The sequence below is a fragment of the Paraburkholderia sp. BL21I4N1 genome (assembly GCF_002973525.1).
Classification (GTDB): Bacteria; Pseudomonadota; Gammaproteobacteria; order Burkholderiales; family Burkholderiaceae; genus Paraburkholderia.
The window spans coordinates 56224-113012 of the sequence record NZ_PVEN01000021.1 but is presented as its reverse complement, the minus strand read 5'-3'; the positions used below and the strand labels follow the sequence as shown (position 1 = coordinate 113012).

The following is a 56789-nucleotide window of genomic DNA, read 5'->3' as shown; positions in this document are numbered from 1 at the left end:
ACCGCGATGCCGTTGCGGGTCGTGTTGCCGATGTACAGCATCACATGCCCGCCGATGTAGATCAGCGTGCGCAACGGCACGCCGTGCCGCGCGAGATAGTCGAGCCGCTGCGCGGGCGTGGCGGCCGACAGATCGACCATCCGTCCGGCGTTCATCTGCGTCGACGAATGACGCGGCAGCCACACGCCGAAGGTCGCGAAGATGCTCTGCAGTTCCGACGAACAATCGTTGTAGAGCCCGCTATTGCCCCAGCCGTACGGCCGCCCGATCAGCGTCTTCATCAGCATGGCCAGATGACGCGGCGTGGCGGCGAGCGGCGTGGCCGCGATCTGCGTGTCGTTCAGCGTGGCGGTGCGGATCAGCGCCTGACCGTCGGCATCGCGGGCGGGCACGAGGAGTTGGCGGGGCGCCGAAGCATCGACCGTTGCGGCACTTGCCGAAGGCGCCGTTCGAGGCAACAGCGGCAACGGCGGCAACAGCGGCAGCAACGTGCCCGCCGGCGCGTCGAAGCGGAACACGCCGCGGTTGTCGCGCACCGGCGCCGACGCGACGATCACCGCGCCCAGCGATTTCGTCGCGGCGGCGCGCCATGTATCGACGAAGCGGTCGTCCGTCATGCCGACCCCGTCGCTGCGCACCCAGCCCTGCACGTCGGGCGTCTGCACGTAGCGCCACGCGCCGTCCACCGTGCTGCCCAGCACGTAAAGCGGCGTGCCCGGCCGCACCGCCGAAATCTGCAGGTTGTCGAACGGATAGCCTTCGCCGGCCAGGCGATGGTCGTAGAACGACGGGTCGATGGTCGGCAATTCGCGCACCATCAGATTGGTCGTGGCAATCGCGCGCTGTTCGGGGCGATACGCGGCGTTCTGCGTGAACTGCGCGACGTTTTCGTTTTGCGCGATCGCGTCGATCCACGCCTTGTCGTGCGGACGGAAGTTCTCGCCGTAGCCGAGCGCCGCGCCGCTCTTGCCGGTGTTGTCGAACTTGTCGAGCCTGCGCTGTTGCAACGCGGCAATGTCCGCGCCCTGCTGGCGATAGACCCGCATCGCCACGAACGCCGAATTCCACGGCGACGGCGCGTCGCTGCCGGTGCCGAAGTAGCGCGCGTGGAGCGCCTTGACTTGAGCCTGCTGGTCCGCGGCACTCAGGAACGGTTTGTCGTAGTCGGGACTGTCCGGTTCGAGCCAGTGGTCGACGTTCTGATCGTAGTGGGCGATCGGAAACAGCGTGACGGTGTCGAGCGGCACATGGGCGTCGCGGGACTGCGAGGGATTGCTGCAGGCGCCGAGCGCAACCAGCGCGGTCAGCGCGCCGCACAGCGCGGCGGCGCGGCAGGTGGTCGACCAGCTGTTCGGCCAGAGGGCAAGGCGGGACGGGACGGCGACGGGCATGAGCTTAGACGATGAAAAAGGACCGAGGGCACGATGATACGGTGTCCGCGAAGCGGTCGACGCGAACGATATGTTGTGTCCCCGCCGCGTTGTGAAAAACCATACATAACGCTTTCGTGTTTTCATGACGTTTCCGGCCGCGCAATACGGCTGCGCCACCTTCACATCGGGTCTCGACACTTATCGTCGCGACCCCACCACCAGGAGAACGACATGCTAACCAGCGCACGCAATCAATTCACCGGCGACGTCACCGAAGTCAAACACGGCGCCGTCAACGACGAAGTCACGCTGCGTACCTAGGACGGTCTGGAGATCGTCGCCATCATCACGCACGGCAGCGCGACCAAGCTCGGCCTCGCAGTGGGCAAAAAAGCGTTCGCCCTGGTCAAGGCGTCGTCCGTGATCGTGATGGTCGACGTCGCGAAGAACCAGGTGTCGGCGCGCAATTGCATCGCCGGAACGGTGTCGGCGGTGACGAAGGGCGCGGTGAATTCGGAAGTGACGATCAGCGCCGGCGGCGCGCAGATCGCCGCCATTATCACCAACGACAGCGTCGATCGTCTGGCGCTGGCAAACGGTAAAGCGGCCACGGCGATCTTCAAGGCGTCGAGCGTGATTATCGGCGTCGATCAGTAAGCGCCGCGCGTCGGCCGGTTTCGCGACTGGCCGACATTGACGAGGGCACCGCCCACCGCGCCACCTCCCGTGAACGAAACAGCGGCTTGCATTAAACTGCACAGCCTTGCTGTTCCTCTTCCCGCTTTCGTCACGGACACCGTCATGTTCGAAGTTGCCTCCGCCTCCCATTTGCCCAAAGCCGCGCACTACGAAGAACTGGTCGCGCAGGCGCGTTCGCTGCTCGCCGGCGAAACCGACTGGATCGCCAACGCCGCGAATTTTTCCGCCTTCGTGTTTCATTCGCTGAGCGATCTGAACTGGGCCGGTTTCTACTTTCACGACGGTCAGGAACTCGTCGTCGGTCCGTTTCAGGGCAAGCCCGCGTGCGTGCGTATTCCGCTCGGCAAGGGCGTGTGCGGCACCGCCGCGCAAACCCGTCAGACGCAAGTGGTGCGCGACGTGCATGAATTCCCCGGCCACATTGCGTGCGACTCGGCGTCGAATTCGGAAGTCGTCGTGCCGCTGATCGCGCCGGACGGCACGCTGATCGGCGTGTGGGACGTGGACAGCCCGCTGGTCGCGCGCTTCGACGAAGAAGACGCGAAGGGCATGGAAGCGCTCTGCGCGGTGTTTATCGAAGCGGCCATGCCGCGCGCCGCCTAACGTTTTTCACCTGGCGCAGGGGGTCACCCTATGCGCTTTCGTACATAGACTAGATGCACTTCAGGGGATGGGTCGGCGGACCTCATCCCGCTATCGTTCTCTCCACGCGCTCAGGACTTCACATGGGCGCGACGAACCCCCACCAGGTTTTGGAGACACGCATGAGTTCCGCCATCGCTACCCCTAGCGCTTCCTCGACGGCTGCTGCTACGACCACCCAGCCGCTGACGTTTCAGCGCTCCCCCGCGTTACCCCGCAATTGCACGTTCGACGCCCACGACTGGGAGATTCTCGCCCGCTACTGGCATCCGGTCGCGTTCGCCGCGGACGTCACCGACAAACCCGTCAGCGTGACCCTGCTCGACGAGCCGCTGGTCGTGTTCCGCTCGAACGGTCAACTGGTGAGCGCACGCGACATCTGTCCGCATCGCGGCGCGCCGCTGAGCCAGGGCTGGGTCGATAACGGCAACATCGTGTGCCCGTATCACGGTCTGGCGTATGGCAGCGACGGCAAGTGCAAGCACATTCCGTCGCAAACGGACGGCCCGATTCCGGATCGCCTGAAACTCGTCACGTACGCCACGCAAGAGGCCTATGGACTCGTGTGGGTGTCGCTCGGCGGCGGCACGGAAGCGTTGCCCGCGTTTCCGTACTGGAACGATCCGGACTTCCAGCAGATCCTGCCGCCGTCGATCGACATCAACGCGTCGGCCGGACGTCAGACCGAAGGCTTTATCGACGTCGCGCACTTCGCGTGGATTCACCACGACAGTTTCGCCGACCGGCACAACCCGGTGGTGCCGCAGTATTCCGTCGAACGACGCGAACGCGGCATGAAGGCGGAGTACGTGAGCAACGTTAGCAACTTCCCGAAGTCGATGCAGCATCGCGCGCCCGACGATTATCTGTGGCACCGCATTTTCGAAGTGGACGTGCCGTTCTTTGCGCGCCTGACCGTGCATTTCCCGGAGAACGGCCGCCTGTCGATCCTGAATGCCGCGAGCCCGGTGTCGGCGCGCAAGACGCGTCTGTTCGTGCCGATCGTGCGCAACTTCGACAAGGATCTGCCGCTCGAGGACGTCTACGCGTTCAACCGTCAGGTGTTCGAGGAAGACCGCGCGATCGTCGAGCAACAACGTCCGGAAGATTTGCCGATCGACCGCGCGGCGGAAGCGCCGATTCTGGCGGACCGTTCGTCGGGCGCTTACCGGCGCGCTTTGGCCGAGATCGGTCTCGGCCAGGCGTATGTGCGCTAAAGCACGCGGCGATTCGGGAGAGAAGTCATGAAAATATGGGAATGCGTGATCTGCGGATTTCGTTATGACGAAGCGCTGGGCCTGCCCGAAGCGGGCATTGCGGCGGGCACGCGCTGGGAAGACGTACCGGACGACTGGTTGTGTCCGGACTGCGCGACCGGCAAGCACGATTTCGAAATGCAGGTGGTCGCATGACGGCCGCCCAGCAGGACAACGGGGCGGCGCCGGTGGTGATCGTCGGTACCGGCATGGCGGGCTATACGGTGGCGCGCGAACTGCGCAAGCTCGACAGCACCGTGCCGATCGTGATGATCAGCCGCGACGACGGCAGCTTCTATTCGAAGCCGATGTTGTCGAACGCGCTGGCAATGAAGAAAGAGCCGCAAGCGCTGGCGAGTTTCGACGCACTGGCGATGGCCTCGCAACTGGGCGCGTGGATACGCGTGCATCAGAACGTCGAGCGCATCATGCCGGCCGAGCACACGTTGCTGGTGGATAACGCGCTGGTCGGTTACCGCCAGCTCGTGCTGGCGACCGGCGCCGATCCGCGTCGCTTGCTGGTCGGCGGCGACGGCGCGGACGACGTGTTGTCGATCAACGATCTCGACGACTACGCACGGTTCAGGCTGGCGCTGACGCGCTGCCGCTCGGTGGCGATTCTCGGCGCGGGTTTGATCGGCTGCGAGTTCGCGAACGACCTGGCCGCCGCCGGTTACGCGGTCGATCTGATCGATCCGGCGACCACGCCGTTGGCGCGTCTGTTGCCGCGGCAGGTGGGCGAGATTTTCGCGCGTGCGCTCGAAGGAGGCGGCATCCGTTTTCATCCGGGGCGTAGCGTGAGCCGTATCGATCGACTGTCGGACGGTTACCGCCTGAGTTTCGCCGACGGCGAGCGGATCGACGCCGACCTCGTGGTCTCGGCGATCGGACTCGCGCCACGCACGGCGTTGGCCGCGGCGGCCGGACTCGAGATCGAGCAGGGCATTCGCACCGATGCCTGGTGCCGCACGAGCGCGCCGGATATTTACGCGCTCGGCGATTGCGCGGCGATCGACGGCAAGGTGCAGCCGTACGTGCTGCCGATCATGCACGCGGCGCGCGCGCTGGCACGCACGCTGGCCGGCGAGCCGACACGTGTGGCGTTTCCGGTGATGCCGATTACGGTGAAGACGCCGGCGAGTCCCGCGGTGGTCGTCACGCCCGAAGGTGAGGGCGCGTGGTCGATCGAGGCCGGCGGCGATGCGGCGGTGCATGCGGCGCGAGCGGTGTGCAGGCAGGTGGATGGCGAACGGACGTTGGGCTTCGCGCTGCTCGGCAAGTCCGTCGAGGGCAAAGCGGCACTCATCAAAGCGATGGCGCCGCCGCCGAATTCTTGACGTTTAACTCATCACTTTTAACGCAGCACGCAATAACAATCTTCCTTCTGACCGACCTCACTTCGTGATCGCCTGGTGTTCTACAGGGCCTGTCACCTGAAAAGCATCCGTTGATCCCGTTCGCGCCGCAAGCTCTGCTTGCGGCGTTTTTTTTGTGTTTGATCAGGAAGCCAGATCTTTCGCGACGTTGGCAATCAACCTGCGCAGCCAGATGGCGGCTACGCTGCGATGCGTGCGATCGTGCCACAGTTGATAGTAGGTCAGCGCGCGCAGTTCGCCGGGCACCGGCTCGATGCGCAGCGGCAGCAGCTTCGTGTAGTGCGTGGCGAGCGCGCGGGTGGTGGTGAACAGCAGATTAGAGCGCGCGAGCACGTAAGGCGCCATGCCGAAGTACGGCAGCGTCGTCGTCACCGTGCGCGATAAACCGTTGCGCGCGAGTTCGATATCCACCGTACCCCACGCGGTCGTGTTGTAGGTGGTCACCGCCAGATGCTCGGCTTCTTCATAGACCGCTTTGTTGAGTCGTCCCGGTTTGATCGGATGACCATTGCGCAGCAGACACACCAGTTCGTCCTTGCACAGCGGCTGCAGATGCAGATGCTCGGGCGGCGTGCGCCAGTTGCCGATCACCAGATCGAGAAAGCCGCTTTCCAGGCCGTGTTCGTAACCGCCGTCCACCATCATCAGATGGCGGAATTCGAGCTTGGCGTGCGGCGCTTCGCGATGGAACGCGTCGACCACGGCGGGCACGAAGAACGCGTCGAGATAATCGGGCGAGCCGATTCGAAAAGTCTGGCTGGTGTTGGCCGGATTGAACGACGTGGTGGGATGCAGGATCGCCGCGATATTGCTCAACGCCTGCGCGGCGGGTTCGATCAGCGTCAGTGCGTGCGGTGTCGGCACCATCCGGCTGCCGCTGCGCACCAGCAGCGGATCGCCCGTCATGTCGCGCAGTTTGCGCAGCGCCACGCTGACGGTGGGCTGCGATTGCCCGAGCAAGGTCGCGGTGCGCGACACGCTCGACTCGGTCAGTAGCGTGTGCAGCACCTTGAGCAAGTGCGAGTCGATGACTTCCTTGGACATGAAATGCGGGACTCGGTGGCGTGTTGATCCGTGCGGATCGATGCGGCGGAACGGCGCTTTGTATCGGGGAAAGTGCGAGCAAAATATATCCATGGATATAGCGGTCGTCAATCCGGCGACACCCTGTGCAGCGACGTGAAATGCCGATGCGCATTGACTTATGACGCATGGAATATCCTGGCCATAGCCGGCGCGGTATGAGGTGTGCGATGCGTGCGCGAAAGGTGGCTGAACGACAGCGGAAGCAGTGCGCGAATCGGGGATTACACCGAGGGAAACGATTGGCGTGAACGATCCGCGTCCGGCGCGAGGAGAGCGCGGCGGGAAAGCCGCTATCATACGCACGGTTGGCCGGCGCACATGAGTGGATGCTGGGGCAATTCGGGCTAATCCGGGCGCTCGTCCGGCAGCGGCTTCTGCGAAAATTCATGCACGCACGCCGCAGCGATTTCGCAAGGCCGGACCGGTTGCGCCCCACGTTCGAAGAACACGCTTGTTTGCTTTTATCACCTGGGAAATTCAAAGGCCGGCGCGATGCAACATCACCTTTATGCCGATGCGCACACGCGCGACGCCGCGCTCGCGTCGGCGCCTTACGGCATGTTCATCTGCACGGCCGACGGTATGTTGGAGACCGTCAACGCCGCTTTCGAAAAGCTAACGGGTTTCGCCGCCGACGAACTGCTCGGCGCGCGCTCCTTCGAATCCGTGTTCGATCCGGCCGAACTCGCGAAGCGTCGCGCCGAGTTGCCGCCGCTGGCGGCGATCGGCGCACGCTACGAAGGCGAGTGGACCTGCGTGCGGCGCAATGGTACGACGATTCGCGTGGTGCTCGCGCTGGCGCCGCTGGTCACGGAATCGGCGCAAACCGGTATGGCGCTCGCCGGCGAACCGGCCCGCTACGTCGGCATCGCGATCGACATGACGCGCTATGCGTTGTCCGAAGCGCGGCTCTGGTACGTCGCGCATCACGACGGCGTGACCCGCCTGCCGAATCAGACGCTCTTCACCGAACGCCTCGAAATGATGATCGAGCGCTGTGCGCGCAACGGCAGCGGCTTCAGCGTCGTGATCGCCGAACTCGATCATTTGCGCAAGCTGCGCGACGCGCTCGGCCTGCATGCGGCCGAACTGGTGCTGCAGATCGTCGGTGAGCGGTTGCGCGGGCTGTTTCCCAACGACGGCACCATCGCGTCGATCGGCGGCACGCAATTCGCGTTGCTGATCAACGAAAGCGGCGCGGCAGCCGAAACCTTCGCCACCGAAGCGCTCGGCCGCATTGCCGAATCGATCGATTGCGGCGGCACCGCGCTGAACATTACCGCGAGTATCGGCATCGTCGCGTATCCGGCCGACGGCGCCGATGCGCCCACGCTGATGCGTCGCGCGGGCGTGGCGTTGTCGGCGGCGTCGGCGGTGCATGGCAATGCGGTGCGACGCTTTTCCACCGCGCTCGAAGGGCAGGCCGCGCGCCGTTTCGAACTCGAGCGGATGCTGCGGGAAGCGCTCGAAGGGCAGCAACTGCATCTGGTGTATCAGCCGCAGGTCACGCTGTCGAACGGCCGCATCGCGCAGGTCGAGACGCTGCTGCGCTGGAATCATCCGCAGCGTGGGCTGATCAGCCCGGTCGAATTCGTGCCGGTCGCGGAAGAAGCCGGACTGATCGAAAAAATCGGCGAATGGGTGATCCACACCGCGTGCCGTGACGCCGGCAAACTGCTGCGCCTGACGGGCAACTTGCCGCGAATCGCCGTCAACGTATCGCCGCAGCAGTTCCAGCGGCAGAACCTGTTTGAGACGATACGCAGCGCGCTCGAAGACGCCGCGCTCGACCCTTCCTACCTCGAAGTCGAGATCACCGAAGGCGTGCTGCTGGGCGACACCGAACAGGCCCTGGAGACGCTGCATGCACTGCGCGAACTGGGCGTGGAAGTCGCGCTCGACGACTTCGGCACCGGCTATTCGAGTCTCGCGTATCTGACGCGCTTTCCGCTGAACCGCCTCAAGATCGATCGCTCGTTCGTGATGCGCATGAACACCGATCCCCAATGCGAGGCGCTGGTCGGTGCCATCATCGCGATGGCGCACGCGCTCAAGTTGCGCGTGACGGCCGAGGGCGTCGAGACGGCGGAGCAGGCCGCGCAACTCGAAGCGCTGGGTTGCGACGAGGCGCAAGGGTTCTGGTTTTCAAGGCCCATCACGGTCGCCGCGTTGTGCAATCTGCTGAAGCCGTTGGGCGCGGTTTGACGCGTCTGCGCTGCATGCCTTCTTCACGCCTTGAATCGCTGCAACGCCGCCCCGCGATGCACGGCATGCTTGCCGCTGCTGTCACTCTCCACTTCGTAATGCGGGTCGGACGCCGACGCATCGACGGTTCGTCCGTCCACGGTCGTATGGGTAGAAATGACACGCACGATCTTGCCATGCGTGAGCCCTTGTGGCGTGTTCCAGCTGACACGGTCGTGTAATTTCAGAGGTTGGGTCATGAGTGCGCTCCCGGCCATGGACGGCTAGCTGCGGAGCAAGCCGTGTGCCGCTTCAGCCGATTTGTAAAGGGCGGGAACGTATCCTGCTTAATTGCACCGGGTGAACCTATCGCAACGGAACGACGACCCATGAACGATCTCCTTGCCCGACTCCTGCATTTCCAGCCGTCGCTGCTCGTCACGATGACGCACGACGCCCTTCATATCGTCCTTGCCGTGCTGATCCTCGTGGTCGGCTGGTGGCTCTCCAATCGCGCCGGCAACCTGTTCGCCCGCGCGCTCGCGCGCACTCACGCGGACCCGACGCTCGCGCCCATGCTGGCCGCCATGAGTACCTGGGCCGTGCGCGTGCTCGTGTTCATCGCGGCGCTCGGCGAAGTCGGCATCGCGACGGCCAGCGTGCTGGCGGTGCTCGGCGCGGCCGGCCTCGCGATCGGCCTTGCGTTGCAAGGCACGCTGCAGAACATCGCGGCCGGCATGATGCTGCTGATGTTGCGGCCGTTTCGCGTCGGCGACGTGATCGAAGGCAGCGGTGCCGCGGCCGGCATCGTGCGCGAAGTGGGGCTGTTCACCACCCGCATCGAACGTGGCGACGGTAACGCGGTGTTCGTGCCGAATAGCCAGATATGGAGCAATCCGGTGATCAACTACAGCAGCGGCGGCACGCAGCGCATCGAGGTCGAAGTGGGTCTCGCCGAGCGCAAGGACGTGGATGCCGCGATCGGCGAATTGAAGAAACTCGTCGCCGACGAACCGCGCGTGCTGAGCGGCTCGACGCTCGCGCCCGTCATCACCGTGGCCGACTATCCCGACAACGGCGGCGCGACGCTGCGCATTGCCGCGTGGGTGCGCTCGCCGGATGCCTCGCTGACCAGCGGCGACCTGCACGATCACGCGCAAAGCGCTCTCGAACAGGCCGGTTGCCCGGTTGCTGCCTGACGCTCGGTGCGGTGGGTTCGCATGTGATCCGTACGCCGTGTCGCGCGGTTTGCAGGCTCTTTGCGAACGCATTGGTGCGTGAGTCGGCCCGCGAATCGATCCGCGCGTCGGGCCGCAATCGCATGCTGCCGCGCCTGAAGCACCCCGTGCAAATCGGCTATCGCGCGTGTGCGCACGCGCCCCTATAATCGTTCGCTACTCAATCATGTTGAACCGGACTCGTTTGATCGACACACCAGAATCCGTCAACCGCGTGTCGCCGGGTCAAGACGGCGCGCTCGGCGCATTGCGTGCCGCCACCGCGCAGCGTCATGAACTGCTGCACACGATCATGCCGCTGTCGGTCGAGAGCGTGGCGCTGCGCGATTATCTTGCGCATCTGGCCATACTGCGCGACTGGCTCGCACCGCTCGAAGCCTGGCTTGGACAATTCGACGACGGGCCGCAAGCGTCCACGTTGCCTGCGCGCATCGACCGGCTTGCGTTGATCGATGCGGATCTTGCGCACGCAGCGGCGCGCCGGCAAGCGGTGCGCGTCGACGTGAGCGCGCCGGCTCGCCTACCGGTCTGGCGCGGCGCGCAAAGCGCCGCTTACCGGTGGGGCGTCTGCTACGTGATCGAAGGGTCGCAACTCGGCGGCGCGGTGTTGTACGCGCGTCTGAAAGCGCGCCTCGCGCCCCATCCGCTCAGTTACCTCGCCGCCGGCCGCGAGACGCTCGGCGCACGCTGGCAGGCCTTTATCCGCGCGCTGTCGGCCGAGGTCCACACACCCGCCACGATCGACGCAGCGTGCCGTGGTGCGGCCGCCGCATTCGACCGTCTGATCGAACTCGCGCAATGCCCCACGTCGGCGGCGTGCGCGAACGTCGATTGAAGCGAGCCTGGACTACGCTTATGGATAGCCGCCACCAGAATCCCTCCCACCCGTCGCAGCGGTTCGACGCGGCGACCGCCTTCGAGTCGTTGCCGGATGCGTATCTGATCCTCAATCGTCGCTTCGAGATCGTGCTGGCCAATGCGCGCTATCTCGAGTTGATGGGGCAGTCGTTAAGCGACTTGCTGGGCAAATCGATTTTCGACGTCAACCAGTTCGGTCCCGCGGAGCAGCGCGAAGCGCGCCGTGCCTGGTTAGGCAGCGCGCTGCGCGAGTTGTCGGTGGGCGAGGCGAAATGGTCGCCGCTGTTTCGCTATGAGATGCCCGGGTTTCGTCGCGGCGACGGCGGCAAGGACGGCGAGAGCAACGGCGACGTGCCGCGCTACTGGAAGATCAAGGCGAGCCTGCTGGGTGCGCATCAAGGGCAGGGCGGCCAGATCGCGCTACGCGTCAGCGAAGTCACTGAGGGTATGTCCAACTACGAACGCGACCAGCGCGAGCGCGCAAAGCTGCGTTCGCAGGCGCAACTGCGTCTTTTGCTCGCTGACGAAGCGAAAGCCCAGTTGCGCGAACATCAGGAGCGTTTTCATCTGGCGCTCGCGTTTTCGCAACTCGGCGCATGGGAACTCGACCCCGCGACCGGCGTGATCGAATGCACCGACCAATGCAAGAGCAACCTTGGCCTGGACGCGACCTCGGTGCTCACCGAACAGCGCCTGCTCGAGGAGATCGTGCATCCCGACGACCGCGACCGCGTACGCGATGCGATGCATCAGGGGCTGGCGAGCCACGAGCATTTCGATGTCGACTATCGCGTGGGCTGGGCGAGCGGCGCGATCCGCTGGATTCTGGTGCGCGGCGTCGGCCGGTTTTCGTCGGACAACACGCTGAGTTCGGTGATCGGCTTCACGCTCGACATCACCGCGCGCAAGGAAGTGGAACTGGAGCAGCGGGAAATCGCCGCGTCGGAAAAACGTGCGCGCGAACACAGCGAACGTCTCGCGATGGCCATGGATCATTTCGTCACCACCGTTAGCCACGAATTGCGCTCGCCGTTGTCGGCGATTCTGTCGTGGACCGATCTGCTGCAGCGAGCGGCCGATCCGTCGCATATCACGCGCGCCACCGACGTCATTCGACGCAACGCCCGCCAGCTTTCGCACATGGTCGACGATCTGCTCGACAGCGGCGCGATCGTGACGGGCAAACTGTCGGTCAATCTGCAGCCGGTCGATCTCGGTGCGCTGGCGGGCATCATCGCCGAAGACATGCGCATGCATGCCGAAGCCAAGGGCCTGCAACTGATCGCCGACGACCTCACGTCCGCGACCGTGCTTGCCGACGAAAGCCGCATGAAGCAGGTGGTCTGGAATCTCGTGTCGAACGCGGTGAAGTTCTGCCCGCAAGGCAGCGTCACGCTGTCGGTGCGAGCCGAAGGCGAGCGCGTTGAATTGTCGGTTCGCGATACGGGTCTGGGTCTGGATGGGGAATCGCTGGAGCGGATTTTCGAGCGCTTCCAGCAATTCAGTCCGGAAGGCTCCGGACGCGTGGCGGGGTTGGGTCTGGGATTGTGGCTGGTGAAGAATCTCGTGGATCTGCACGGCGGCACGATCGTAGCCGAGAGCCCAGGCTTGGGGCAGGGCGCGACGTTCCGGGTCAGATTGCCGGTGTATCGCTGAGCGGCGCGCGCCGACCGGGGCGCGCTCAACGTGCGGCGCGCAACCTCTCAACCCCTCAAGCGCTCAAGCGCGCTCAACGAGAATAAGGCGGCGGTTCGTTCAGCACCGCCCAGAACATGCCGAGGTCGTTGATCGCGGCCATGAAGTCGTCGAACGCGACCGGTTTCACCACGTAGGCATTCACGCCGAGATCGTAGCTACGCAGCAGGTCGCTTTCCTCACGCGACGACGTCAGCATCACCACCGGAATCCGCTTGAGATTATCGTCGCCACGCACGGCCTTGAGCACCTCGTGACCGTCGATCTTCGGCAGTTTCTTGTCGAGCAGAATCACCGCCGGATTTTCTTCCGACCGATCCGCCCATTGCCCTTCGCGCCGCAAATATTGCAGCGCTTCCGCGCCGTCGCGTAACGACACGACCGGGTTCGCGAGGCGCGTTTTCTCCAGCGCGATCAGCGTGAGTTCAACGTCGTTTGGATTGTCTTCTACTAGCAGGATCGGTCGTAGCACGCTGTTTCCTCATTTCGGTTCATCTTTCGACTCCTTCGGCACCGGGCGGAAGCGCTTGCCCGGCGACAACGCGGTCAGCCGCGCCACCGCCGCCGCCGCGGACTCCTCGCCCTGACTGGCGTCGGCAACGAAGACCTGCGGCAGCGAGAAATGCAGCGCCGCGCCCTGACCGATTTCGCCGACGGCCCAGGCTTTTCCGCCATGCCGCTCGACGATGCGTTTGACGCCAGCAAGCCCAATGCCCGTGCCGGGAAATTCCTCGACACGATGCAGCCGTTGAAAGACGCCGAAGAGTTTGTCGACATAGCGCATGTCGAAACCGACACCGTTGTCTTTGACGAAGAAAACGTCTTGACCGGCGAGTTCCGCTTCGCCCGCATGACGGCCGATTTCGATCACGGCATGTTCGCGGGTGGACGTGAATTTTACCGCGTTCTCAATCAGGTTTCGGAGCACCACGTGTAGTAAAACCGCGTCGGCGGTGACGTGACCGAGTTTGCCGACCTGCCAGGCGATCTCGCGCGGCGCGGCCTCTTTCGCTTCGTCGGCGATTAGCGCGTTGACCATCGACGTCACGTCGACCGATTGCGCACGCAGCGCCGCGCGGCCCATCTGCGAGAAGGCGAGCAGATCGTCGACCAGTTTGCCGCCGAAGCGCGCCGACGACATGATCCGCTCGACGAAATGCCGGCCGCGTTCGGACAGGCGCTCGCTCTCCATGTCGCGCAGCAGATCGGCGAAGCCGACGATATGCCGCAGCGGTGCGCGCAGATCGTGCGAGACGGTGTAGGAAAAGCCTTCGAGTTCCTTATTCGCGCGCCCGAGTTCGAGCGCCAGCTGCGCAAGTTCCTCGGCGCGGCGCAGCACGATGCCGAGCAGCGCGGTGCGGAATTCGAGCGCGATTTCGAGTTCCGCGGGACGCCACGCGAGCGAATGGCCTCGCACCGTATCGGTCCAGACGTCGAAGCTCTTGCGCGGCGACAGCGAATCGGCGAGGCCGGCCAGTTTCGCGCGCGGGTCGCCGGCCCATTGGATCGTCTGCACGACTTCCTCGCGAAACCACAGCACGTAGTTGCGAAACAGCTTCGAGATCGACACGGCGAGCAGGCCGGCATAGTCCGGATGAGCCGGCAAAACCGGGCAGGCGGTGGCGAGCGAGTCGGTGGCGAACGTGTCGTCGACCTGCGTGTCGAGCCATTCGACGAGCGTCGCCACGGCCGCTTCGGACGGCGTGGCGCCGACCAGCAGAATGCGTCCGTCGAAGACGATCGCCGCGCCGTCCGACGCGGTCAGTCCGAGCAGATCTTTGGGGGTGTCGACGAGCGCGTCGGCGAAGCTGTCCGTGTTGGCCATCGCGGCGAGCGAGCGCGCGAGCGTGCGACGCAACGCAAGGCGGTATTCGGATTCCGCATGGGCTTCTTTCGCTTCGATTTGCAGCGACAGCACCTGGGCGATGTGCTCGCACGCGCTGCGCACTTCGAACGGCGGCACCCGTGCGCTGTCGTGGTGGCAGGAGATCAGCCCCCACAGTTTGCCGCACACCACGATCGACATCGACATGGACGACAGCGTGCCCATGTTCTTCATGTACTGCACGTGGACCGGCGAGACGCTGCGCAGCGACGAGTAGGTGAGGTCGGTGGGCCGATCTGTCGACGGATGCAATGGCGGCACAAGCGGCGCGGCTTGGTAGTCGGCGTCGGCGATCAGACGGATGCGGTTGCGCACATAGAGCGCACGCGCTTGCGCGGGAATGTCGGCGCTCGGGAAGCGCTGGCCGAGATAGGACGCATAGCCCGGCTCGATATGTTCGGCGATCACGTGCCCGCTGCCGGCTTCGTCGAAGTTGTAGACCATCGTGCGGCCGAAGCCGGTGATGCGCTGTACTTCGTCGGCGGCCAATTGCGCGAGGCCGTCGACGCCGTCCACCTCCTGCAGACGGTTGATGAACGTGCGCACCAACGGGTACATCGACGAGAACACGTCGAGCGTGCCGCGCGCCGGTTCCAGCTCGACGATCGCAATGTCCTGATGACGATGCACGATCACCGCGAACGGTCTGCCCGGTGTACCGGCCTCGTGCGAAGGCGGCGTACCGGCGCGGCGCGCGCGCGGGTCGCTCATGGAGCCGAGATACAGCGGAATGCCGTCTTCGCGATGCGTGCCTAGCGCCTCGACGATGCGCGCGGCCCACGCGTCGTCCACGAGTTGCGCGACGGGTTCGCCCAACGCGCGCTCGGGCGGCAGGCCGGTGATGGCGGTGATATTCGCGCTGACCTGCAGCACCGTGCCGTCGGCGGCGAGGCTGAACAGAAAGCCATGCGGCTGGATGCCGCCGGGAATGTGGATGGGTTCTCTTGCGCAGTTGTCTTCAAGGCTCGAAGACACGGACGATGTGAGGTCTGCCATGCGTGCTCCACGAACGGTATAGGGCATTTTCGCATAGCGGGCGTGGCGGCGGCGGTGGGTGGGCTGGCAGGTGTGGTTATCGACGTCGTTGGCGTTACCGTTGTCGCTGATTGTCGCCGCCCGAGGCCGCCACTCACAATCGCCGTGGATGAGCGAGGAAGAATCGCACCATTTCCGCGGCGGCGTCGGGGCCCGACGCGTCCGTGTACGTGCCACGCGGACTGCCGCCGGACCACGCATGGCCCGCGCCGTGAATCGACCAGTACTCCGCCTCGACCCCGTTCGCGGCGAGCCGGCGTTGCGCGGTATAGCGGCGCGGTTGGTGGGACGCGCGTGGGGTGTCGAATTGCGCGGCGGCGGTAGCGCTTGCGCTTGCGGTGATATCCGCGGCACTGGCGTCGAACGGCGCGACGAGCGCGATCCCATTCGACGGGTGCACGGTCTGATCCGCGTCGCCATGAAACACGATCAGCGGACGTTGCGGCACGGTGGGCGCGCGGTGGCGTTGCGCGCTCATGCCGCCTTTCATCGCGGCGAGCGCGGCGGGCAGACCCTTCGCGCTGCCGTAGGGCAGGCCCGAATGCACACCGCCGGCGGCGTACAGATCGGGTGACGTGGTCAGCATGATGTGCGCCATCGCGCCGCCCGCCGACAGACCCGCCACATACACCCGCGCCGGATCCACGCGATAGCGCGCCATCACCTCGCGCGTGATGCCGGCGATCAGCGACGGCTCGCCCTGATCGCGCTGCTGATCCTCGGGCTTGAACCAGTTCCAGCACGTCGAATGATTCGCCGCCTGCGATTGGTTCGGGTAGACGACGAGGAAGCCGTGACGCTCCGCCAGTTCGTTCATGCGGGTGCCGGCGGCGAAGTCGTCGGCGTTCTGCGTGCAGCCGTGCAGCATGACGATCAGCGGCAGCGGCGTGCCGTTATAGACAGCGGGTACGTATAGCTTGTAGCCGCGCTGGCCTGCGTGATTGCAGAACGTGTGCGTGCTGAAAACACCGGGGGCGTCGGCGTCGATGGTGGTGTCGGCCGAAGGGGGCGCTTGCGTTTGGGCGTACGCGTTGGTCCACGCCTGGGTCCATTCGCCGGCGCTGCGGGGCGTGTTCGGGTGCGAGGAATTGGGCTGTGCTGGCCGCGCCTGTCGTGCGCTGTTGCCGGCGTTGCTGCTGTGGTGGTCGCCGCCGTGTCCGTGGTCTTTGCCGCCCGAGAGCGCTCGTTGAACCGCGGCGGTGGCTTCCTTCGGGCCTTTCGTGCGCAACAGGTCGAAGGCTTCTTTCATCGACTTCAAAAAATCTTCGTTCACTTTCATGATGGTTTGCGTTGCCCTGCGTTGAGGCGTGAGCGAGGCTCGGGGCGAGCGTCGCTGGCTACGCCGTGCAATCAATCTATCGACCGACACGCTCGTCTAGCTGATGCGGCCCGCGAGCGCCGCCTTGACCGCTGGCGACGCGTGAAACGCGCCGAGCACCACCACCGACGCGATCGTGGCCGCCGCGAGTTCCGGCGGGACATCGGCGGCGATGCTGGCGAGGCCGAGCACGTGAATGTCGAGTTGCTCATGGGCGGCCTGCGCGGTTTCGAGATCGCGCCGCGAGAAATGCTGCAGGCCGAGCACCATCGCGCGGCGCGTCACGGTTTCCGTGACGACTTGCGCATGCACCGCGAGCTGGTTGCGGATCGCCGTGCGAATCAGGTCGGTGCGGTTCGAATAAAAACCTTCCTCGACCAGCAGATCGATCTGCCCGAGGTCGACCGGGCCGAGATTGATGGTGATCTTTTCGGTCTCGCCGCCTTTCGGGCGCGAGGTATCCACGAGGTTGAGCTTAGGCATTCACACTCCGTTTAGCATCCGTACAGCATCTCTTTGCCATCCAATGGGATGGTTATACGCCTTTGGCGAGACCGAGGTCAATGAGAAAAAACGGGGTGCGTTGAGTCCGTCGACACCAGCGCATGCTTCTTGCTGCGATAGCCGAACCCTCGCGGCGCAATCTGCGGCAGCTGACACGCCGCGCCGTGCGCATACCAGTATCAGCCCGACCGATCAGCAGGGAGCCGACATGAAACGATTTCAGCAAACGCTATGCGCTGCAATTTTTACCAGTGCGATGTGCTTTCTGACCGGGTGTGGGGGCGGGAGCGGCGGCGGATCGAGCAGTAGCAGCACGACACCGCCGGCGGGTGGCGTCACGCTGCAAGTGGTGTCGTTCGGCGACAGCCTGTCGGATGTCGGCACTTATGCGCCGATCGCGAGTACGGTGGGTGGCGGACGCTTCACGACCAACCCCGGGCAGGTGTGGACTCAGGACGTCGCGCAGTATTACGGCAACACGCTCACTGCGGCGTTCACAATCAACCTGACGCATGAATTGAGTCCGCAAAGCGGCCTCGGCTACGCGGAAGGCGGCTCGACGGTGGCGACACCGGCGGACCAGTACGACTTCCTGACCGACGTGATCGGCAACGTCGAGATGCCGGTCAATCAGCAGGTGGGAAGCTACCTGAGCACCCACACGAGCTTCAACGCGAACCAGTTGGTGCTCGTGTGGGCCGGCGCGAACGACGTGCTGCGCGCGGGCACGCTGCCGAGCGCCGCACCGGTCGTGCAGACGGCCGCCGCGGCGCTTGCGCAGATTGTCGGACAGATTGTCGGGAATGGCGCGACGCATGTGGTGGTGGTCAACTTGCCGAATATCGGGCTGTCGCCCAAAGGACTTGCGCAGCCTGATGGCGGAGCCAACCTGACCCAGTTGTCGCAACTCTTCAACAGCGACCTCACCACGGCGTTGCAAGCCAATGGGCTGCAAGGCAAGGTGATTCAGGTCGATGCTTATACCTGGCTGAACAGCATCATCGCGAACTTTCAGAGCTACGGCTTCACGGTGTCGAACACCGCGATGGCCTGCGATCCGTCGAAAACGCCCGACGACACGTCGTTGCTATGCTCGCCGGCCACTTACAGCACGGCCAATGCCGACCAGACCTACATGTTCGCCGACGACCTGCATCCGACGACGCATGTGCATGCGTTATTCGCGCAGTACGTCGAGCAGCAGATTGCTGCGAGCGGGTTGGGGCATTGAACGTCGGCGCGCCTAGGCTCGTGCCGCTTCAAGCTTTTGCATGGGGTCTGTGACGCGATGTCCGGCGCCGATGAAGGGCTTTTCGATCAGGCGGTACGACATCTCCGCCAGCAGCAGCGTCGCCGCTAGGTAGACGGCGAATTGCACGCCGTAGCCGATCCGGGTCAGCTTCAACGGATCCGGGAGGACCTCGTAGTAGCGGAAGAACAGGTCCTGATAGCACTGAACGATCACCCAATGCGCGAGATAGATCGCGTAGGAGCGCGACCCCACGTACTCGAGCGCTGTTCGAACGAGCGGAATATCAAAGATCCAGCCGCGCCTCAACGCGGCAAGCCAGACCAGCACCACGGACACCAGCTCGTACGACATCAGCGCGAACGACGACGTGTCGAAATTGGGCCCGGCTCGCCCGTCGAGCAGTGCCGTGTTGGTCACGCCTGGAAGCAGAGCCAGCGCGGCGCAAAGCATCGCCACCAACACGGTTTTTATCACCCCGCGAACGCCGGCGGATCGCAGGATGAATGCCGGAATTCGAGCGCCCGCCAGAATGGAGCGGACCGATGCGCCACGAGCGTTGGCGCTCGGCCGCTGCATGAAGAGCGTGAGCAATACGCCGTAAAACAGGGCATCGAATCGGGTATGCGACACGTTGATGATGTTGCCCGCTGTCATTGGCCGGAACACGACCAGCACGACGACGATGCACGCGCAGACCGCCAGCACCCGGCTTCGCTGCGACGCTGCGACGACGAGAAGGATCGGCGCGATCAGATAGAAATGCTCTTCCACCGATAGCGACCAATACGGCGCGAGATTCTGGGTGACCGCTCCGGCCGCCAATGCGTAGTTGTAGACACCGCCAAAGACCGCGACGATTTCTCTCGCAACGTCCTGCGGATGCGCGAATCCCGCGACGCTGCCGTCGTCCTTGAGCAGCATGGACGCAATGAGGCAGAGCACCGCGTAGAAAGATGCCGACGGCACGATCCGGAAGAGCCGGCGCAGATAGAAACTCACGACCGGCGCGCGGCACGCGATCAGACGGCGCTCGATAGCGAGGCCGCCGAGCGGCGGCAGCGAGTGAATGAACGAGCCGGAGACGACGAACCCCGAGATGACGAAGAACAGGTCCACGCCGCTGAACGTCGAATACAGGAACGGGGAGAAGAGTTGAGAGAACGGCGCGTGAGCGTAGACGACCAGCAACACGGCGAACGCCCGCAGCCGTTCAATTTCGGGATTCCTGCTAGCGCTCATGTTGTTCGCGGTCGTTTCAAGATCCCAGCTTTCCGGTTGAAGACGTGATCGATGCGATTACGCCCGTTCGGCTGTCGACACAATGGGCTGCACGTTTGCTGCGCGTCGTGCGTCGTATTGGCGTCCGAACCACAACACGAACCCTCCAAAGACGATCACCATCATGCCGACGACGCTGAGCTTGTCGGGGATATGGTCGAACAGCATCCAGCCCAGCAAGGTTGCCCAAATCAACTGCAAGTACATGAACGGTGTCAGCACGGACACCGCGGCATTACGGAAAGCATGAATGACCAGCAGGTGACCCACACCGCCATACACGCCGAGAGAAAGCAGTTGCAGCGTCTGCGGCAAGGTGGGAACCGGACCGCTCCAGATCCACGGCAGCGCGAGATTCATGCAGACGGCGCCGCCCATGGCCGTGTAAAACAGAAGCGTCATGCTGTTTTCGGTCTGGCTCAATTGGCGGGTCAGTATCTGATAGACACTGAAAGCCAGCGCCGATGCTAGCACGAGCAGCACGCCGGGCAGCGGCAATGCACCGCCGGGCCGTGAGATGAGCAGCGCGCCGATGGCCCCGATCACGATCGCGATCCAGCCGCTGCGGCCGACCTTCTCGCCGAGCCACGGTCCCGCCAGCAACGTGGCCAGCAACGGCGACACGAACGCGAGTCCGGCAGTCTCCGCCAGCGGCATGGTCCGCAAGGCCAGGATGCCGAACGTGCTGGTGGCGAGCAACAGCAGTGCGCGGATTATCTGCAGGGGCAGATGACGTGTCGCGAACAGCGAGAGGCCCCGCGACGGCAGCAACGCCACGCACATCACGACGAAGTGGACCGTGTAGCGGGCCCACACGAGCAGCAGCACCGAGAAGGTGAGCGACAGATGCTTGCCGGTGGCGTCCATCGCCGCCAGCAGCAGTTGGGACAGCAGCAGCAGCCAGATGCCGCGCAGCGGATTGGGTGAAGTGACTGACATCGGATTCGGTTCGACTACATCAACACAATGTCGTACTGCTCCTGACTCAGATTCGACTCGACCTGCAACGACACCGGCTTGCCGATGAAGTCGATCAGCATGGCCAGATGCTGGGACTCTTCCTCGAGAAACAGATCGATCACCTGCTGCGACGCCACCACGCGAAACTCGCGCGGATTGAACTGCCGCGACTCGCGCAGAATCTCGCGCAGCACGTCATAGCACACCGTACGCGGCGTCTTGACCTGCCCCTTGCCCTGGCAAACCGGACACGGTTCGCACAGCACATGCGCCAACGATTCGCGCGTGCGCTTGCGCGTCATTTCCACCAGCCCAAGCTGCGAGAAACCGTTCACGGTCACACGCGTGCGATCGCGCGACAAAGCCTTCTTCAATTCGCCCAGCACCTGATCGCGATGCTCGACGTTCTCCATGTCGATGAAGTCGATGATGATCACGCCGCCGAGATTGCGCAGCCGCAACTGCCGCGCGATGGTATGCGCGGCCTCGAGGTTGGTCTTGAAGATCGTATCGTCGAAGTTGCGCGCGCCGACATAGCCGCCGGTGTTCACGTCGATCGTGGTCATCGCTTCGGTCTGGTCGATCACCAGATAGCCGCCCGACTTCAGATCGACGCGGCGCGACAATGCCCGCTGAATTTCCGCCTCGATGTTGTACAGATCGAAGAGCGGCCGCTCGCCGGTGTAATGATGCAGTTTCGACGACACCGCCGGCGTGAATTCCGCGGCGAAGTCGGCAAGCATCTGATACGTCTCGCGCGAGTCGACCTGAATGCGCGAGGTCTCGTCGTTGACGAAATCGCGCAGCACGCGCTGCGCCAGATTCAGATCCTGATAGAGCAGGCTGGTCGGCGGCATGCGCTGACCCTGCGAGATGATCGTCGCCCACGTCTTGCGCAGATAGGAAACGTCGCCGGCCAGCTCTTCGCTGGTTGCGTCTTCGGCGATGGTGCGGACGATGTAGCCGCCTTTTTCGTCGGCGGGCAGTACGGCGGTCAAACGCGCGCGTACCGCTTCACGTTCGGCCTCGCTCTCGATTTTCTGCGAGATGCCGATATGCGGCTCCTGCGGCAGATACACGAGCGTGCGCCCGGCAATGCTCACTTGCGTGGAGAGCCGCGCGCCCTTGGTGCCGATCGGATCCTTCACGACCTGCACCATCAGCGTCTGACCTTCGAAGACGATTTTTTCGATCGGCTGATGCGGCGCCTGATGCTGCGGCTCGCCGGCAATGCGCGGATGCCAGATATCGGCGACGTGCAGAAACGCGGCGCGTTCGAGACCAATGTCGATAAAGGCGGACTGCATGCCCGGCAACACACGGACGACCTTGCCGAGATAGACGTTGCCGACGCGGCCGCGCGACAGCGTTCGTTCGACGTGAAGTTCCTGGACGGCGCCTTGCTGGACTAGCGCGACGCGCGTTTCCTGCGGCGTGACATTGATCAGGATTTCTTCATTCATGGTGTTGTTTTAGAAGTCGATGCGCACTGCGCGCAGGAGCGCAGCGGTTTCAAAAAGAGGCAAACCCATGATACCTGAATAGGACCCGTCGATATGTTCGATAAACTCAGCGGCGCGTCCTTGCACGCCATACGCGCCCGCTTTGCCGAGCGGCTCGCCGCTGGCCGCATAGCGACGGATCGCCTCTGCGTGCAGTGCAGCAAAACGCACCTTCGACACCGACAGCGCGGCGGGCAGCAACGCGCCTTCCGCATCGATCACGGCGATCGCCGTCAACACTTCGTGGTCGCGGCCGGCGAGGCGCGTGAGCATCGCGACGGCGTCGTCGGCGTCGAGCGGCTTGCCGAGAATCGCGCCGTCGATCGTGACGGTTGTATCCGCAACCAGAATGGGCCGCGCCGCATGGCCGCCGGCTTCGAGGCGCGCGCGCGCCGCCCGCGCCTTGGCGACGCAGACGCGCTGCACGTAGTCGCGCGCGGACTCGCCGGGCAGCTCGGCTTCGAGCGCTTCGGCGTCTTCATCGGGGCGGGGCAGCAGCAATTCGAAACGCACGCCGAGTTGTTGCAACAACTCCTGGCGGCGTGGGCTTTGCGAAGCGAGGTAGACGAACGGATGTAGGGGCTGCAGTGAATCGGCGGACGTGGGCATGAACAGGTCTCGATGAATCGGAAAAGCGCGCGAGATGCACGAAGTGCTCGAAATGCGCGTTTCCGTCAGCAGCCTCGTTCGCTCATACGCGATGGTAGGGGTGATTCTGCGTGATGGTCCACGCGCGGTAAAGCTGTTCGGCGAGCAGCACGCGGACCATCGCGTGGGGCAAGGTCAGGCTCGACACGCGCAACAGCATATCGGCGCGTGCTTTCAGATCGGGGTCGAGCCCATCCGCGCCGCCGATCAGAAACGCCACGTCGCGGCCGTCCTGCTGCCAGCCGGGCAGTGCGCCCGCCAGCTGCATGGTGGTCCAGTCCTTGCCGCGCTCGTCGAGCGCGACGATGCGCGCGTTCTTGGGCAACGCGGCTTCGATCTTCAGACGCTCGGCCGCCATGACGCTTTCCGCCGGCCGCCCGGACGAACGCTGCTCGGGCTTGATCTCGCGCAACTCGATACGCAACTCGGGCGGCATGCGCTTCGCGTACTCGTCGAAGCCGGTGGCGATCCAGTCCGGCATCTTATGGCCGACGGCGAGGATATGCAGTTTCATCAGCGGTGGAATCGGAGACGTTGACGACGTGCCGGCACAGGGCCGGCCCGCCCGGTTGCCCTTATTTGCGGCGAACCGGCGTCTTGCGCGCGGGCTTCTTCACGGCCGGCGCTTCTTCTTCGTCTTCCTCGTCGTCGGGCTCGCTCGAACGCGCGCCGCCGAACGGATCGGGCGTGGACAGCTTGATGCGCACCGGCTTGTCACCCCAGATTTCCTCGAGGTTGTAGTACTGGCGCAGCGCCGGTTGCAGGATGTGGACGACCGCGTCGCCGCAGTCGACCAGCACCCATTCGCCGACATCGTCGCCTTCGGTGCTGATGACGTCGCCGCCGTTTTCCTTGACGCTTTCGCGCACGCTGGAAGCCAGCGCCTTGGTCTGGCGGTTCGAGGTGCCGCTCGCGACGATCACGCGATCGAACAGCGACGTCAGGTGGCTGGTGTTGAACACCTTGATGTCTTGCGCTTTGACGTCTTCGAGAGCGTCGACGATCACGCGTTGCAGTTTACGAATATCCATGGGGTTACCGGTGGTACAGATGATGTTGAAGAATATAGTCCCACACCGCGGTGGGGACATGGCTTGCGGCCCGGGCCTGGCTCTGGTCTTGCGGCTCGGCGCCCGCGAGGGCGAGCCGCTGGCTTACCTGTTCGCGCAGATGCGCACGAATGTCGGTGGCCGAGACGTTGAACGCAAGCGTCGTATCGATCAGCAAGTGGCCGCAGGGCGTGGCTTGCAGAACGTCGGCGCGGGCACTGCGCGCGTCGATTTCATGAGCGACCGCCGGTGGGATCGACGCGAGGTCGAAACCGGGCCGGGTGGCCGCGCAAATATGGGCGAAGTCGAACAGGCGCCGCCAGTCGCGCCATGTGTCGAGATGCACCAGTTGATCCGCGCCCATCAACAGCGCTATCGATGCATCCTTGCCTTCGCGTTCACGCCAGCGTTGCAGCGTGTCGAGCGTGTAAGTCGGACCCTCGTGATCGATCTCGTCGGTCGCGACACGCACGGTGGCGTGCGGCAGCACCAGGTCGCCGGCCGCCGCGCGAGTCATGGCGAGGCGATGCACGGCCGGTGAGACGTCCGATTTCTGCCACGGCTGGCCGGCCGGCAGCAGCACCAGTTCGGTCAGTTGCAGCACCTCGGCGAAACGCCGCGCGAGCGCGAGATGGCCGTCGTGGATCGGGTCGAAAGTGCCGCCCAGCAATCCGATCCGGCGCGGCAGGGCAGCAGGGTGAGCGTTCGGCTTCAGGTGAAGGTCCTTTGTCGTGGCCACGTGCGGGGCGGTCCGGGCGGAAAGCGCGTCACACCCAGTCGCGCGGCACGAGAAAATCGCTGTAAAGACGCGCTTCCGGCGTGCCCGTTTCGGGCTGCCAGTTGTAGCGCCAGTTCACCACAGGCGGCATGGACATCAGGATCGACTCCGTGCGTCCGCCGCTCTGCAGCCCGAACAGTGTGCCACGGTCGAAGACCAGATTGAACTCGACGTAGCGTCCGCGCCGGTAAGCCTGGAAATCGCGCTCGGCCGGTCCGTATGGAATGTTGCGGCGCTTTTCGACGATCGGCATATAGGCGGCGAGGAACGCGTCGCCGACACTCCTGAGCATCGCGAACGACTGATCGAAGCCCGGCGCCGAAAAATCGTCGAAGAAAATCCCGCCGATGCCGCGCGCTTCGTTGCGATGCTTGAGGAAGAAATACTCGTCGCACCAGCGCTTGAAACTTGGGTACAGGTCGGCGCCGTAAGGCTGCAGCGCATCGCGGCAGGTGCGGTGGAAATGCCGCGCGTCTTCTTCGTAGCCGTAGTACGGCGTCAGATCCATGCCGCCGCCGAACCAGAACACCGGTTCTTCGCCGGCCTTGGTCGCGATCAGCAGGCGCACGTTCATGTGCACGGTCGGGCAGTGCGGATTGTGCGGGTGCAGCACGAGCGACACGCCCATGGCCTCGAAACCCCGGCCGGCGAGTTGCGGACGTGCCGCGCTCGCCGAACCCGGCAGCGCGTCGCCGGCGACGTCCGAAAAGCCGATGCCGGCCCGCTCGAAGAACTGACCGCCCTCGAGAATCCGCGTGCAGCCGCCGCCGCGCAGCTTTTCACCGGGCGCGCGCTGCCAGGCGTCCGTGGCGAACGTGGTGCCGTCGAACGCGCCGAGCGTGTCCGCGATATGCGATTGCAGGCCTTGCAGCCAGCTGCGCACGGCTTGTGCGTCGTAGCTCGAATCGGTCATGAATGCAGATGCTGAGGGCGGCGCGCTCGTCGTGCCGCAGGTTCATCGTGAAGGGCGAAGGCGGGGTCTTCGTCGGGAAAGGCGCTTGGCCGTACGGCTTGCTTCGTGCGGTTGCGCCGCCGCGGGCCGGCGCCAGCTTTCGCCGACGCACTCTGGCGCCAAGCGCCGCCGCGAAAACCCGCAGTGTAGCGCCGCCGGCGCCACCCGCGGGGAAGCGGCGTAGCCGCTTAGTGCTTGCCTTCGGTCTTGGCGTCGTGCTTGCGGTTCAACGCGCGGTAGCCGATGTCGCGGCGATACTGCATGCCGTCGAAGGCGATCTGGTTGATCGTTTCGTACGCCACCGACTGCGCGCTGCGCACCGAATCCGCCAGACCCACCACGCACAGCACGCGGCCGCCCGAGGTGGTCAGCTTGCCGTCGGCAAGCGTGGTGCCGGCGTGGAACGTGACCGAATCCACCGTTTCAGCGGGAATCCCGGTGATGCGGTCGCCCTTGCGCGGCGTGTCCGGATAGTTGTGCGCGGCGAGCACGACACCCAGCGCGGTACGGCGGTCCCATTCCAGTTCGACCGTATCCAGCGTGCCGGCAATCGCCTGCTCGACCACCTTCGAGAAGTCGCCCTTCAGACGCGCCATGATCGGCTGCGTTTCCGGGTCGCCCATCCGGCAATTGAATTCGAGCGTTTTCGGGTTGCCTTGCGCATCGATCATCAGGCCCGCGTACAGGAAACCGGTGAAGCGGATGCCTTCTTTCTCCATGCCGCGCACGGTCGGCAGAATGATTTCGCGCATGACACGCGCATGTAGTTGCGGCGTGACGATCGGCGCGGGCGAGTAAGCGCCCATGCCGCCGGTGTTCGGCCCCTGGTCGGCGTCGAGCAGACGCTTGTGGTCCTGGCTCGAGGCGAGCGGCAACACATGCTTGCCGTCGACCATCACGATGAAGCTCGCTTCTTCGCCGGCGAGGAATTCCTCGATCACGACGCGCGCGCCGGCATCGCCCAGCTTGTTGTCCGACAGCATCATGTCGACCGCGGCGTGCGCTTCTTCCAGCGACAACGCGACCACCACGCCCTTGCCGGCGGCGAGGCCGTCGGCCTTGATCACGATCGGCGCGCCCTTGGCGTCCAGATAGGCGTGCGCGGCGGCGACGTCGGCGAAAGTTTCGTATTCGGCCGTGGGAATCGCGTGACGCTTCATGAACGCCTTCGCGAAGTCTTTCGAGCTTTCGAGCTGCGCGGCTTCTTTGGTCGGCCCGAAAATCTTCAGCCCGCGCGAGCGGAACAGATTGACGATGCCGGCGGCCAGCGGCGTTTCCGGCCCGACCAGCGTAAACGCGATCTGTTCTTTCTCGACGAAATCGGCGAGCGCGGCCGGCTCGGTGATGTCGACGTTGCGCAGGCGTTCATCTTGCGCGGTGCCGCCATTGCCCGGCGCGACGTAGACGAGCTGAACCCGCGGCGATTGCGCGAGCTTCCATGCGAGCGCATGTTCGCGACCGCCGGAACCGACGACGAGTAACTTCATGTGAATCCCCGAGACTTAAAAACCATAAACGGCTGACGCGGACAGCTCAGCCGTGGAATACCAGCAATACCAGCAACATTCGCGATGCATCCGCGCCGCCGGGGCGCGCTCATTCGTCGGCGATCGCGGCGTTTGTATAGACTTCCTGCACGTCGTCCAGATTTTCCAGCGCGTCGAGCAGCTTCTGCATTTTCACCGCGTCGTCGCCGGTGAATTCGACTTCCGTCTGAGGTTTCATCGTGACCTCGGCCAACTCGGCCTTGAAGCCCGCGGCTTCGAGCGCGGTCTTCACTTTCGGGAAATCGTTCGGCGGGCACAGCACTTCGATACTGCCGTCTTCGTTCGTGACGACGTCGTCGGCGCCGGCTTCGAGCGCGGCTTCCATCAGCTTGTCTTCGACCGTGCCGGGCGCGAACAGGAACTGGCCGACGTGATCGAACATGAACGACACCGAGCCGTCCGTGCCCATGTTGCCGCCGTTTTTCGAGAACGCGTGACGCACGTCCGCCACCGTGCGGGTCCGGTTGTCGGTCATGGTGTCGACGATCACCGCCGCACCGCCGATGCCGTAGCCTTCGTAGCGGATTTCTTCGTAGCTTGCGCCGTCGACCCCGCCCACGCCACGCTGGATCGCGCGGTTGACGTTATCTTTCGGCATGTTGGCGTCGTACGCCTTTTCGACGGCGAGCCGCAGACGCGGGTTCGAGTCGATGTCGCCGCCGCCCATGCGCGCCGCGACCTGAATTTCCTTGATGAGCCGCGTCCAGACCTTGCCGCGCTTGGCGTCGGCCGCTGCTTTCTTATGCTTGATGTTGGCCCATTTCGAATGACCCGCCATACCTTTCTCCATCGCGCGCGCCAGTGGGGCGCACGCATTGTGCAATTGCCGTTGCGATGTTGGGCGCTTGCGCGTGGGAATCGCGAATGCGCGCCTCGACGTCTAACCGTCTGGTGTGAGACCGCACGGGGTGAGCCCCGGCCGTGTCCATGCGCCCTTGGCCCGCTTCCCAAAGCGGGTCGCCCGAGGTTCGCCGCCCGTGTGAAGGCGCGATGCGCCGGGCAATAGCGCCAGTTGAACCGCTCTTTGAGCGGATTCGAATTTTATCACGGCGGCGGGGTGCGGCAGAGGGGGAGGCGGCGGGAAACGGTGACGAAAGTGCGGGGCAGCGGCGTTTTACGCCCGCTGCCCCGCACTTTTTCATGCAGATATCAGTTTTTCGTCCCGAACAGGCGGTCGCCGGCGTCGCCGAGACCCGGCACGATGTACGCATGCTCGTTCAGGTGCGAATCGAGCGACGCGACATACAGCTTGACGTCCGGATGCGCGTCCTGGAACACCTGCACGCCTTCCGGCGCGGCCACCAGCGCGAGGAACATGATGTTCTCGCCGGCCACGTTGCGGCGTTTGAGCACGTCTACCGCGTGCACGGCCGAGTAGCCGGTCGCGACCATCGGATCGCACAGAATGAAGATGCGGTCTTCGAGGTCCGGCAGGCGCACCAGGTATTCGACCGGGCGGTGGTCGTCGGCGCGATACACGCCGATGTGGCCCACCCGCGCCGACGGCACCAGTTCCAGCAAGCCGTCCGACATGCCGATGCCGGCCCGCAGCACCGGCACGATCGCGAGCTTCTTGCCGGCGATCACCGGCGCGTCGATGTCGACCAGCGGCGTGGTCAGGCGGCGCGTGGTCATGGGTAGATTGCGGGTGATTTCGTAACCCATCAGCAGCGTGATTTCACGCAGCAGTTCGCGGAACGTGCGAGTCGAGGTGTCCCGGTCGCGCATATGCGACAGCTTGTGCTGGATCAGCGGGTGATCGAGGATGAAAAGATTAGGAAAACGGCTGTCCTGAGTCATGGCGGGGGCGCAAGCGGCGGCTAGAGGGATCGGTTCGGCGCGCCGCCGAGCCTGCCTCGGGGTGGCCGAGGCTGGCTGGCGGACGCGCCCTGGCGCAAGTTTACCGAAAGAGTACCGTCCGACGATACCGGAGATTGCAGCGACCCGGCGCAGTCCGGCACCGATTCTTCTAGAATCGGGGGATTCTGTGCAACGCTTGGCCATCACGAGGACACACACCATGGACATGGGAATCGCCGGACGCACCGCGCTGGTCTGCGCGGCCAGCAAGGGCCTGGGGCGCGGCTGCGCCGAAGCGCTCGCCGCCGAGGGCGTCAACCTGACGATCGTCGCTCGCACCGCGGAAACGCTCGAAGCGACCGCCGCGGAAATCCGCCGCCAGAGCGGCGTGGAAGTGAAGACGGTGGCGTGCGACATCACCACGCCGGCGGGTCGCGCGGCCGCGCTCGCGGCCTGTCCGCAGCCGGACATTCTGGTCAATAACGCGGGCGGGCCGCCGCCGGGCGACTTCCGCAACTTCACGCACGAAGACTGGATCCGCGCGCTCGAGAGCAACATGCTCACGCCGATCGAACTGATTCGCGCCACCATCGACTCGATGAGCGCACGTGGCTATGGCCGGATCGTCAACATCACGAGTTCGGCGGTGAAGGCGCCGATCGACGTGCTGGGCCTGTCGAACGGCGCGCGCTCCGGGCTGACCGGCTTCGTCGCCGGACTCGCGCGCAAGGTCGCGCCGACCGGCGTGACGATCAACAACCTGCTGCCGGGCCTGTTCGACACCGACCGTATCGCGGTCACGTTCGACGCGCAGGCCAAGGCGCAAAACATTTCCGTCGACGACGCGCGCCAGCAGCGCATGAAGACGATCCCCGCCGGCCGCTTCGGCACGCGCGACGAATTCGGCCGCGCCTGCGCATTCCTGTGCAGTGCGCATGCGGGGTACATCACCGGCCAGAACTGGCTGATCGACGGCGGCGCTTATCCGGGCACGTTCTGAGCGGTCCGGTTTCCAACGGGCGCACGCCAGCGCCCGTGGTTTCATCCTCACTAAAACAACGACAATCACAACGGTTTCAGGAGTCTTACGTCATGAGCACCCGCATCGCGCTGATCGCGCACGATCACAAGAAAGACGACATCGTCAAACTGGCCGGCGAATACGTCGACACGCTGCGGCATTGCGAGATCGTCGCGACCGGCACGACCGGCGGACGCATTGCCGACACGCACGGCCTGACGGTCGAGCGGATGCTGTCGGGTCCGCACGGTGGCGACTTGCAGATCGGCGCGCAACTCGCGGAGGGGCGCGTGGACATGGTGATTTTTCTGCGCGATCCGATGACGCCGCAGCCGCACGAACCGGACATCAACGCGCTAGTGCGCGCGTGCGACGTGCATAACATTCCGTGCGCGACCAATATTTCGACGGCGCGCATGGTGCTCGACGTGCTGACCTTGCGGCTGAAGCAGCAGGGCTGAAGCGGCGGGTTGGCCGCCGCGGCGCGCAAGCAGCGGTTTCGAAGGCGGCCTTGCGCCGCCTTCACGCAACATCACATCAAGGAGACATGATGGTCAAAGCAATCCGATTCGATAAAACCGGCGGCCCGGAGGTGATGAAGTGGGTCGACGTCGAGGTGGGCGAGCCAGGTGCGGGCGAATTGCGCATCCGGCAGACGGCGGTCGGGCTGAACTATATCGATATCTATTTCCGCACCGGCCTTTACCCGTTACCGCTGCCCGGTGGCCTCGGCATGGAAGCGGCTGGTGTGGTGACCGCCGTGGGCGCCGGCGTGACCGGCTTCAAGACCGGCGACCGCGTCGCTTATGTGGCGCGCCCGCCCGGCGCTTATACGCAGGAGCGCGTGCTGGCGGCGGCGCAAGTCGTCAAGGTGCCGGACGCGCTGACCGACGAGCAGGCGGCCTCGGTGATGTTGCAGGGCTTGACCGCGCAATACCTGCTACGCCGCACCTATCCGGTGAAGGCCGGCGACACGATCCTGATCCAGGCGGCGGCGGGCGGTGTCGGGCTGCTGGTGTGCCAATGGGCGAAAGCGCTCGGCGCGACCGTGATCGGCACCGTCGGGTCCGACGAAAAAGCGGAGATCGCCAAGGCGCATGGCTGCGATCACGCGATCGTCTATACGCGCGAGAACTTCACCAGGCGTGTGCGTGAGATCACCAACGGCGCGGGTGTGCCGGTGGTGTACGACTCGATCGGCAAGGACACGTTTACGGCGTCGCTCGATTGCCTCGCGCCGCTGGGCATGTTCGTGAGCTTCGGCAATGCGTCGGGCCCGTTGCCGCCGATCGATTCGTCGGAATTCGCGGGGCGTGGTTCGCTGTTCTTTACGCGTCCCACGTTGTTCACCTACATCGCTAAACGGGCCGAGTACGAGTCGATGTCGACGGAACTGTTCGACGTGCTGGTGTCGGGCAAGGTGAAGACCAGCATCAATCAGCGTTATGCGCTGGCGGATGTCGGTCAGGCGCATGCGGATCTGGAAGGGCGCCGGACGACCGGGTCGACGGTGCTGTTGCCGTAACGTGTGAGCGGGGCGGCGTGGTTGGTTGCGCCGCCTGCGCGTTGCCGTGTCACCTCCGCATTGCCGCATCCTTTACGCGCTACCGCTTTACCTGCGCGTCAGCACGCGGTCGCACTGTTACTTCGCCGCCTCGTTCGAGCCGCTCGCTCCGCCTGCGTCACTCGCGCCACTCACCGCATCGCTCGCTGCCGCTGCGGCCTTGCGCTGTTGCAACCTGTCGATCCGCCCACCGACCACCGCCTTCATGAACGCCTCCGGAAAGTCGTCGGTTGCCGCCCATTCGCCGCCGTTCTTCACGAACACGAACACACCGCGCACCTTGGTCACCGCCGGCGCGCCGACGATCGCCATCAGATCGTCGCGATAGTCGATCGTCACCGGGCAGGACTGGCGGCCGTCGGCAAGCTGTTTGCAATCGGCGGTCGGCACGACGTCGAGCACGCTGTCGGCGAGCGTCGCGGGCTGGTCGCCGTCGTCGGCCTTTTGCGACTGTGCCGCCGGGCCATGAATCTGGCCGTCCACTTTGGTCAGCGCGGCCTTGATCGCCGACTCCATGTTCTCGCGGCCGACCGGCTTGCCGAATGTGTTGTTCAGCGTGGCTGCGTCGTAGCGCGAGCTGATGTATTCGGGGGGGAAGGCTTGCACGGCGAAATTGTCTTTGTCGTCGGGAGTGCGCCGGACCATATAGCCGATCTGCGTCTTCTCCGCGCCGCTTCCGAGATCGGCGAGGCAACCGCGCGAATGGTCGCGGCTGTCGTAACCGACTTCGCGGTAATTGCGGGCATGCGGCAGGCCGCCATTCGCGAGCATCTGCGCACCGGCCATGCTTTTCATCGCGCCTTCGAAGAACAGCGAATCGAGCGCGCTCGTGGTCGACGACGACGTGCAACTCGGTGTCGAGTCGGGCATCAACCTATAAATACCGAAGCCGCCCAATATGACCACGACCACCGCGGCATTGATCAGTAAGCTGGTTTTCGCTTTCTTCTTTTGCCGATCCGTGGCGAGGGTATGCAAACGCGCATCGATACGCGAGTCAATGGCGCGAGTAAACATCAGGATGGCCAGCCGCTTATCGATTTCAACGGATGGGTGTTCCGACCATTGCAGCATCTGAAGCGTGGCCTTTTCTTCAGTGTCCCGATCTGTGTAGTTTTCCGCGATCAGCCAATCCAGCAGTTGCCGCGTCGCCCCAGTCTCGAACTGGATCTCCGGATGCTCGATAAGCCGCTGCCGTGCGGCTTCCGCCGGCTCGGCGCCGATATATTCCTTGAACTCCAGAACGGCCAGTGTGGTGAGGCGATCGTCGTCTTGCGGTTCGGTCCCGTTGAGGGTATTCGAGGAATCGATTTTCATATTGAGCGCGTTGAAGGGGAATTGAGCGGCTGGATTAATCCAATTCAATAAGCATGAAGTGGCAGTGAAAGTCAAAGCCATTCGGGAGGATATCGGCGCGCCATTATGCGTGATCGTTTTGCACTCTGACCAGCGTTAATTCCGCATTGCCGCCATATTCCGCCGCGTAAAGAGCGAGCTTTTTTTCCTTTGTTCCATTAATTTCCGACCGCCCAGTTAAAACGCTCCGTTTACGCAATTTTTACACCGCACGCGGACTCTTTGACCAGGCCTTTACGCGGTTCGGCATAACGTTCCACCTATCCAAAGTCCGTGATATGGAGAACAAAAATGGATGTGCTGTATGTCGGGGGGCTGGTGCTGTTTTTCGCGCTGACCTTTGCATTGATTGCCGGCTGCGAGAAGTTGATGCAGTTTCGTCGTGGGCAGGGAGCGCGGTCATGAACTGGATTCTCTGGTTGTCCGGCGCCGCGACCGCGCTGCTGTTTGCTTATCTGGTCTATGCGCTGTTGCGCGCGGAGGACATTGAATGAACTCGAACAATGTCCTGCAAGCGGGCCTCTTCATCGTCGTGCTGCTGGCAGCCGCGGTGCCGATGTCCCGCTATCTCAGCGCCGTGATGGACGGCAGTTCGCGCGTGGTGCGCCTGGGCGGTCCGCTCGAACGTCTGCTGTATCGCGTCGCCGGCGTCGATCCGTCGAAGGAAATGGGCTGGAAGCACTACGCGATCGCCACAATCGCGTTCAACGCATTGGGCACGCTGTTCCTGTACGTGCTGTTGCGCGCGCAACAGTGGCTGCCGGGCAACCCGCAACAGTTCGGCCCGATGACGGTGGACGGCGCGTTCAACACGGCCGTCAGCTTCGTGACCAACACGAACTGGCAAGACTACACGCCTGAACAGACCGTCGGCTATCTGACGCAGATGCTCGGCCTGACCGTGCAGAACTTCTTCTCCGCGGCCACCGGCATCGTGGTGGTGATCGCGTTGATTCGCGGATTCGCGCGTCACACCGCGCAGACCATCGGCAACTTCTGGGTCGACCTCACGCGTGTGACGCTGTACGTGCTGCTGCCCATGTCGGCGATTATCGCGGCCGTGCTGATGAGCCAGGGCGTGATCCAGAACTTCAAGGCCTATCAGGACGTGCCGACGCTGCAAACCACCACCTACGCCGCGCCGAAGCTCGACGCGCAAGGCAATCCGGTGAAGGACGCGAAGGGCAATGCGGTGACGGTCGACACGCCCGTGAAGACGCAGACACTCGCCATGGGTCCGGTGGCCTCCCAGGAAGCGATCAAGATGCTCGGCACCAACGGTGGCGGCTTCTTCAACGGCAACTCGGCGCATCCGTATGAAAACCCGACGCCGTTCTCGAACTTCCTGCAGATCTTCTCGATCCTGATCATTCCGGCGGCGTTGGCGCTGGTGTTCGGCCGCATGATCGCGGACCGCAAGCAGGGCGTCGCCGTGCTCGCGGCGATGACGATCGCGTTCGGCGTCTGCGTGTTCGGCGAGATCGGCGCGGAGCAGAGCGGCAATCCGGCCTTCACCGCCTTGCATGTCGATCAGTCGGCCAATGCGCTGCAGTCGGGCGGTAACGCGGAAGGCAAGGAAACGCGTTTCGGTATCGCGCAGTCGGGCATCTTCACGGTCGCGACCACGGCGGCGTCGTGCGGCGCGGTCGCCAACACGCACGACTCGCTGACGCCAATCGGCGGCCTCTATCCGATGCTGCTGATGCAACTCGGCGAAGTGATCTTCGGCGGCGTGGGTTCCGGCATGTACGGGATGCTCGTGTTCGCCCTGCTGGCGGTGTTCGTGGCAGGCCTGATGATTGGCCGCACACCGGAATACGTCGGCAAGAAGATCGAAGCGTACGAGATGAAGATGGTCTCGATCGTGGTGCTGCTCACGCCGCTGCTGGTGCTGGTGGGCACGTCGATCGCGGTGCTGACGGACGCGGGCAAGGCGGGTATCGCCAACCCCGGCGCGCACGGCTTCTCCGAAATCCTTTACGCGTTCAGCTCGGCCGCCAATAACAACGGCAGTGCGTTCGCCGGCCTCACCGTGAGCACGCCGTTCTACAACTGGCTCACCGCGATCGCGATGTGGTTCGGCCGCTTCGGCACGATCATCCCGGTGCTCGCGATTGCCGGTTCGCTGGCGTCGAAAAAGCGTATCGGCGTGACCGGCGGCACGCTGCCCACGCACGGCCCGCTGTTCGTCGTGCTGTTGCTCGGCACGGTGTTGCTGGTCGGTGCGCTGACTTATGTGCCTGCGCTCGCGCTCGGTCCTGGTGTCGAACATCTGATGATGATGGGCGCGCATTGAGCCGCTCCCAACGAACCAGCGACTGAACAGGTGCAAACGGGAAATTCGAGGATTCAATGACTGAACATAATGCAACCAGGTCCATGTTCGATCCGGCGCTGCTGCGCCCGGCGATCGTGGACTCCTTTAAAAAGCTCACGCCGCGCACGCAGTTCCGTAATCCGGTGATGTTCTGCGTGTACGTCGGCAGCATTCTGACGACCATTCTCTGGATCGCCGCGCTCGGCGGCCAGGCCGAGGCGCCCGCGGGCTTCATTCTCGCGGTTACCTTGTGGCTGTGGTTCACGGTGCTGTTCGCCAACTTCGCGGAAGCGCTCGCCGAAGGCCGTTCCAAGGCCCAGGCCGCGTCGCTGCGCAGCGCGAAGAAAGACGTGATGGCCAAGAAGCTCAACGAGCCGCATCCGAAGTCGCCGATCCGCATTCTGACGGCTTCCGATCTGCGCAAGGGCGACGTCGTGCTGGTCGAAACCGGCGACGTGATTCCGGCCGACGGCGAAGTGATCGACGGTGTCGCGTCGGTGGACGAATCGGCGATTACCGGTGAATCCGCGCCGGTGATCCGCGAGTCGGGCGGCGACTTTTCGTCGGTGACGGGCGGCACGCGGGTGCTGTCCGACTGGATCGTCGTGCGCGTCACGGCGAATCCGGGCGAGGCGTTTCTCGACCGCATGATTGCGATGGTGGAAGGCGCGAAGCGTCAGAAGACGCCGAACGAAATCGCGCTGACCATTCTGCTGGTCGCGCTGACTATCGTGATGCTGCTCGCCACCGCAACGCTGCTGCCGTTCTCGATGTTCTCCGTCGAAGCCGCCAAAGCCGGTCACGTGGTGACGATCACCGCGCTGGTCGCGCTGCTGGTGTGTCTGATTCCGACCACCATCGGCGGGCTGTTGTCGGCGATCGGCGTGGCCGGTATGAGCCGGATGATGCAGGCCAACGTGATCGCCACCTCGGGCCGCGCGGTGGAAGCCGCCGGCGATGTCGACGTGCTGCTGCTCGACAAGACCGGCACGATTACGCTGGGCAACCGTCAGGCGTCGCAATTCGTGCCGGCGCCGGGCCTTACCGAAGAAGCGCTCGCGGACGCCGCGCAGTTGTCGTCGCTTGCCGATGAAACGCCGGAAGGCCGCAGCATCGTCGTGCTGGCCAAGCAGCGCTTCAACATCCGTCAACGCGATATGGCTTCGCTGCAGGCGGTGTTTCTCGCCTTCACCGCGCAAACGCGGATGAGCGGTGTCGATCTGCCGGGCCGCGAAATCCGTAAGGGCGCGTCCGACGCGGTGAAAAACTACGTCGAAGCAAACGGCGGCCGGTTCCCGAACGAGGTCAGCAACGCCGTGGCCGAAGTCGCGCGGCGCGGCAGCACGCCGCTGGTGGTCGCCGAAAAGGGCGAGCAGGGCGCGCGCGTGCTCGGCGTGATCGAGTTGAAGGACGTGGTGAAGGGCGGCATCAAGGAACGTTTCGCCGAACTGCGCAAGATGGGTATCAAGACCATCATGGTGACCGGCGACAACCGTCTGACCGCCGCCGCGATCGCCGCCGAAGCGGGCGTCGACGATTTCCTCGCCGAAGCCACGCCGGAAGCGAAGCTCGCCACGATCCGCGCGCACCAGGCCGAAGGCCGTCTGGTCGCGATGACGGGCGACGGCACCAACGACGCTCCGGCGCTCGCGCAGGCCGACGTCGCGGTGGCGATGAACACCGGCACGCAGGCGGCGAAGGAAGCCGGCAACATGGTCGACCTGGACTCGAACCCGACCAAGCTGATCGAGATCGTTGAAATCGGCAAGCAGATGCTGATGACGCGCGGCTCGCTGACCACGTTCTCGATCGCCAACGACGTCGCCAAGTACTTCGCGATCATTCCGGCCGCGTTCGCCACGACCTACCCGGCGTTGAACGCGCTGAACGTGATGCATCTGGCCACGCCGGCCTCGGCGATCATGTCGGCGGTGATTTTCAACGCGCTGATTATCGTGCTGCTGATTCCGCTGGCGCTCAAGGGTGTGCGTTACCGGGCACTCGGCGCGGCAGTGCTGTTGCGCCGCAATCTGCTGGTCTATGGTCTGGGCGGGATCATCGTGCCGTTCATCGGCATCAAGCTGATCGATATGGTGCTGGCCGCGTTCGGCTGGGTTTGAGAGCGCTGACGCTCAAGAGAGATTAAACATCATGAAAAATCTGTTCCGTCCGTTAATCGTGATCTTCGCGGTGCTGACCGCCGTCACCGGACTCGCTTATCCCGCCGTGATGACCGCGGTCGGCCAGGCGGCTTTCCACGAGCAGGCCAACGGCAGTCTGATCGAACAGAACGGCAAGGTGGTCGGCTCGAAGCTGATCGGCCAGCAGTTCGACGCGCCGCAGTACTTCTGGGGCCGTCTGTCGGCCACCAGCCCGATGCCGTACAACGCGACGGGGTCGAGCGGGTCGAATCTCGGGCCGACCAACCCGGCGCTGCTCGACGAAGTCAAAGGCCGTATCGACGCGTTGAAGGCCGCCGGCACCGATATGTCGAAGCCGGTGCCGGTCGATCTGGTGACCTCGTCGGGTAGCGGTCTCGATCCGGAGATCAGCCCGGCGGCCGCCGCGTATCAAATCGAACGCGTGGCGAATGCGCGCAAGCTGGCGGTCAACGACGTGCAGGCGCTGGTCGACCGTTATACGAGCGGCCGTCAGTTCGGCGTGCTCGGCGAGCCGCGCGTGAACGTGCTGCAACTGAATCTCGCGCTGGACGAGATGAAGCGCGGTTGATCGAGCACGCGTAGTGCTTCGCGAAGGCGGCGTCCGCACGACGCCGCCTTTGCCTTTTGACGGAGCGCGACGGTGATGAACCGCGGGCCATGCACGGCAATACACCGCGGCACGCCGCGCCCCCTATTTGCGGGCCGGCCGCCGGCGTGCCACCATGCACACACCGCCGCTCGTCCAACTATGAAAACCATTGAGCATGAACCGCCCCGATCCTGATGAATTGCTCGACAAACTGCAACGCGACGAAGAGAAGCGTCAGCGTGGCCGGCTGAAGATTTTCTTCGGCGCGTCGGCGGGTGTGGGCAAGACCTACGCGATGTTGCAGGCCGCGCGGCGCCGTTACGACGAAGGCGCGGACGTGGTGGTCGGCATCGCCGAAACGCATGGCCGTGGCGAAACCGCGGCGCTGCTGGACGGCCTCGACGTGCTGCCGCTGCAGCAGATCGAGTATCGCGGCCGCAAGCTCGGCGAGTTCGATCTCGACGCCGCGCTCGCGCGCAAGCCGACGCTGATCCTCGTCGACGAACTCGCGCATTCGAACGTGCAGGGCGCGCGGCATCTGAAGCGTTGGCAGGACGTCTATGAACTGCTCGACGCGGGCATCGACGTCTACACCACGGTCAACGTCCAGCACCTCGAAAGTCTGAACGACGTGGTCGGCCAGATCACCGGGATTCGCGTGTGGGAGACGGTGCCGGACCGCGTGTTCGATCGCGCCGACGAAGTCACGCTGGTCGACTTGCCGGCCGAAGAACTGCTCGACCGCATGCGCGACGGCAAAGTGTATTTGCCGCAGCAGGCCGAGCGCGCGGTGCGCAACTTCTTTCGCAAGGGCAACCTGATCGCGCTGCGTGAATTGGCGCTACGCCGTACCGCCGACCGCGTGGATGCGCAGATGCGCGAGTATCGTGCGGACCGTTCGATCCAGCGCATCTGGCAAGCACGCGAGCGCTTGCTGGTTTGCGTCGGCCCGGGCCCGGAAGCGCCGATGCTGGTGCGTGCGGCGGCGCGCCTTGCCGCCAGCCTGAAGGCCGACTGGCTCGCCGTGTATGTGGAAACGCCCGCGCTGCAACGGCTGCCCGACGCGCGCCGCGAACGCACGCTCAACGCGCTGAAGCTGGCCGCCGAACTCGGCGCGGAAACCGCGACGCTCGCGGGTACCGATGCGGTGGCCGCGCTGGTCGGCTATGCGCAGGCGCGCAACGTGTCGAAGCTGGTGGCGGGCGCGTCGACGCGCACGGGCCTGAAGCGCTGGCTGCGCCGTCCGCTGGGCGAGCGGCTTGCCGAACAGACCGGCGAACTCGATCTCACGCTGATTCGCGCGTCGTCCGAGCGGGACGCCGGCGAGCATCGTCATTTGCTGAGCACCACGGCGAACGCATGGCGCGATGCGTTGAGCGCCGCGCGCGAACGTCGTTCGCCGCCGCGCGCCTATGGCATCGCACTGGCGATCTGCACGGCCATCACGCTGCTGTCGAGTCAACTGATCGACCACATCGATCTGACCAACCTCGTCATGCTGTATCTGCTCGGCGTGATCTTCACGGCGGTGAAACTCGGGCGCGGCCCCGGCGTGGTGCTGTCGTTCCTGAGCGTGGCCGCGTTCGATTTCTTCTTCGTGCCGCCGCGCATGTCGCTGTCGGTGTCGGACACGCAGTATCTGCTGACCTTCTTCGGCATGCTGCTGACCTCGCTCGTGATCAGCCATCTGACGTCGAGTTTGCGCCGCGAGGCGAGCGTCGCGCGGCGTCGCGAGCAACGCACCGGCGCGATGTACGCGATGGCGCGCGAACTGGCCGCGGCGCTGACCACCGAGCAGATCGTCGAGATCGGCAGCCGTCACGTGAGCGAGGTGTTCGGCGCGCGCGTGGCGATGTTGTTGCCGGATAGCGTCGATCAGGTGAAGCAGAAGATCGAGGATCCGGATGCCGCCGTCACGCTCGAAGGCGAACTGCTCGACATCGACGTCGGTCAGTGGGTCTACGATCAGCAGAAGCCGGCGGGCCACGGCACCGATACATTGCCGGCGGCCGCCGCGCTGTATCTGCCGCTGAAGGCGCCGATGCGCACGCGCGGCGTGCTCGCGGTCGTGATGCGCGACGAACGCGAACTCGACGTGCCCGAGCAGCAACGCATGCTCGACGCGTTTGCCGCGCAGATCGCGCTCGCGCTGGAGCGGGTGCACTACGTGGACATTGCACGCGACGCGCTCGTCAATATGGAATCGGAGCGCCTGCGCAACTCGCTGTTGTCCGCGATCTCGCACGATCTGCGCACGCCGTTGACGACCATCGTCGGTTTTTCGTCGATGCTGGCGCAATCGCGCGAAGGACATGCGCAAGCGCAACCCGGCGACGATCTCGTCGAAGCGATTCACGAAGAGGCGCTGCGCATGACCGGCATCGTCACGAATCTGCTCGACATGGCGCGTCTGCAGGCGGGCAGTCTCCAGCTCAATCAACAGTGGACGCTACTCGAGGAAACCGTCGGTGCCGCGTTGCGCGCATGCAAACGCGTGCTGGCGAAACATCCGGTGCAGGTCAAACTTCCGGCCGATCTGCCGCTGCTGCATCTCGACGCAGTGCTGATGGAGCGGCTCTTCTCGAACCTGTTCGAGAACGCGGCCAAATACACCGTGCCGGACACGCCGCTGACCATCGGCGCGCAACGGCTCGACGCGGACGGCAAGTCGTTCGTGCGCGTTTGCGTCGACGATAACGGCCCGGGGCTGCCCGCCGGAATGGAAGCGCGCGTGTTCGAGAAATTCACGCGCGGCGAGAAGGAGTCGGCCAAGCCGGGCATCGGTCTCGGCCTCGCGATCTGCCGCGCGATCGTCGAAGCGCACGGCGGTACAATCGGCGCGCTCAACCGGGTCGCGGCGGACGGCCATGTCGAAGGCGCGCGCTTCTGGTTCACGCTGCCGGTGGAAACGCCGCCCGACGCGCCGGACGTGCTGGAAGACGAGGAGCCGGATTCTCCGACGCATAGCGAGCGCGCCGGTCACGCCGACGATTCATCACTTAACCTCCCGTTGGCCAAACCTACCCATGAGTGACCCGAGCATCACCGTCGTCCTGATCGAAGACGAAAAACAGATTCGCCGCTTCGTGCGCACGGCGCTGGAAGGCGAGGGCATCGTCGTGCACGACGCCGAAACCGGCAAGCAGGGCCTGGTCGAAGCGGCCACCCGCAAACCGGATCTGGTGATCGTCGATCTTGGCCTGCCCGATACCGACGGCCTCGACGTGATCCGCGAATTGCGCGGCTGGAGCGAACTGCCGGTGATCGTGCTGTCGGCGCGCACTCAGGAGAGCGAGAAAGTCGCCGCGCTCGATGCCGGCGCGGACGACTACCTGACCAAGCCGTTCGGCGTGTCGGAGTTGCTGGCGCGGATTCGCGCGCATATGCGGCGGCGCAATCACGGCGGCGCGAACGAATCGCCGCAGGTGCGCTTCGGCGCGGTGGTGGTGGATCTGGCCTTGCGCCAGGTCACCCGCGACGGCGCGGCGATCCATCTGACGCCGATCGAATACCGCCTGCTCGCGACGCTGGTGCGCCATGCCGGCCGCGTGCTGACGCACCGGCAACTGCTGCGCGATGTGTGGGGACCGTCGCATGTCGAGAGTCATCACTATTTGCGCATTTACATGGCGCATCTGCGCGGCAAGCTGGAGCGCGATCCTGCGCAGCCCGAGCATATCGTCACGGAAACGGGCGTTGGCTACCGGCTGGTGGGGGCGGTTTGACGGTGGGCTGACGGAATGTTCCGACGGCGCCAGGAACCGCGCGAGAAGCCGCTTCTGGCGTCCCGGAGAGCGGCTCCCGGGCTATTTTGATATAATTACAGGTCGTAAGGACGACCTTACGCATCCGCTACCAACGGGGACGGCCCCATCTGACCATGGAGTTGTCTCATGTCCTGGTTTCTTTTGTTGATCGCCGGTTTGCTCGAAGTTGCTTGGGCCGCCGGTCTTAAAACCTCCGAAGGTTTCACCCGCCTTGGGCCGTCCGTGTTCACGATCGTGACCGCGCTCGGCAGCTTCGTGCTGCTCGCCATGGCGATGCGCCAGCTGCCGCTCGGCACCGCTTACGCCGTGTGGACGGGGATCGGCGCGGTCGGCGCGTTCATCTTCGGCATTGTGATGATGGGCGAAGCGTTGACCGTCGCGCGGGTGGCCAGCGCCGCATTGATCGTGATCGGGCTGATCGGGTTGAAGCTGTCGTCGGGGCATTGAGGTGGCAAGGGGGCGCCGCGCGGGCGTCCCAAAAACCTTACAATTTGCCTCAAAAACGCTAAAAACGCGTTAATCCGCCCGCCACTCGGCCCGTTAGAATTCGCCAATTGTTCACGTCTCTGCGTTCTGCGAATTAACGTGGCTATAATGGGATCGAATCCAACCTGACATTGCCCGCGGCCTACTTGGCGCGGCCGGCTTGGCGCGGGTCTGACGACTTCGGTACGGCGGCTCCGCCTGCTTTTTTACCGTCGAAGCGCCCGGCACGCACAGCGCGCCCGGAGGCGGCCATGCTTGAATCACTTTCGCTCGCTGCGGGCCTCTCATGGGGCAGCGGTCTGCGCCTCTATCTGACGGTCCTGCTGGCCGGCGTGTTCGCCCGCCTCGGCCTGATCCATCTCCCCGATACGCTGTCCGCGCTGTCGTCGCCCTGGGTGATCGGCGTGGCGGGTGTACTGACCGTCACCGAATTCCTCGCCGACAAGATTCCCGCGTTCGATTCGCTGTGGGACGCGATCCACACGTTCATTCGCATTCCGGCCGGCGCCGTGCTGGCCGCCGGCGCGCTCGGTCATGCCGATCCGGCGCTGCTGACGGTCGCCGCGCTCGCGGGCGGCACGCTGGCAGGCACCGCGCATCTGGCTAAAGCCGGTACGCGCGCGCTGATCAATCTGTCGCCGGAGCCGGTGTCGAACGTGGTCACGTCGACCGCGGAAGACGGCCTCGTGTTCGGCGGCATGCTGCTCGCGCTGTTCGTGCCGGTCGCGTTTCTGGTGCTGATGGTCGGCTTCCTGATGCTGGCCGGCTGGGCCTTGCCGCGGCTGTGGCGCGGCGTGCAGGGCGGCTTTCGCGGCATGGCGACGCATATGGTGTCGCGCTTTGCGAGGAGCAGGCACGATTGAGTGAAACGGTACGGGGTTCGACGGCGCGCGCAGCCGTGGCAAAAGCGCGTGGGCTGAGCGGCATGGAGGTGTTGCGTCAGGCGCTGCGCATGACCGCGCGCGACTGGCGGGCGGGCGAGCTGACCATGCTGCTGCTGGCGCTGGTACTGGCCGTCGCGGCCTTGTCGAGCGTGGGCATTCTGGCCGACCGGCTGCATCAGGGGCTCGAGCGCGACGCGCGGCGCATGATTGCCGCCGATTTCATCGTGCGGGCCGATCATCCGGTCGACCCGCAATTCAGTCAGCAAGCCAAGGCGCTTGGACTGAACACCGCCACCACGGCGATCTTTCCCAGCATGGTCAATTCGACCGGCGCCCAGCCGGTCTCGCGGCTCGCCGCCGTCAAGGCGGTGTCGGTCGGTTATCCGCTGCGCGGCGAGTTGCGGATCGCCCCGGCGCCCGGCGCGCCCGACCATCCCACGCGTTCGATTCCGGCGTCCGGCACGGTGTGGGTCGATCAGGCACTGCTCGACGCTTTGAAGCTGCACGTCGGCGATAAGGTCAAGGTGGGCAGCCGCGATTTCACGATCGGCGCGGTAATCACGCGCGAACTCGATCGTGGGTTCGGGTTCGTCAATTTTTCTCCACGCCTGATGCTGCGTGCCGACGATGTGCCGTCCACCGGTCTGGTCGCCTACGGCAGCCGCGTGACTTACCGGCTGCTAGTGGCGGGAGCAGATGCCTCGGTGGCGAATTTCGCGCAGTTCGCGCATGAGCGGGTGGACGGCGGCAAGATGCGCGGCGTCGCGCTCGAATCGTTGCAGGACGGCCAGCCGCAAGTACGTCAGACGCTCGACCGCGCGAGTCATTTCCTCACGCTGGTGTCGCTGCTCACGGCGCTGCTGGCAGCCGTGGCGATCGCCATGGCCGCGCATCGCTACATGCGACGTCATCTGGACGGTTGTGCGTCGATGCGTTGCCTCGGCGTCAGTCAATCCACGCTGCGCGCGCTGTTCATTCTGGAATTCACCGGCCTGGGCCTGGTGGGCGGTCTGGCCGGCGTGGTGCTCGGCTATCTCGGTCACCTGGCGTTGCTCACGTGGCTCGGCGCGCTGATCGACGTGGTGCTGCCGTACCCGACGATCTGGCCCATGCTCGAAGGCATCGCCGCCGGTCTCGTGCTGTTGCTCGGCTTCGCGTTGCCGCCGCTGTTGCCACTCACGCGCGTGCCGCCGGTCCGCGTGCTGCGCCGCGAATGGGGCGAAGCGGGGCGTACCGCGTGGGCGGCGTACGCACTCGGTATTGCGCTGTTCGCCGGATTGCTGATTATCGCGGCCGGCGAATTGAAACTCGGCGGCATCGTCGCGGGTGGTTTCGCGGGGGGCATGCTGGTGTTCGCCTGCATCGCGCGAGTCGCGCTGTGGGGGGCGGCGCGGCTCGTGCGCAGCGAGCGCGTCAATGCGGGAATCGGCTGGCGCTATGCGCTGGCGTCGCTGGAACGGCGCAGCGGCGCGAGCGCGCTGCAGATCACCGCGCTCGGCATCGGCCTGATGTGCCTGCTGCTGATCGCGATGACACGCAACGACCTCGTGGCCGGCTGGCGCAAATCGACGCCGCCCGATGCGCCGAACGAATTCATCATCGACATTCAACCCGATCAGCGTGACGTCGTGACGCAGTATCTGAACGCGCACGGCGTGACCGGCACCGAGTTATCGCCGATGGTGCGCGGCCGGCTGATCGCGATCAACGGCAAGCCGGTCAATCCGGATTCGTTCAAGGGCGACGATGCCAAGCGTCTCGTGGACCGCGAATTCAATCTGTCGTACACGTCCGAGCTGCCCGACGACAACGTGCTCGCCGCCGGCAAATGGTACGGCGACGCGACGGCGCCGCAGATTTCGATCGAGCAGGGGCTCGCCAAGCTGATCAACGTCAAACCCGGCGACACGCTGCGCTTCGACGTGACCGGCATGCAGGTCGAGGCGCCGGTGACCAGTGTGCGCAAGCTCGACTGGGGCTCGTTCAAGGTCAACTTTTTCGTGCTGATGCCGCCGGCCGCGTTGCGGGATTTCCCCGCGACGTTCATTACGAGTTTCCATTTGCCGCCGGACAAACAGGCGACGATCGACGGCCTGATCGCCACCTATCCGAACCTCACCGCGATCGATACCGGGCCGATTCTCGCGCAGGTGCAGCGTGTGCTGGAGCAGGTGATCGGCGCGGTGCAATTCCTGTTCGCGTTCACGCTCGCGGCGGGCGTACTGGTGCTGTACGCGGCGCTGGCCGGCACGCGCGACGAGCGTATGCGAGAATCCGCGCTGCTGCGCGCGCTGGGGGCGTCGCATCGCCAGGTGCGCGCGGTGCAGATCGCCGAGTTCGTCGCGGTGGGCGCGCTGGCCGGGTTGATGGCGGCGATCGGCGCGCAGATCATCGGTTATGTTTTGGCAACCCGTGTGTTCGAGTTCTATCTGAGCTTCGATCCGTGGGTGCTGCCGGCGGGCATCGCGGCGGGTATCGCGTGCGCCGGGCTCGGCGGCTGGTTGAGCTTGCGACATGTGTTGGCGCGGCCTGCGTTGCAATCGCTGCGGGACGCGTGAATTTTCTTTCTGTTTGACGAGTGGGTATGAGCGATCTTGACGACGAAGTGTCCGCGGCGCAGCCGACGGCCTTCGAGCTGGTAGGCGGCGAAGCGCGCGTGCGCGAACTGGTCGACCGGTTTTATGACCTGATGGATCTCGAGGCGGACTTCGCCGGCATTCGGGCGTTGCACCCGGAATCGCTCGACGGTTCGCGCGACAAGTTTTTCTGGTTTCTGTGCGGCTGGATGGGCGGGCCGGATCACTACATTAGCCGCTTCGGTCATCCGCGTTTGCGGGCCCGGCATTTGCCGTTCGCGATCGCGTCGAGCGAGCGCGATCAATGGCTCAGGTGTATGGCGTGGGCAATGCAGGACATCGGTCTGGACGAACCGTTGCGCGAGCGTCTGCTGGGTTCGTTCTTCGAAACCGCCGACTGGATGCGCAACCGCAATGGTTGAAGGTTCCGGCGCGACATCGGCGACGGCGTGCGCGGACTACGCGTTGCTCGCGCCCGAAGCGCGCGCCGTGCTCGACTGCTGGTTCGACGCGCCGGGCGCGCCGGGCTTCGGTCACGCGCACAAACGCTGGTTCTCCCGCAGCGAGGCTTTCGATACGCTGCTGCGCGAGCGCTTCGGCACGCTGATCGAAGCGGCGCGCGAAACGCAGCTCGACAACTGGACGCAAACGCCGCTCGGCACACTGGCCCTGATCATTGTGCTGGATCAGTTCTCCCGCAACTGTCATCGCAATACGCCACGTGCGTTCGCTGCGGATCACCGGGCGTTGCAAATCGCGCGACAAATGGTTGCAAGCGGTGCCGACCGGGTATTGCCGGATGCGCATCATCGTGCGTTCGCGTATCTGCCGTTTGAACACGACGAAACGCTCGACAGCCAGCGCGAATCGCTGCGTTTGTTCGAACGGTTGAAAGCGGAGCCGCAGGGCGGATCGTATTACCGCTCCGCGGTGCGGCATGCGGAGATCATCGAGCGGTTCGGGCGTTTTCCGCATCGCAATGCGGTTCTGGGGCGTGAGTCGACAGCAGAAGAGCTGGCGTTTCTGCGGACGCGGGGATCGTCGTTCTGAACGCGCCCCGCGCCACCTCAGTCTCCGCCGCCGCTCACCTCGGCAGCCGGCGTACGCACGAACACCCGCAGCAACTCGTCCGTGTCGCCCGGACGCGCACCTGACCAGAACAGGCGCCAGTCGTCGCCCTCCGGCGCTTTGGCGTTGTCGCGACGGCTTTGCATGATGAGCCACGTGCACTCGGTCGAGCGGGTATCGGCCGTTGGCTGATGCTCGATGCCGGTGTAGTAGTACAGCATCGGCGCTTCGGATTCGCCGAGCGCGCTGCTCGCCATGCAGTCGCCGTCGTTCCACTCGACATTCATCTTCGCGCCGAGGTCTTCGAACACCGCGCGATAGCTCTTGCCGTAGTCGAGCCACGGCAACAGCAGCGTGCTTATCAGCCCCCACGCCAAAATCGCGCCGGCGCACCAGCTCAGCACGCCGCGCCATTTGCCGGCGAACTTGAATACCGGCAGCAGCCACAGCCAGCCGAGCGTCATGGCCAGAGCAGCGGCGATCAGGCCGGGCTTGACCGGTAGCACCCAATCGAGCGGCAGCCAGCGGCCGAGCCAGTGCAGCGACGCATGCGTGTTCGCCGGATTGCTCATGATCGACCAGACGATCCATGCGAGCGCCGCCGTGCTGCCGAAAAGCACGCGGCTCGTCATGTCCCAGACCGTATGCAGACGGCGCGGCAGCCGTTCGACGCCCTGCATGGCCAGCAGCGCGAGCGGGGCGATGAACGGCAGAATGTACAGCTCGCGGATCGTCGCCGAGCTTTGCAGCACGGCGAAACCCGTGCACGCGAAGATCGTCGGCAGCGCCACGCGCGGATCGCGCCAACGCCGCCATGCGCCGCCGATCAACGCAGCCAGGGCCAGCGGCGCCACGGGAAAGCCGACGGTCAATACGGTGCGCAATACGAATAGCCGGCTCTCGCTTTCGGAGCCGAGTTGCGCCACCGAAAAACCGAAAAAGCGCCCGACGTTGTTATCCCACAGCCACACCATGAAGAGCGGCTCGGAGCGCAGATAGAAGCAGATCGGCCAGATCAGCGCGAACGGCGCGCAGACTAGCGCGGCGAGGCCGAGCGCGCCCGCGAAGCTGCGGCTGCGGCAAGCCGGATACAGCACCAGCACCGCGAAGGTCGTCGCGCCGAACACCAGCGGCACGAATAGCCCCTTGGCCAGCAGCGACACGCCGACGCCCGCACCGAACATGGCCGCGGCACTGCGCACCGCGTCGCGCCGGCGACGCACGTCGACCGGCAACAGACGAGCCTCGTCGCGCAAATGCACCAGCACCAGTTCGAATAGTCCGCAGAAGCCGAGCGCCGCGCCGGCCATCAGTGCGACGTCCGTCATCATGTCGTGCACGTGCTTGACGACCACCAGCGTGCTGGCGAACAACGCGAGCGTGCCGATCACGCGCAGATCGAACCAGCTCGCCGCGTTCACCGCGCGACGTGCGACGCGCGCGGTGTAGTAGACGGTCAGGGCGGCGAACAGTGCGCTGGCCAGACGCGCCGCGTCGTGCAAGGGCAGGTAGCGGCCGAACATCCATGCCAGTCCGGCGGCGACCCAGTCATAGATTGGCGGCTTTTCGACGAAGGGCTGACCGGCGTTGGTCGGCACCACCAGATCGCCGGTGTCGAGCATGTGCTGGATGATGCCGAAGGTGTAGGTCTCGTCCTGTTTCCACGGTTCATGACCGAGGATGCCGGGCAAAATCCATGCGCACAGAATGGCCAGCGCGACGACCCAGCGCAACGGGCGCGCCTTGGCAAGCGCGCGCCAGCGCCGCGCGCCGCGATCGGCGGGGCGGCCTGATGTGGTGGGCGGGGCCGGTTGCGCGGGCGCGCCGGCGTCGGCGAACAGGCCGTTGGGCGTATCCGCGGCCGCGCCCGTGCCTGTATCCAACGGCGCGGATGGGTTTTCTTGCATGAAGATCTCTAATCGCCGTAGGCGGCAACATGGGCCGCTTACTGATGTTTATTGCCAGGTGTCGCCGGCGCCTGCTTGCCATGCGATTCGCAGCGATTGTAGTCTGAGTTTATTACTGTCGATTACAGAAAATGCGGGAATCGGTGCGACAATTTCGCGCCTGACCGGGATTACTCGTCAAATCGACGGGAATCTGTAAGAAAGAGAGAGGTGGCCGCGAGAGCGGCGGGAGGGAAAGGGAGCGAGCGGGCGGAGGGCCGCTCGTCACGGCCGGTGTGCAAGGAAAACGGCGCTCAGCGACCGCCGGCAACGTCGAGCAACGCGCCCGTCACATACGACGCTGCGTCGCTCAGCAGCCAGACAATGGATTGCGCCACTTCGTCGGCGCTGCCCGGACGGCCCAGCGGCGTGGTCGAGCCGAGCTGGGCGGCGCGCTCCGGCTTGCCGCCGCTCGCGTGGATTTCCGTGTCGATCAGGCCGGGACGCACCGCGTTCACGCGCACACCCTGCGGGCCGAGTTCCTTGGCGAGACCGAGCGTGAGCGTGTCGACCGCGCCTTTCGACCCCGCGTAGTCGATATATTCGTTCGGCGAACCCAGCCGCGACGCCGCCGACGACACATTGACGATCACGCCGCCCGCGCCGCCGCGAGCCGTCGACATGCGCCGCGCCGCTTCGCGCGCGCACAGGTACGCGCCGAGCACGTTGACGTCGAACATGCGCTTCAGGCGGGTGAGATCCATGTCGGCGAGCTGACTCGACGGCGCGACGATGCCGGCGTTGTTGACGAGCGCGTCGACATGTCCGTAAGCCTGTTGCAGCGTGTCGAACATGGCGATCACGTCGGCTTCGCTGGCGACGTCGCCGGCAATCGGCACGGCGCGGCCACCGGCGCGTTCGACGTCGGCGGCGGTGGCTTCGGCCGCCGCACGGTTGTTCGCGTAGTTCACGCCGACTGACCAGCCGAGCCCACCCAGCAACTGTGCGGTCGCACGGCCAATGCCGCGGCTGCCGCCTGTGATCAGAACCGTTTTCGTCATGGGAGTCTCGTTGGCCGGGCGCGGAGCGTGCCCGCTTCGAACTTCAAACTTCGAGATTCAAACCGCGTCGCGTTTGATCGCCCATTTGTCGCTGGTGGGCGGCTGATAGCGTTGCAGCTTGCCGATCAGTTCGACCGGATCGGCCTCCACCTGCAGGATGTCGAAGTAGGTCTGACGCATGAAGCCTTCTTCCACCGTGTGCTGCAGCAGGCTGATCAACGGATCGTAGAAGCTGTCGATATTGAGCAGCGCCACCGGCTTCTGGTGATAGCCGAGTTGCGCCCACGTATAGACCTCGAAGAACTCTTCGAGCGTGCCCACACCGCCCGGCATCGCGACGAACGCGTCGGACAGATCGGCCATCATCTTCTTGCGATGATGCATGTCGGGCACCACGTGCAATTCGGTCAGTCCATCATGGCCGACCTCCTTGTTGACCAGTAGTTCGGGAATCACGCCGATCGCGCGGCCGCCTTCGGCCATCACCGTGTCGGCGATCACGCCCATCAGGCCAACCTTGCCGCCGCCATAGACCAGCGCGAGATCGGCTTGCACCAGCGCGCGGCCGAACGCGCGCGCCGCGTCCGCGTACAGCGGTTTGGCTCCGTTCGCGGAGCCGCAATACACACACACCGACTTCATGCTCAAACGTCCTTCGGTTCGTTGCGGGGCGCGGCGCCTTCCTTCGGTGGCAGGTAGTCGTAAAACTCGCGCTTGGGCAGCTTGCCCGACACGAGGTCGTCGAAAATCTGCCGCGAGCGGCCGCGCAGATAAGGCGCCATGAGCGACACGATCTGCACGCTCACCTGGTGCAGCTCCGCGCGCATGGCTTCCTGCTCGTTGTATTTGCGCGGGTTCATCACGAACTGGTACGACAGCCAGTAGGTGCCGATCACGCCGACGTTCGTGGCGATCACGTTCAGTTCTTCCGGCGTGACGACCATTTCGCCGTCGGCGACGAGTTGCTCGCAGAACTGGCTGGCAAAACGCACCTTGTGACTGATGATCTGTTTGAAGTGCGTTTCGAGCGTGCGATTGCGCGCCAGCAGGTCGTTCAGATCACGATACAGAAAACGGTAGCGCCATGTGAAATCGACCATGTACTGCAGGTACGACCACATTTCGTCGATGGTCGCGCGATGGTCGTCGGGGAAACGCAGACGCTTTTCGATCTCCTGCTCGAACTGGCTGAAGATGCTGTTGATGATGTCGTCTTTGTTGCGGAAGTGGTAGTACAGGTTGCCTGGACTGATTTCCATTTCCTCGGCGATCGTCGTCGTCGTGACGTTCGGCTCGCCGATTTCGTTGAAGAGCTTCAACGAGAGTTCGAGAATCCGTTCGCGCGTGCGGCGGGGAGGTTTGGCTTCCATGTCGTCCGGCCCTGGTTTCGCCGGGCTGGGCGCTTGGGCGGCATGCCGCTGCTGCGTGATCCACCCGGACGCGGTTGGTATATTGAGTGCCCTCAAATCTGCCGTTGTGCGGCAGATCCCTGCGGGGCAAGAAAAACCTGGGGACGGCCCAGCGTTTTCTTGTGGGACTGTCGGACGATTATAAACCGACCGTTCTTATACCAAGCAGATACTCAGGGTTTTCATTCGTCTGGACGCCTTGCGCCGGTGCGCCGAGTACGTTTTCCGCGTGTTTTCAGGCGTATTTCGCACGCTATGCGCGCAATTTTTTCGTCACCACGTGCGGATCCAATGCACGACGAGCGGTCCGACGATCAGCCCCCACGTCATCACGCACATGCCGAGCGCGACCATGACCGCCGCGCTGCCGAGATCCTTCGCGCGGCGCGACAATTCATGACGTTCCAGCGAGATGCGATCGATCGCGGCTTCCACGCTCGAATTCAGCAACTCGACGATCAGCACCAGCAGTACCGAGCCGAGCAGCAGCACGCGCGACACGGGTTCGACCGGCACCAGCACGCCGCACGGAATCAGAATCGCCGCCAGCGTCAATTCCTGACGGAACGCGCTTTCTTCGCGAATCGCGACGCGAAACCCGGCCAGCGAGTTTTTCATCGCGTGCCATGCACGGGTCAGGCCGCGATTGCCTTTGTACGGATTGAAGGGCAGCGGCGCTAGCGGGTCGTCCGGACTGAGCGGTTCGTGCTGGGTCTCAGTCCCGTCGCCCGTGTGCGCAGGGTTGGCGTTCGCGTGGTTTGCGCCGGCAGCACTCGCCGCATGCGCCGCGCCCGCATGACTCGCGCCGTGAGCGCCGTTCATGCCGTTCAATCCCTGCGCGCGCTCCGTATGATCCGGCGCGCCGGGTTCGCTCACGTCGTCGAACGGTTCGATGTTCGCCGTCTCGCTCGCGCCGTCGATGGCGCGTAGCGCGCGAGGGGTGGCGCGCGCGGCGGTGGATTGTCTGATTGGCATGGACGGCTCGGCGCGCCGCGTCAGGCGGCGGCGCTTTCCTCTCGGTACGACGTGCGCGGCAGCGGCTTCAGATGCGCGGCGAACTGTTCCGACGCCGCGGTCCACGAGAAGCGCTCTGCCCACGCGCGTGCATGGTTACGATCGATCTTCAGGGCTTCGAGGCAGGCCTCGCGCAGGTCTTCGTGCATCGCGCCCGCGCCGCCGTCGCCGAGCACGTCGATCGGACCGGTGACGGGGTATGCCGCGACCGGCGTACCGCAGGCGAGCGCTTCGAGCAGCACCAGCCCGAAGGTGTCGGTGCGGCTCGGGAACACGAAGACGTCGGCGGCAGCATACACCTTGGCCAGCTCGGCTTGCGTCAGCACGCCCAGATAATTCGCCTGCGGATAGCGCGACTTCAGTTCGGCGAGCGCGGGGCCTTCACCGGCGACCCACTTCGAGCCGGGCAGATCGAGCTTCAGAAACGCCTCGACGTTTTTCTCGACGGCGACGCGGCCTACATACAGAAAAATCGGCCGTGCGCTGTTGAGTACCTTCGAGTCCATCTGGTGAAAGATGTCCAGATCGACGCCGCGAGTCCACAGCACCACATTCGTGAAGCCGAATTTTTCGAGATCGGTCTTGACCACTGGCGTCGGCGCCATCACCGCCAGCGAAGGCTTATGGAACCAGTGAAGGAACTTGTAGGTGATGCCGATCGGAATGCCGAAGCGCGCCTGCACGTACTCCGGAAAGCGCGTGTGATACGCGGTCGTGAAGGGCAGCTTGTGCTTGATCGCGTAGTTGCGCGCGGCCATGCCGAGCGGGCCTTCGGTGGCGATATGCAGCGCGTCGGGCGCGAACGCGTCGATCCGTTCGTGCAGCTTGCGGCGCGGCAGCAGCGACAGGCGAATCTCGGGGTAAGTCGGGCAAGGGATCGTCTTGAATTCGAGCGGCGTCAGCAGGTCGACGTTATGGCCGAGTGCGGTGAGTTCGCGGGTGGTGTTCTTCAGCGTGCGCACGACGCCATTGACCTGCGGTTCCCATGCGTCGGTGACGATCATGATCTTCATCGGTGTTGGCCCAATAGAAGTTAAGAGGGACTACGCGGTCGCCCGGGCCTTTTGCACGCCGACTTCCGGGGCGCGCATCACGGTCCAGTAGATCACTTTGAGTTCGCCTTCGTAGGTCTCGACCAGCGCGGAGAGACTTTCGACCCAGTCGCCGTCGTTGCAATACAGCACGCCGTCGATGTCGCGGATCTCGGCTTTGTGGATGTGTCCGCAGACCACGCCGTCGCAGCCGCGGCGGCGCGCTTCGTCGGTCATCACGCGTTCGAACGAGGAGATGAAATTCACCGCGTTCTTCACCTGATGCTTCAGGTATTGCGACAGCGACCAGTACGGGAAGCCGAGCCGGCTGCGGATCCGGTTGAACCAGCGGTTCAGGATCAGGATCATCGTGTAGAGCGTGTCGCCGAGATAGGCGAGCCACTTGGCGTGCTGGATCACGCCGTCGAACAGATCGCCGTGCACGATCCACAGGCGCTTGCCGGCCAGCGTCGTGTGGAACGCCTCGCCGCGCACGTGGATGTCGCCGAACGCGAGGTCGCAGAACTGGCGCGCGGCTTCGTCGTGATTACCGGGCACGTAGACGACCTGGGTGCCTTTGCGGGCTTTGCGGAGGATTTTCTGCACCACGTCGTTATGCGCCTGTGGCCAGTACCAGCCCTTCTTCAACTGCCAGCCGTCGATGATGTCGCCGACCAGGTACAGATACTCCGACTCGTTGTAGCGCAGGAAATCGAGCAGATAGGGCGCCTGGCAGCCGCTCGAACCGAGATGGATGTCGGACAGCCAGATGGTGCGGTAACGATGCGGTTCGGCGTGATCGTCGTCGTGATGACCGGCGGAGGCGTCGAGCGGCAACGAGGCCATAGGCAGCGGCAAGCCGTGACTGGGGTTGGGTTCCGGGCGGAACGCGACGGGGTCGACGCTCGGGCCGGTTTGGCGGAACAGGGAAGTCGCGGACGTTTTGGGGTCCATGGCTCACGCGTCGAGTTGCAGTGACCGTATTGAGCCTGGGTCGCGTGACTGTGCCGTGACAGTCACGAGAAGTTCTTATTACTGCGGGCGAGGTCGACGGCGAGTGACTGCGGGAAGGGGCGGCGATCAGTTAGTGTGGGGAAGCTGGAGCGGGGGCGAGTGGCAGTCGGGCGCGGGGTGCGCCGGGTTAAGGCGGAAGGCGGCGCGTGTTGGCGCGATGTCAGACGCCGATCACCCGAGTACCGGCGAGGCGGTCGTGCAGGAACTGGCGTTGCGGATCGAAGCGACCCGTGGCCGCCCACACCACGAACCAGATGCCGGCGATCAGCAGCGTCTGCGGCAACTTGAGCCCAAGCACCGGATGCAAGGCGAGCGGCGGCAGAAACCACAGCCACGTCAGCACGTAGCGGACGATCGCGCGGCCGGTGGACAGCGGCGTGCCGTCGGCGGCGACCACACGCAGGCGCCAGGTTTTCATCGGCAGGGTCTGGCCGCTGTGGGTCCAGAACCACACGAAATACACGCCGACCACGAGCCCGATCCAGGCCGCCAGCAGATTGTGGTGCGTCAGGCCGTTGCGTTGCTGCGTGAGTGTGCTGAACAGGTAACCGGCGATGAACACTACGCCGAACAGGATCACCGCTTCGTAGAGCAGCGCCGCGAGGCGCCGTCTAACGGTAGGAGCGATGCTCGGCGCATCAACGGGCAGGGTCGGGGTGGCGAGCGGCTGGGACACGGGCGAGCCGGATCAGGAGTCGTTGAAAATCGACGGCGCCTCGGCCGGCGAAACCGGCACGGGCGTGGCGGGCACGAAACTGCCCGCGGCGGGAATCGCCGGCGCGACGGCGGCCGGACTCGGCAGCGCCGCAGCCGCCGCGGCGCTGGCTGCGGCGGCGCCACTCGCGCCATGCTCACGCGCATTGACGAGCCGATCGATACCCTTGATCTCGGTGCGGCCCGACGGCGGCGCGCTCACGACGCTCGGCCGACGCTTGCGCTCGCTGGCGGCGAGCCGTTCCTTCTGCTCTTCGGGCAACTGCTGATAGGTCTTCCACGCGTTCTGACGCGTTTCGCGCGGCAGTTCCTTCGACACCTGGTAGTTTTCACGCGCGACGCGCCGCTGATCGGGCGTCATGCGTACCCATTCAGTCATGCGGTCGTGCAGGCGTTTTTGCGCATCGGGCGACATTTTCGGATAACGCGATGCGATTTTGATCCATTTGCGCTTGCGTTCGTCACTGAACGAATCCCAAAGGGGTTCGAACGGCGCAAGCGCGATATGGTCAGCCGAACTGAGACGCGACCACGCCATCGGACTGTTGCTGCCGGGCAGGCTCGGCAGGTCGACGGCGAGCGTGGGCGCGGGCGCCTTGGCGGTAGCCGGGTTGCCGCCCGCAGCGGGGGCGCTGGGCGCGGCGGGGCTCGGGTAAAAGCGCGGATAAGTCGCGGCGAACGACACCAGAGCCGCGATCGTGCATCCGAAAACAACGGCCAGGCCGCGCTTGTAACTCACCCGAAAAATCTCCCGCTCAATGGGCGCGTGAAAGATACGCGTTGAAGCCGTGGTCAAGGTAGGCATTGAGCGGCAGATCGTCGCTTAGCATGGCGGCATCGATATCGGCGAGTTCGGCGGTGCGCTGCTGGTCTTCCCAGTAGGCAATCCCCACCAGGCTCACGACCAGCGCGACGAGCGGCCACGCGAGCGCGAAGCGGCGCAGCGGTGAACGACGGCGCTGCGGCAATTCGACGGGCGGCATGCCAGCCGGCATACCCACGCCGGCGAAGGCGGGCACGAACACCGGCGCGCTTACCGCCTCAGGCTTCTTGCGGGCGAGCGCGGCACGGCGCGCCGCGGCGAGCCGGTCGACGGCGGCGGTGGGAATGCTGGCGGCGTTTTCGTCGAGCGCGCGGCGCATTTGGCGGGCGAACTCGAGTTCTTTGGTTTCCAGGGAGCTCATAGCGTGATTCCTTTAGCCTTGAGCGCTTGCGCCAGCGTGTGCGTGGCCCGCGAGCAGTGTGTCTTCACACTGCCCTCGGAGCAGCCCATCGCGGCGGCAGTCTCGGCGACATCCATATCTTCCCAATAACGCATGAGAAACGCCTCCCGTTGACGTGCCGGTAACTTTTGGATCTCGTCGTCGATTAACTGCAGAACCTGTTCGCGTTCGAGTTTTTGTTCGTTGCTCTCCGAGCCCGCCGAGCCTTGCTGGGCTTCGAATGTCTCGAGCGGGTCGAAATCCTCGTCGTCGGCGTTGCCGAGCGACGAAAACAGACTCACCCAAGTATTGCGCACTTTCGCACGACGGAAATAGTCGTGCATCGCATTCTGGAGAATACGCTGAAACAGCAGCGGAAGTTCGGCCGCCGGACGGTCGCCATATTTTTCGGCGAGCTTGATCATCGCGTCCTGCACGATATCCAGCGAGGCGTCGTCGTCCCGCACGGCGTAGACCGTCTGCTTGAATGCGCGCCTTTCGACGCCCGCCAAAAAATCGGCGAGTTCCTTGTCTGATGCCATCCGTTGGGGGTCGGCGCAGCGAGCGTGCGCGTAATCGGTCGAAAAATGTCGTAAAACTCGCGGATGCTAACAAACTTTTGCGCCGCTGGGGCGAAACGTGATTCACCTTGCATCTCTATAACAAGCTTTCGGTCGATTCGAAGCGGCGGGAGAGATTAGGGGCAGGGCGCTCAGGCAATATTTGCTTGACCGCGTGGGCGTCAGCAGATAT

General features: G+C 64.6%; 54 protein-coding genes and 1 pseudogene (1 of these 55 running past the window's edge). 25 read left to right on the top strand and 30 right to left on the bottom strand.

Annotated features, from left to right (window positions below):
- Window positions 1-1391, bottom strand: partial view of an SH3 domain-containing C40 family peptidase gene (locus tag B0G83_RS33665; protein ID WP_105511638.1) — the 5' portion only. 244 nt of this gene lie to the left of the window's left edge; only the first 1391 of its 1635 coding nucleotides appear in the window; its start codon is at window positions 1389-1391; its stop codon lies beyond the left edge, outside the window.
- Window positions 1392-1604: 213 nt separating this feature from the next.
- On the opposite strand from B0G83_RS33665, the pseudogene B0G83_RS33660 reads away from it, so the two are divergent.
- The 5 genes and pseudogenes from B0G83_RS33660 to B0G83_RS33640 all read left to right on the top strand — a co-directional run bounded on the left by B0G83_RS33660 (window position 1605) and on the right by B0G83_RS33640 (window position 5307).
- A pseudogene (locus B0G83_RS33660) lies at window positions 1605-2030 on the top strand (molybdopterin-binding protein).
- A gap of 144 nt (window positions 2031-2174) precedes the next feature.
- On the top strand, window positions 2175-2675 hold the full coding sequence (locus tag B0G83_RS33655) for a GAF domain-containing protein (RefSeq protein ID WP_105511637.1): 501 nt from the start codon (window positions 2175-2177) through the stop codon (window positions 2673-2675).
- A gap of 161 nt (window positions 2676-2836) precedes the next feature.
- On the top strand, window positions 2837-3931 hold the full coding sequence (locus B0G83_RS33650; RefSeq protein ID WP_105511636.1) for an aromatic ring-hydroxylating dioxygenase subunit alpha: 1095 nt from the start codon (window positions 2837-2839) through the stop codon (window positions 3929-3931).
- A 27-nt stretch (window positions 3932-3958) separates the two neighbouring features.
- On the top strand, window positions 3959-4126 hold the full coding sequence (locus B0G83_RS33645; protein ID WP_105511635.1) for a rubredoxin: 168 nt from the start codon (window positions 3959-3961) through the stop codon (window positions 4124-4126).
- Window positions 4123-5307 (top strand): NAD(P)/FAD-dependent oxidoreductase, encoded by a 1185-nt coding sequence (locus B0G83_RS33640; protein ID WP_105511634.1) that lies wholly within the window; start codon window positions 4123-4125, stop codon window positions 5305-5307. Before B0G83_RS33645 ends, B0G83_RS33640 begins: the two co-directional genes overlap by 4 nt.
- Window positions 5308-5469: 162 nt before the next feature.
- Here the strand turns inward: B0G83_RS33640 and B0G83_RS33635 are convergent, their stop codons facing one another.
- Window positions 5470-6390 (bottom strand): LysR family transcriptional regulator, encoded by a 921-nt coding sequence (locus B0G83_RS33635; RefSeq protein ID WP_105511633.1) that lies wholly within the window; start codon window positions 6388-6390, stop codon window positions 5470-5472.
- A 534-nt stretch (window positions 6391-6924) separates the two neighbouring features.
- Between B0G83_RS33635 and B0G83_RS33630 the strand changes: the two genes are divergently transcribed.
- Window positions 6925-8637 carry a bifunctional diguanylate cyclase/phosphodiesterase gene (locus B0G83_RS33630; RefSeq protein ID WP_105511632.1) on the top strand — a complete coding sequence of 571 codons (1713 nt, stop codon included), beginning with the start codon at window positions 6925-6927 and terminating at the stop codon, window positions 8635-8637.
- Window positions 8638-8660: 23 nt separating this feature from the next.
- On the opposite strand, the gene B0G83_RS33625 is transcribed toward B0G83_RS33630, so the two are convergent.
- Window positions 8661-8876 carry a DUF2945 domain-containing protein gene (locus B0G83_RS33625; RefSeq protein WP_105511631.1) on the bottom strand — a complete coding sequence of 72 codons (216 nt, stop codon included), beginning with the start codon at window positions 8874-8876 and terminating at the stop codon, window positions 8661-8663.
- A gap of 129 nt (window positions 8877-9005) precedes the next feature.
- On the opposite strand from B0G83_RS33625, the gene B0G83_RS33620 reads away from it, so the two are divergent.
- From B0G83_RS33620 to B0G83_RS33610, 3 genes are all read left to right on the top strand, one after another.
- On the top strand, window positions 9006-9815 hold the full coding sequence (locus tag B0G83_RS33620; RefSeq protein WP_105511630.1) for a mechanosensitive ion channel family protein: 810 nt from the start codon (window positions 9006-9008) through the stop codon (window positions 9813-9815).
- 205 nt (window positions 9816-10020) lie between these two features.
- Window positions 10021-10689 (top strand): biliverdin-producing heme oxygenase, encoded by a 669-nt coding sequence (locus tag B0G83_RS33615; RefSeq protein WP_105511629.1) that lies wholly within the window; start codon window positions 10021-10023, stop codon window positions 10687-10689.
- A 20-nt stretch (window positions 10690-10709) separates the two neighbouring features.
- Window positions 10710-12368: an ATP-binding protein gene (locus B0G83_RS33610; RefSeq protein ID WP_105511628.1), complete on the top strand. Its 1659-nt coding sequence runs from the start codon at window positions 10710-10712 to the stop codon at window positions 12366-12368.
- A 73-nt stretch (window positions 12369-12441) separates the two neighbouring features.
- Here the strand turns inward: B0G83_RS33610 and B0G83_RS33605 are convergent, their stop codons facing one another.
- From B0G83_RS33605 to B0G83_RS33590, 4 genes are all read right to left on the bottom strand, one after another.
- The gene (locus B0G83_RS33605) at window positions 12442-12879 is read right to left on the bottom strand and encodes a response regulator (protein WP_105511627.1); all 438 of its coding nucleotides are present in this window, start codon (window positions 12877-12879) and stop codon (window positions 12442-12444) included.
- A gap of 9 nt (window positions 12880-12888) precedes the next feature.
- Complete coding sequence (locus B0G83_RS33600) at window positions 12889-15288, bottom strand: ATP-binding protein (protein ID WP_105511626.1); 2400 nt, start codon at window positions 15286-15288, stop codon at window positions 12889-12891.
- Window positions 15289-15421: 133 nt separating this feature from the next.
- A complete protein-coding gene (locus tag B0G83_RS33595) occupies window positions 15422-16606 on the bottom strand; it encodes a PHB depolymerase family esterase (RefSeq protein ID WP_105511625.1) in 1185 nt (394 codons plus the stop codon).
- Window positions 16607-16702: 96 nt separating this feature from the next.
- A complete protein-coding gene (locus B0G83_RS33590; protein ID WP_105511624.1) occupies window positions 16703-17128 on the bottom strand; it encodes a CopG family transcriptional regulator in 426 nt (141 codons plus the stop codon).
- Window positions 17129-17357: 229 nt separating this feature from the next.
- Between B0G83_RS33590 and B0G83_RS33585 the strand changes: the two genes are divergently transcribed.
- Window positions 17358-18380, top strand: coding sequence for an SGNH/GDSL hydrolase family protein (locus B0G83_RS33585; protein WP_105511623.1), 1023 nt, complete (start codon window positions 17358-17360; stop codon window positions 18378-18380).
- 12 nt (window positions 18381-18392) lie between these two features.
- Here B0G83_RS33585 and B0G83_RS33580 read toward each other — a convergent pair whose 3' ends face one another.
- The 11 genes from B0G83_RS33580 to upp all read right to left on the bottom strand — a co-directional run bounded on the left by B0G83_RS33580 (window position 18393) and on the right by upp (window position 28915).
- Window positions 18393-19640 (bottom strand): acyltransferase, encoded by a 1248-nt coding sequence (locus tag B0G83_RS33580; protein WP_105511622.1) that lies wholly within the window; start codon window positions 19638-19640, stop codon window positions 18393-18395.
- Window positions 19641-19697: 57 nt separating this feature from the next.
- Window positions 19698-20618, bottom strand: a complete 921-nt coding sequence (locus tag B0G83_RS33575) for a DMT family transporter (protein ID WP_105511621.1) — start codon at window positions 20616-20618, stop codon at window positions 19698-19700.
- Window positions 20619-20632: 14 nt separating this feature from the next.
- Entirely contained in the window at window positions 20633-22102 is a 1470-nt protein-coding gene (gene rng / locus B0G83_RS33570) for a ribonuclease G (protein ID WP_105511620.1), read from the bottom strand.
- A gap of 9 nt (window positions 22103-22111) precedes the next feature.
- The gene (locus B0G83_RS33565; RefSeq protein ID WP_105511619.1) at window positions 22112-22750 is read right to left on the bottom strand and encodes a nucleoside triphosphate pyrophosphatase; all 639 of its coding nucleotides are present in this window, start codon (window positions 22748-22750) and stop codon (window positions 22112-22114) included.
- A gap of 82 nt (window positions 22751-22832) precedes the next feature.
- On the bottom strand, window positions 22833-23303 hold the full coding sequence (gene rlmH / locus B0G83_RS33560; RefSeq protein ID WP_091795971.1) for a 23S rRNA (pseudouridine(1915)-N(3))-methyltransferase RlmH: 471 nt from the start codon (window positions 23301-23303) through the stop codon (window positions 22833-22835).
- Window positions 23304-23364: 61 nt separating this feature from the next.
- Window positions 23365-23820 (bottom strand): ribosome silencing factor, encoded by a 456-nt coding sequence (rsfS, locus tag B0G83_RS33555; RefSeq protein ID WP_105511618.1) that lies wholly within the window; start codon window positions 23818-23820, stop codon window positions 23365-23367.
- A 4-nt stretch (window positions 23821-23824) separates the two neighbouring features.
- Window positions 23825-24577, bottom strand: a complete 753-nt coding sequence (locus B0G83_RS33550; RefSeq protein WP_105511617.1) for a nicotinate-nucleotide adenylyltransferase — start codon at window positions 24575-24577, stop codon at window positions 23825-23827.
- Between the two features lie 28 nt (window positions 24578-24605).
- A complete protein-coding gene (hemF, locus tag B0G83_RS33545; RefSeq protein ID WP_105511616.1) occupies window positions 24606-25529 on the bottom strand; it encodes an oxygen-dependent coproporphyrinogen oxidase in 924 nt (307 codons plus the stop codon).
- 227 nt (window positions 25530-25756) lie between these two features.
- Entirely contained in the window at window positions 25757-27055 is a 1299-nt protein-coding gene (gene purD / locus B0G83_RS33540; RefSeq protein WP_105511615.1) for a phosphoribosylamine--glycine ligase, read from the bottom strand.
- A 109-nt stretch (window positions 27056-27164) separates the two neighbouring features.
- On the bottom strand, window positions 27165-27893 hold the full coding sequence (locus B0G83_RS33535) for a YebC/PmpR family DNA-binding transcriptional regulator (RefSeq protein WP_105511652.1): 729 nt from the start codon (window positions 27891-27893) through the stop codon (window positions 27165-27167).
- 371 nt (window positions 27894-28264) lie between these two features.
- The gene (upp, locus tag B0G83_RS33530) at window positions 28265-28915 is read right to left on the bottom strand and encodes a uracil phosphoribosyltransferase (RefSeq protein ID WP_105511614.1); all 651 of its coding nucleotides are present in this window, start codon (window positions 28913-28915) and stop codon (window positions 28265-28267) included.
- Window positions 28916-29135: 220 nt separating this feature from the next.
- Between upp and B0G83_RS33525 the strand changes: the two genes are divergently transcribed.
- The 3 genes from B0G83_RS33525 (at window position 29136) to B0G83_RS33515 (ending at window position 31461) form a co-directional block, all read left to right on the top strand.
- Window positions 29136-29915 carry an SDR family oxidoreductase gene (locus tag B0G83_RS33525; protein ID WP_105511613.1) on the top strand — a complete coding sequence of 260 codons (780 nt, stop codon included), beginning with the start codon at window positions 29136-29138 and terminating at the stop codon, window positions 29913-29915.
- Window positions 29916-30007: 92 nt separating this feature from the next.
- Window positions 30008-30397, top strand: a complete 390-nt coding sequence (locus tag B0G83_RS33520; RefSeq protein WP_105511612.1) for a methylglyoxal synthase — start codon at window positions 30008-30010, stop codon at window positions 30395-30397.
- An 89-nt stretch (window positions 30398-30486) separates the two neighbouring features.
- Entirely contained in the window at window positions 30487-31461 is a 975-nt protein-coding gene (locus B0G83_RS33515; protein WP_105511651.1) for a quinone oxidoreductase, read from the top strand.
- A gap of 117 nt (window positions 31462-31578) precedes the next feature.
- On the opposite strand, the gene B0G83_RS33510 is transcribed toward B0G83_RS33515, so the two are convergent.
- Window positions 31579-32817 (bottom strand): hypothetical protein, encoded by a 1239-nt coding sequence (locus B0G83_RS33510; RefSeq protein WP_105511611.1) that lies wholly within the window; start codon window positions 32815-32817, stop codon window positions 31579-31581.
- A 330-nt stretch (window positions 32818-33147) separates the two neighbouring features.
- On the opposite strand from B0G83_RS33510, the gene B0G83_RS33505 reads away from it, so the two are divergent.
- The 12 genes from B0G83_RS33505 to B0G83_RS33450 all read left to right on the top strand — a co-directional run bounded on the left by B0G83_RS33505 (window position 33148) and on the right by B0G83_RS33450 (window position 46687).
- Complete coding sequence (locus B0G83_RS33505) at window positions 33148-33261, top strand: hypothetical protein (protein ID WP_028196918.1); 114 nt, start codon at window positions 33148-33150, stop codon at window positions 33259-33261.
- A complete protein-coding gene (kdpF, locus tag B0G83_RS33500) occupies window positions 33258-33350 on the top strand; it encodes a K(+)-transporting ATPase subunit F (protein ID WP_007583461.1) in 93 nt (30 codons plus the stop codon). The genes B0G83_RS33505 and kdpF overlap by 4 nt, the downstream gene beginning before the upstream one ends.
- Window positions 33347-35152 carry a potassium-transporting ATPase subunit KdpA gene (gene kdpA / locus B0G83_RS33495; RefSeq protein ID WP_105511610.1) on the top strand — a complete coding sequence of 602 codons (1806 nt, stop codon included), beginning with the start codon at window positions 33347-33349 and terminating at the stop codon, window positions 35150-35152. Before kdpF ends, kdpA begins: the two co-directional genes overlap by 4 nt.
- A gap of 56 nt (window positions 35153-35208) precedes the next feature.
- Window positions 35209-37293 carry a potassium-transporting ATPase subunit KdpB gene (gene kdpB, locus B0G83_RS33490; RefSeq protein WP_105511609.1) on the top strand — a complete coding sequence of 695 codons (2085 nt, stop codon included), beginning with the start codon at window positions 35209-35211 and terminating at the stop codon, window positions 37291-37293.
- Window positions 37294-37324: 31 nt separating this feature from the next.
- Window positions 37325-37903 (top strand): potassium-transporting ATPase subunit KdpC, encoded by a 579-nt coding sequence (gene kdpC, locus B0G83_RS33485; protein WP_105511608.1) that lies wholly within the window; start codon window positions 37325-37327, stop codon window positions 37901-37903.
- A 196-nt stretch (window positions 37904-38099) separates the two neighbouring features.
- Entirely contained in the window at window positions 38100-40958 is a 2859-nt protein-coding gene (locus tag B0G83_RS33480) for a DUF4118 domain-containing protein (protein ID WP_105511607.1), read from the top strand.
- Entirely contained in the window at window positions 40951-41649 is a 699-nt protein-coding gene (gene kdpE, locus B0G83_RS33475; RefSeq protein WP_105511606.1) for a two-component system response regulator KdpE, read from the top strand. Before B0G83_RS33480 ends, kdpE begins: the two co-directional genes overlap by 8 nt.
- A 168-nt stretch (window positions 41650-41817) precedes the next feature.
- Window positions 41818-42138: a quaternary ammonium compound efflux SMR transporter SugE gene (gene sugE / locus B0G83_RS33470; RefSeq protein WP_105511605.1), complete on the top strand. Its 321-nt coding sequence runs from the start codon at window positions 41818-41820 to the stop codon at window positions 42136-42138.
- Window positions 42139-42428: 290 nt separating this feature from the next.
- Window positions 42429-43040, top strand: a complete 612-nt coding sequence (locus tag B0G83_RS33465) for a DUF4126 domain-containing protein (protein ID WP_035551846.1) — start codon at window positions 42429-42431, stop codon at window positions 43038-43040.
- Window positions 43037-45619 carry an ABC transporter permease gene (locus B0G83_RS33460; protein WP_181157153.1) on the top strand — a complete coding sequence of 861 codons (2583 nt, stop codon included), beginning with the start codon at window positions 43037-43039 and terminating at the stop codon, window positions 45617-45619. Before B0G83_RS33465 ends, B0G83_RS33460 begins: the two co-directional genes overlap by 4 nt.
- A gap of 26 nt (window positions 45620-45645) precedes the next feature.
- Window positions 45646-46059, top strand: a complete 414-nt coding sequence (locus B0G83_RS33455) for a group II truncated hemoglobin (RefSeq protein WP_035551837.1) — start codon at window positions 45646-45648, stop codon at window positions 46057-46059.
- Window positions 46052-46687: a DUF924 family protein gene (locus tag B0G83_RS33450; RefSeq protein WP_105511604.1), complete on the top strand. Its 636-nt coding sequence runs from the start codon at window positions 46052-46054 to the stop codon at window positions 46685-46687. The genes B0G83_RS33455 and B0G83_RS33450 overlap by 8 nt, the downstream gene beginning before the upstream one ends.
- 17 nt (window positions 46688-46704) lie before the next feature.
- Here the strand turns inward: B0G83_RS33450 and B0G83_RS33445 are convergent, their stop codons facing one another.
- The 11 genes from B0G83_RS33445 to B0G83_RS33395 all read right to left on the bottom strand — a co-directional run bounded on the left by B0G83_RS33445 (window position 46705) and on the right by B0G83_RS33395 (window position 56578).
- Window positions 46705-48612 (bottom strand): glycosyltransferase family 39 protein, encoded by a 1908-nt coding sequence (locus B0G83_RS33445; RefSeq protein WP_258168438.1) that lies wholly within the window; start codon window positions 48610-48612, stop codon window positions 46705-46707.
- A gap of 293 nt (window positions 48613-48905) precedes the next feature.
- On the bottom strand, window positions 48906-49652 hold the full coding sequence (locus B0G83_RS33440) for an SDR family oxidoreductase (RefSeq protein ID WP_105511603.1): 747 nt from the start codon (window positions 49650-49652) through the stop codon (window positions 48906-48908).
- Window positions 49653-49709: 57 nt separating this feature from the next.
- Window positions 49710-50294 carry a TIGR00730 family Rossman fold protein gene (locus tag B0G83_RS33435; RefSeq protein ID WP_105511602.1) on the bottom strand — a complete coding sequence of 195 codons (585 nt, stop codon included), beginning with the start codon at window positions 50292-50294 and terminating at the stop codon, window positions 49710-49712.
- A gap of 2 nt (window positions 50295-50296) precedes the next feature.
- Window positions 50297-51022: a TetR/AcrR family transcriptional regulator gene (locus B0G83_RS33430; RefSeq protein ID WP_105511601.1), complete on the bottom strand. Its 726-nt coding sequence runs from the start codon at window positions 51020-51022 to the stop codon at window positions 50297-50299.
- A 312-nt stretch (window positions 51023-51334) separates the two neighbouring features.
- The gene (locus B0G83_RS33425; protein WP_105511600.1) at window positions 51335-52036 is read right to left on the bottom strand and encodes a diacylglycerol kinase; all 702 of its coding nucleotides are present in this window, start codon (window positions 52034-52036) and stop codon (window positions 51335-51337) included.
- Window positions 52037-52056: 20 nt separating this feature from the next.
- Window positions 52057-53088: a glycosyltransferase family 1 protein gene (locus B0G83_RS33420; RefSeq protein ID WP_105511599.1), complete on the bottom strand. Its 1032-nt coding sequence runs from the start codon at window positions 53086-53088 to the stop codon at window positions 52057-52059.
- A gap of 30 nt (window positions 53089-53118) precedes the next feature.
- Entirely contained in the window at window positions 53119-54060 is a 942-nt protein-coding gene (locus B0G83_RS33415) for a UDP-2,3-diacylglucosamine diphosphatase (protein ID WP_105511598.1), read from the bottom strand.
- Window positions 54061-54280: 220 nt separating this feature from the next.
- Complete coding sequence (locus B0G83_RS33410; protein WP_105511597.1) at window positions 54281-54796, bottom strand: RDD family protein; 516 nt, start codon at window positions 54794-54796, stop codon at window positions 54281-54283.
- Between the two features lie 12 nt (window positions 54797-54808).
- A complete protein-coding gene (locus B0G83_RS33405) occupies window positions 54809-55573 on the bottom strand; it encodes a DUF3106 domain-containing protein (protein WP_105511596.1) in 765 nt (254 codons plus the stop codon).
- Window positions 55574-55589: 16 nt separating this feature from the next.
- Window positions 55590-56018: a DUF3619 family protein gene (locus B0G83_RS33400; protein WP_105511595.1), complete on the bottom strand. Its 429-nt coding sequence runs from the start codon at window positions 56016-56018 to the stop codon at window positions 55590-55592.
- Entirely contained in the window at window positions 56015-56578 is a 564-nt protein-coding gene (locus B0G83_RS33395; protein ID WP_012432361.1) for an RNA polymerase sigma factor, read from the bottom strand. Before B0G83_RS33395 ends, B0G83_RS33400 begins: the two co-directional genes overlap by 4 nt.
- Between the last annotated feature and the right edge of the window lie 211 nt (window positions 56579-56789).

Bases quoted from the DNA above. Each gene is read 5' to 3' on its own strand.
- B0G83_RS33645 (WP_105511635.1), top strand. From the start codon at position 3,959: ATGAAAATATGGGAATGCGTGATCTGCGGATTTCGTTATGACGAAGCG.
- kdpA (WP_105511610.1), top strand. From the start codon at position 33,347: ATGAACTCGAACAATGTCCTGCAAGCGGGCCTCTTCATCGTCGTGCTG.
- B0G83_RS33400 (WP_105511595.1), bottom strand. From the start codon at position 56,018: ATGAGCTCCCTGGAAACCAAAGAACTCGAGTTCGCCCGCCAAATGCGC.
- B0G83_RS33595 (WP_105511625.1), bottom strand. From the start codon at position 16,606: ATGAAAGTGAACGAAGATTTTTTGAAGTCGATGAAAGAAGCCTTCGAC.
- sugE (WP_105511605.1), top strand. From the start codon at position 41,818: ATGTCCTGGTTTCTTTTGTTGATCGCCGGTTTGCTCGAAGTTGCTTGG.
- B0G83_RS33620 (WP_105511630.1), top strand. From the start codon at position 9,006: ATGAACGATCTCCTTGCCCGACTCCTGCATTTCCAGCCGTCGCTGCTC.
- B0G83_RS33535 (WP_105511652.1), bottom strand. From the start codon at position 27,893: ATGGCGGGTCATTCGAAATGGGCCAACATCAAGCATAAGAAAGCAGCG.
- B0G83_RS33515 (WP_105511651.1), top strand. From the start codon at position 30,487: ATGGTCAAAGCAATCCGATTCGATAAAACCGGCGGCCCGGAGGTGATG.
- B0G83_RS33525 (WP_105511613.1), top strand. From the start codon at position 29,136: ATGGACATGGGAATCGCCGGACGCACCGCGCTGGTCTGCGCGGCCAGC.
- B0G83_RS33590 (WP_105511624.1), bottom strand. From the start codon at position 17,128: ATGCCTAAGCTCAACCTCGTGGATACCTCGCGCCCGAAAGGCGGCGAG.
- B0G83_RS33420 (WP_105511599.1), bottom strand. From the start codon at position 53,088: ATGAAGATCATGATCGTCACCGACGCATGGGAACCGCAGGTCAATGGC.
- B0G83_RS33655 (WP_105511637.1), top strand. From the start codon at position 2,175: ATGTTCGAAGTTGCCTCCGCCTCCCATTTGCCCAAAGCCGCGCACTAC.
- rsfS (WP_105511618.1), bottom strand. From the start codon at position 23,820: ATGGATATTCGTAAACTGCAACGCGTGATCGTCGACGCTCTCGAAGAC.
- B0G83_RS33580 (WP_105511622.1), bottom strand. From the start codon at position 19,640: ATGAGCGCTAGCAGGAATCCCGAAATTGAACGGCTGCGGGCGTTCGCC.
- B0G83_RS33415 (WP_105511598.1), bottom strand. From the start codon at position 54,060: ATGGACCCCAAAACGTCCGCGACTTCCCTGTTCCGCCAAACCGGCCCG.
- B0G83_RS33430 (WP_105511601.1), bottom strand. From the start codon at position 51,022: ATGGAAGCCAAACCTCCCCGCCGCACGCGCGAACGGATTCTCGAACTC.
- B0G83_RS33395 (WP_012432361.1), bottom strand. From the start codon at position 56,578: ATGGCATCAGACAAGGAACTCGCCGATTTTTTGGCGGGCGTCGAAAGG.
- B0G83_RS33565 (WP_105511619.1), bottom strand. From the start codon at position 22,750: ATGCCCACGTCCGCCGATTCACTGCAGCCCCTACATCCGTTCGTCTAC.
- B0G83_RS33455 (WP_035551837.1), top strand. From the start codon at position 45,646: ATGAGCGATCTTGACGACGAAGTGTCCGCGGCGCAGCCGACGGCCTTC.
- purD (WP_105511615.1), bottom strand. From the start codon at position 27,055: ATGAAGTTACTCGTCGTCGGTTCCGGCGGTCGCGAACATGCGCTCGCA.
- kdpF (WP_007583461.1), top strand. From the start codon at position 33,258: ATGAACTGGATTCTCTGGTTGTCCGGCGCCGCGACCGCGCTGCTGTTT.
- B0G83_RS33450 (WP_105511604.1), top strand. From the start codon at position 46,052: ATGGTTGAAGGTTCCGGCGCGACATCGGCGACGGCGTGCGCGGACTAC.
- B0G83_RS33440 (WP_105511603.1), bottom strand. From the start codon at position 49,652: ATGACGAAAACGGTTCTGATCACAGGCGGCAGCCGCGGCATTGGCCGT.
- B0G83_RS33630 (WP_105511632.1), top strand. From the start codon at position 6,925: ATGCAACATCACCTTTATGCCGATGCGCACACGCGCGACGCCGCGCTC.
- B0G83_RS33650 (WP_105511636.1), top strand. From the start codon at position 2,837: ATGAGTTCCGCCATCGCTACCCCTAGCGCTTCCTCGACGGCTGCTGCT.
- B0G83_RS33435 (WP_105511602.1), bottom strand. From the start codon at position 50,294: ATGAAGTCGGTGTGTGTGTATTGCGGCTCCGCGAACGGAGCCAAACCG.
- B0G83_RS33625 (WP_105511631.1), bottom strand. From the start codon at position 8,876: ATGACCCAACCTCTGAAATTACACGACCGTGTCAGCTGGAACACGCCA.
- B0G83_RS33465 (WP_035551846.1), top strand. From the start codon at position 42,429: ATGCTTGAATCACTTTCGCTCGCTGCGGGCCTCTCATGGGGCAGCGGT.
- B0G83_RS33575 (WP_105511621.1), bottom strand. From the start codon at position 20,618: ATGTCAGTCACTTCACCCAATCCGCTGCGCGGCATCTGGCTGCTGCTG.
- B0G83_RS33510 (WP_105511611.1), bottom strand. From the start codon at position 32,817: ATGAAAATCGATTCCTCGAATACCCTCAACGGGACCGAACCGCAAGAC.
- B0G83_RS33425 (WP_105511600.1), bottom strand. From the start codon at position 52,036: ATGCCAATCAGACAATCCACCGCCGCGCGCGCCACCCCTCGCGCGCTA.
- B0G83_RS33615 (WP_105511629.1), top strand. From the start codon at position 10,021: ATGTTGAACCGGACTCGTTTGATCGACACACCAGAATCCGTCAACCGC.
- rng (WP_105511620.1), bottom strand. From the start codon at position 22,102: ATGAATGAAGAAATCCTGATCAATGTCACGCCGCAGGAAACGCGCGTC.
- upp (WP_105511614.1), bottom strand. From the start codon at position 28,915: ATGACTCAGGACAGCCGTTTTCCTAATCTTTTCATCCTCGATCACCCG.
- kdpC (WP_105511608.1), top strand. From the start codon at position 37,325: ATGAAAAATCTGTTCCGTCCGTTAATCGTGATCTTCGCGGTGCTGACC.
- B0G83_RS33480 (WP_105511607.1), top strand. From the start codon at position 38,100: ATGAACCGCCCCGATCCTGATGAATTGCTCGACAAACTGCAACGCGAC.
- B0G83_RS33585 (WP_105511623.1), top strand. From the start codon at position 17,358: ATGAAACGATTTCAGCAAACGCTATGCGCTGCAATTTTTACCAGTGCG.
- rlmH (WP_091795971.1), bottom strand. From the start codon at position 23,303: ATGAAACTGCATATCCTCGCCGTCGGCCATAAGATGCCGGACTGGATC.
- B0G83_RS33505 (WP_028196918.1), top strand. From the start codon at position 33,148: ATGGATGTGCTGTATGTCGGGGGGCTGGTGCTGTTTTTCGCGCTGACC.
- B0G83_RS33610 (WP_105511628.1), top strand. From the start codon at position 10,710: ATGGATAGCCGCCACCAGAATCCCTCCCACCCGTCGCAGCGGTTCGAC.
- kdpB (WP_105511609.1), top strand. From the start codon at position 35,209: ATGACTGAACATAATGCAACCAGGTCCATGTTCGATCCGGCGCTGCTG.
- kdpE (WP_105511606.1), top strand. From the start codon at position 40,951: ATGAGTGACCCGAGCATCACCGTCGTCCTGATCGAAGACGAAAAACAG.
- B0G83_RS33635 (WP_105511633.1), bottom strand. From the start codon at position 6,390: ATGTCCAAGGAAGTCATCGACTCGCACTTGCTCAAGGTGCTGCACACG.
- B0G83_RS33640 (WP_105511634.1), top strand. From the start codon at position 4,123: ATGACGGCCGCCCAGCAGGACAACGGGGCGGCGCCGGTGGTGATCGTC.
- B0G83_RS33600 (WP_105511626.1), bottom strand. From the start codon at position 15,288: ATGGCAGACCTCACATCGTCCGTGTCTTCGAGCCTTGAAGACAACTGC.
- B0G83_RS33520 (WP_105511612.1), top strand. From the start codon at position 30,008: ATGAGCACCCGCATCGCGCTGATCGCGCACGATCACAAGAAAGACGAC.
- B0G83_RS33445 (WP_258168438.1), bottom strand. From the start codon at position 48,612: ATGCAAGAAAACCCATCCGCGCCGTTGGATACAGGCACGGGCGCGGCC.
- hemF (WP_105511616.1), bottom strand. From the start codon at position 25,529: ATGACCGATTCGAGCTACGACGCACAAGCCGTGCGCAGCTGGCTGCAA.